This is a genomic window from Pedobacter humicola, from assembly GCF_056490705.1.
Genome location: NZ_JBWJIG010000024.1, coordinates 1 through 57671, shown reverse-complemented (window position 1 = coordinate 57671; position 57671 = coordinate 1). Strand labels below are relative to the sequence as shown.

Sequence of the window (57671 nt, the reverse complement as noted above, 5' to 3'; positions counted from 1 at the left end):
GTTCGCGATATTACAGTTCACATTCAGCTCGCTTTTGCCCAATTGGAAATGCCCGTTCTGTATCGATAAATCATTCTGGTTAAAATTGATATTCAGTGCACTTTTTACCAAATGAAGTTTTCTTGGGATGTACAGGATGTCGGCATCTGCAATCTGTATCTTGCCCGAAACAACCGGTTTGGTAAACCTGAAGTTATCAATATCGGCCTTACAGTATAACCTCAGGTTGGCTGTTCCATTTTTAAACTCAAAATCATTTGTGCCTAATGAATTGTTCAGGTTCGACAGGGGGAATTGTGAAGTAACGAGACCGGTAGCAATGGGGCGTGAAAGATTATTCACGGTAAAAGTGTCAATTCTGAGGGGGGCGTTAAAATACTTAGCGGTAAGTCTGTGGAACTTGATGGAAGAATTTTCATCACCGATAATGCCACCAGCAGTATCGCGGTTGGTAAAGGATCCATCAAAATTACAGGCTGTTAATTTACCTGCCGGAATAGAAACGATATTATCCCGCACAGTGATGCCTACCTTGATCAAAGGATCGCCATATTTCCCTGAGCCATCGTCAATAATATTACCACGAATATTAATTGGTTTTTCGATCCCGAACTTTAAGAGTTTGGATGAAATATTTGGCGATAGGAGCAAGGCCACATCCCTGAATAAAATGTCATCTACTGCGATACTGATGGCAAAAGCAGATTTACCCAGGTCTATTTTTGCACCGATCTTAAATGGGTGGCCGCCGATGTTCAGAATTTCTGGACTTAATATCACGGCGTCGAGATCACGGCTATAATGGGCATTTAAAGTTCCATCCAAGGTTTTATCCTTTAGAAAGCTCCCTTTTCTGGTATTAAAGGCAAAACTGTTTACCTTGGTTGCCAGTTTAATTTTACCTGTCCAGCCACTATCAGGATATTCCATTCTGCCCTGGATCTGATCAATATTGAAATTAAAAAGTTTGAAGCGTTTTTTGTTATCCAATACCAAATTTACTTTATTGAAATCTATTTTTTTGATCTCCAGTGCAGATGATTTTGGCGAAGACTTTTTCTCCGTTTTAGGTTTGCTTTTAAAAATACTGGTATTGCTATAGCCTGTAGTATCGGTGTAGATATATATATCGGCATTATTAATGGCAATCTGTTTAATGCTAATATTGCCCACAATAAGCGAAAGCACATTTAGCGATACATCAATATCCTGCGCTTTTAACAGGTCGTGTTTATGCTGCGCCCAAAGGCTATCCCGCAATAAAACGCCATTTAGAGATACTGAAACGCCAGGGAAGCTTTTTAAAAGCGTGGGTTCCATGCTGGTCGCAGTAATTTTCCCGTTCAGGTTTTTGTTCAATTGAGATAGGATAGTGGCAAGCACTTCCTTTTTATTTCTGCTGATGTAAAATGCGCCTGCCAGCCAGGTCAATATAATCAGGACCACAAGAACCGATACGATTTTTAAAGAGATTTTGAGCCAGCGCTTCATACACATTATTTGATTTAACCAATATAATGTTTTTTGCGCGCTAATTGTTTGGTACTTAGCGAAAAATAATCTGCATTAGCACTACAGGTTTTAGAAAAGCTTAGCCTAAAAGTGCTTCAAGATCCGGATGAAATTGTGAAGTTAAAAATTGTGTGATGTTGAAATCGGCCAGGCGGTGTTTATAAAAAGGATCTTCCATCAGGATTTTCTTTAGCGATTCTTCATCTTTAGCAAGGGCTAAAATAATCCCGCCGGTTCGTGGCACTTTACGGCCAGAAGCCACAAAGATATTTTTATTATAGTATTTCCTTAAATATTTAATGTGCGCCTCCATATGTTCGTCCAGTTCTTCCAGCGGAACAATATATTTAAGGTCTACAATGAACATCGTCTTTTAAAGTAAATGCGCAAAAACGGTAGAATGCCAGCTATTTTGAAAAGGAACTTCCCATTTAGTGTCCAGTTCGGCCAGGGTTTGCACCATATTGTTAAATACAATGGTTTGGGGAGTTACCCGTTTAATATTTACCAGCGTTTCAAAATCTTCCTTACTGTTTACCACAACCTCACCGTTTACCTTATAGGCCATATTGAAGCGGTTAAAAAGATCAACATGGTATTCTTGTTCAATTTCTTTGATCAGTCTTACAGAGCTATCGATAGAGCAGCCGGTAACACCCGCCTGGCTTTCGTCAACCGTAAGGATAATAAAAAAGCCATAACGGATTTCTGCTTTTGCAAGCAGTTCGTTTCCGTGCGCTTTCCATTGGTTAGTGAAAGACGATAACTTGTTCAGGATCTCATTTTCTTCAGTAGAAGTAAACTTGCGATCGCTTTGGTAAACCCAAACCCGTGATTGTGGAGAAAAACTCATATGCAAATTTATGATTTTAATTAAATTGCTGTGTTTAAAACGCTAACCCGATGAAAAAGTTTACACTCTGCTTGAAAATATCCCTTATTTCGGCTTTTTGTATGTTTTTATGCGCTTTTTCCGATCCAGCATCCATAGAACAATACACCAGCTTTTTGCAAAAATCATTTACGGATCATTACGATGCCGGTCAGGAAAGCAACCAGGTTAAACGTTATGAACTAAATGTTACCAACAGTGGTTTTTGCCGCTACAAGCGTTACTTTAATAACGGTAAAACAGAGTATTTCGCATTTAAATTGTCGAAATTTAAAGATATGGATTATTATGGAACTACAAATTCGGGTAAATTGTATATCCATACCAAAGGCGATGATGTCATTGTGCAGACCTATAAAGACCGGGGCGGTGATGTAGACTCAATGGCTACGCAAATTATTATACCCATGAAAAATATGGAAGCAGAGGAATTAAACCTGATCCGAGATAACCTCGATAAAATTGTTAAGCTGCCTCCTGCAGAGGCGCCCAGAGCAGAAATAAAGTCGGAAGATTAGGATATACCGCTTATTTTGAGAAAAGCAGATACAGTGGTACTTAGGTTCTAGCAGCCCTGTTATCCGCTTTACTCCGTTGCACTTCGTGTTCGCTACTACCAGGTTTATTTTACTCAGGTTAGAAGCGAATCTATCGTAATTAAGCCCTTAATAAGAATTAAACCTTAATGGCCATAATTAGTTAATGGTTGTTAGTAACACAGTTTAAAGTCCATTTGCCCTTGCCGTAATTTCGGCGATATCCAATACCTTCACTTCCTGTTCTTTATCTTTTAATTTAATGCCATCACTCAACATGGTCATACAGAATGGACAGCCAGCTGCAATTACCTGTGGATTGGTTTCTAGAGCTTCATCAATGCGTTCTACGTTGATGTCCTTTTTCCCTTTTTCTGGTTCTTTAAACATCTGTGCACCCCCGGCACCGCAGCATAAACCATTGCTTTTGCAACGTTTCATTTCTACCAATTGGGCATCTAAAACTTCTAAAGCTTTTCTTGGCGCTTCGTATATGCCATTTCCACGTCCTAAATAACAAGGATCGTGATAGGTGATTTTTTTGCCTTTGAAGCTCTCGCCACCTTCTGCTTTTAATTTGCCCTCATTAATTAAATCCTGTATCAATTGGGTATGGTGGATTACCTCATAAGTGCCACCTAAGCCAGGATATTCGTTTTTGATGGTATTGAAACAGTGTGGACAGCCCGTTACAATTTTTTTGATATTGTAGGCATTCAACACTTCTATATTGGTCATGGCCTGCATCTGGAACAGAAACTCGTTCCCCGCTCTTTTAGCCGGATCACCCGTACAACTTTCTTCGGTTCCCAGAACGGCGTATTTTATGCCTACATGATGCAGGATCTTACAGATATCGCGGGTAATTTTTTGCGCCCGTTCATCATAACTTCCTGCACAACCCACCCAAAATAATATTTCCGGTTCTTCACCTGCAGCCATTAATTCGGCCATTGTAGGGACTTTAAATTCCATTTTTATAGTCATTAGTTAGTATCCGGTACCAAGACCAGATGTATACTATTGTTTTGTTTTTAATAATTTAATCAACTCAGTTAAGCCTGTAAATGTGCCCGCATAATAATCATCTTTTTTAAAGTTAGGGATGATATGCCGGTCTATTACTTCTTTTGCTTCCTTATCGGATATCAGTTTTTCAATGCCATATCCGTTGCAAATTCTGATTAACCTGTGCTTACGCGAAAAGGCGATCAAAATTCCGTTATCTTTTCCTTTTTCTCCGGGTTTCCAGTTATTGGCAATCCTCAAAGCAAGATCATTAAACTTTCTCTTGCTTATCATCATCGTATCAATAGTTACTATGGCAATCTGTATACCGGATTCCGCTTTAAATTTTGTAATCAGGTTTTCTAACGACGCGATCTGCTTTTTATCGAAGTCCCGCTCATAATCATTCACCCAGCCTGTTGGTTTTGGAATGTTGTCCCAAAACGTTTTTCTATAATCTTCCAGCTTTCCTTTTGAGGTTCCTGTCTGTGCTTGCGCTTCAACCCTGAACGGGTTGATGAGCATGATCAAAACAGATAGAATACAAAAGGCCCTGGTCTTCATGTCTTGGATTATTTTTCTTCAGCCCATTTAAAACGATCGGCTGGCGAGTATTTCCAGGGGGCCTGGTTATTTTCAATATTTCCGAGCATGGCATTGATACTTCCCGGCGCCTGTGATTCTTCCATTACGGCAAAACGGCGCAGTTCCATAATAATCTGTAGTGGGTCAATGTTTACCGGACAGGCTTCAACACAGGCATTACAACTTGTGCAGGCCCAGATTTCTTCCCTGCTGATATAATCGTCCAATAAGGATTTTCCATCCTGATGCTCAGCGCCATGTTTATCAATGTTCTGGCCCACTTCGGTAATGCGGTCGCGGGTATCCATCATGATTTTCCGTGGCGATAAAAGTTTTCCCGTGATATTGGCGGGGCAAACCGATGTACATCTTCCACATTCGGTGCAGGTATAGGCATTCATCAGGTTTACCCAACTCAAATCGGTTACATCTTTTGCGCCGAATTTACCAGGTTCGGTTTCTGCCGGAACAAAAGAAGGATCGAGCATGGCTTTCACCTCATTGGTAACCGAAGCCATATTGGTAAATTCGCCTTTAGGCTCCAGATTAGAAAAATAGGTATTTGGAAAGGCAAAAAGGATGTGGAAATGTTTAGAGTAAGGCAGGTAATTTAAGAAGGCTAAAATACCGATGATGTGGAACCACCAGCAGCTGCGTTCTACAATGACCAATGCACTTTCTGTTGAAGGCAGTATATTCATTAAATATTGACTTACCGGAAAGGCACCTGCATTAACATAATGGCTAACGCCCAAAAGTTGCAGTTTTGCATCGGCGGCATTCATGAGCAAAAAAGCGCTCATTAATAAAATCTCGGTAATTAAGATATAATTCGCATCAGACTTTGGCCAGCTTTTCATTTCTACACCACTAAAGCGCCTAAGTTTGATAATATTTCTGCGTACCAGAAAAATGGCGCAGGAAACCCAAACGGTAAAGGCCAGGATTTCGAAAGATCCAATCAGGAAGTTATATAAACCGCCCAAACCATGAAAGATCCGGTGGGTGCCGAAAAGTCCATCGATCATAATTTCGAGTACTTCGAGGTTGATGATTACAAAGCCGATGTAAACAAAAAAATGGAGAAACGCCGGGATAGGGCGGACAACCATTTTAGATTGGCCAAAAGCCACACGAAGCATGGTTATCAACCTTTTTTGTGGCTGATCTTTGCGATCGACCGCTTTTCCTAACCGGATATTGCGGATTATTTTACGCAGGTTAACTGTAAACAGCGCAATTGCTGCAAGTGTAAGTACTAGAAAGAGGATCTGTGCCACCATGCAATATTAGATTGTTTACGCTAAATTAGGATATTAATCTAAATAAAATGCTATGCATGCATAAAAAAATATATAAAATTGTTTGTTTGTATTCATTCTAAGCATTGATTAAGGCCTTTTTTCCAGATTGTGAAAAATTAATTAATTGATAATCAGAGGGACGCTGAAATAATTGAAAAAAAGTTTTGCTTTTGGGAAAAGAACACTACATTTGCAATCCCAAACGGATGGTGCCATAGCTCAGTCGGTAGAGCAAAGGACTGAAAATCCTTGTGTCCCTGGTTCGAATCCAGGTGGCACCACTTCCAAAAGCCTTACAGAAATGTAAGGCTTTTTTGGTTTTGTATCATTTCTCAGAGAGAAACCTTTTTTCAAAATCAAAATATTTTTTCAATGCATCTTCTTGCTTATCAAAAAGATGTGACTTAACGGTGTTGTTTTGAAGAAAAAATCTGGAATCCTTTTTTGGATTTGAGAAAAAGAATACTACATTTGCATTCCCAAAAGGGGGTGCCATAGCTCAGTCGGTAGAGCAAAGGACTGAAAATCCTTGTGTCCCTGGTTCGAATCCAGGTGGCACCACTTCCAAAAGCCTTACAGAAATGTGAGGCTTTTTTGGTTTATAACTGTTTTTTACAAAAAGAGCCTCTGTTTGATAAGAGGCTCATTATTTATGTTTCGATATGGTCATCAGGTTTTTCGGCTATTTCTTTCACCTTATCCAGGGCTTTTGGCCAGGTTTTTTCGAAATAATCAAGCCACTCTTCGGTAATTCCCATGTCGATGAGCAGTTCCGTTTTACCATCTTTTTCAGTTAAGGTATAATTCTCGAGCGATTCGCCCCAGTTATGTAGCGTTTCCTTACCGTCCTTTATTTCGCCAATGTGTTTGATAGACATATATCGGTTGGGAATATTTTCTTCTACAACTGCTACCATGCCATCTCCTTTACCATCATGAAACAGTGCTTTGCTTCCTTTTTTCCAATCGGTTTTTACCTGCGATCCTTCCATAAAAACAGCGGTCCATTTGGGATAGGTTTTTACGCCAAAGAGAACATCCCAAACTTTTTCTGCTGAGGCGTTAATTGTGGTTTTAAATTCAATCTTTTCCATGGTTTTTGATTTTATAAGTGTTATTGATTTTCCATCAGGTTTATCCAGGCATTTACGGCTTTTTTCAAAGCAGGTCCATGTTGTTCTACATCGGCCATCGTATAAAATTTAGCGTAAGCTTTTCCTTTAGTCTGTTCTTCAAGAAATCCGAAATCATCATTTAGTAAAGATGCTTTATGAAAAACGAGCACTACATAGTTTTTGATCCTGGGGTTTAGCGTAGCCATATCTTCCCTGAACTTAAAACTTGGTCCGCCCCATTTAATGTCGCTTTCGATCTTAGTATTAGCGGTAATGATATCGATCACGCTTTCCATTTCCTTTTTTAAAGGATGATCCAACTGATCCATAAAAGTATTGACTTTTGTAATGCTCATAATAGATGATTGTGTATAACAAATTTGCACAGGATTTGATTGATTTATGCGGTGTAAAAGCGACAATCTACAGGGGCATAAGGACTGTGTTTTATTTGTGATTTTTAACATCATTATCTCAAAATCAGTAATTTAATCGGTAGATTTACGTGATTTGACGATACATATGTGTGTTAACACAATATTTTGAATTAAATTTAGTTTGTTGGTAGAACAAAAGTTTCTCAGCGAACAACTTAACAACTGCCTAATGCGTATATATAAATAATGCTACTACAAAAACATGAGAAATAACAAACTTACCATCTTGGTAATGCTGGCGCTTTTGAGTCTGGCTGTGGTTGGAGGCTGTAAAAAGAGCAGTATTGAATCCGAACCCACAACTCCGGTTATCACGACGCCCACGCCATCAGGAACCCGTGAAGAACTGACCAAGGATTCGATCTTTTTATACGGCAAAGAACTTTATTATTGGAATACTTCCTTACCAACCTATGAAGTGTTTAACCCGCGCGGATTCAGTTCGAACGAAACGGAGTTATTTGCTTTGACACAATACTCTATGGACCCATCAACAGGGAAACCATATGAATATGTAAGTAGTTCTTCTACAGAACCCAAATATTCTTTTTTTGATTATACTGCAGCAACTACAGGGAAAACAGGGGTACTAAAGGCAGATGTAAACGGTTCTGCCAACGATTATGGCTTTTCTGTTCAGTATAATAATGAAACAGATTTAAGGGTTAAATATGTTTATCCAAATTCTCCGGCAGCGCAGCAGGGCTTAACGCGTGGCTGTAGGTTAACGAGTGTCAACAACAGAACAAACCTTACTTATCCTGGTGCAGTTAGTTTTTTGAATAGCGCTATTTTTGGTACCAATCCGAGTATAACACTGGCTTTTAATGATATTAATGGCAATCCTAAAACGGCTGTTGTAACGAGTAGCCTTTACACGGTCAATCCCATATTATATACCCATGTTTATACGGTTAATGCAAAAAAGGTGGGCTATATTGTTTTCAATAGTTTTACCAATAATGTTTCTGCAGCATTGAATACTGCCTTTGCCGATTTCAATACACAGGGTGTTAGCGAACTGATTGTTGATTTACGATATAATGGTGGTGGTTATGTTTCCACTGCTACCCAGATTATTAATCTGGCCGCACCTGCAGGAGAAACGGGCAATACCATGTTTACTTCTTATTACAATAGCTACCTACAGTCGATTACCAGTGCCCAGCGGAAAGCCTCCGTTTTGGCACACCAGCCTTTATTAGACGATGCCGGTAAATTACAGACTTTTACTTCCGGTGTGAACGGAAAGTATGCCACTTATGCAGATTTAGATTATTCCCCAACAGCTGCAGATAACATTGAGAAATTTGCAAAATCAGGATCTTTAGCCTTAAACAGAATTTATTTTCTCGTAACAGGATCTACGGCATCCGCAAGTGAGCTCACCATCAACAGTTTGAAACCGGTAATGGACGTAAAATTAATTGGCAGCACTACTTATGGAAAACCGGTAGGTTTCTTTCCGGTCAGAATAGATAAGTTGGATATGTATATCCCCGAATTTGAAACCAAAAATAAAGTTGGCGTTGGTGGCTACTACTCTGGCCTAACGGTTGATAAAGTTTCGGCGGAGGATTTAACAAAGGCCTGGGGTGATGAAACAGAAACCCTGTTGGCTTACGCTTTATTATACGCGAAAAACGGGAATTTTGTAACTACGGGAGCTAAAACAGCAAGCTTAAGTGCTACGTCAACTGTAATGCCATCAAAATTATCGGTAGCTGAACTTAAAGCCGTAGATGAAAAATTAGACCCAAAAGGGTTTAAGGGCATGGTGATGACGCCTGATAAAAAATTTTAATAAGGTTTTTTAAACGAAAATGCCCTGCTGATATGATTTAACAGGGCATTTTTTTTGCATTAATCCTTAAAGCAATATTTTACTGCTAATATCTTTATTAATGGTAATGTAGCCAGGGTATTTAACCGGCGTATTGCCCAGCATAAAAGTTGGTTTTATTTTAATGGTTAACAAGCCCAGTTTTTCATCTTTAGCAGACGCTCCCTTTTGGGCAGCCTTGATGATGTCGTTAAATACATTTCCGTTAGATACCAAGCCATAGATATTACTTACCAATTGAACCGGCACAGTAACGGTTTGACCTTGTGCAATGCTTACATTCTGGTTCACCGTACCTTCTGCCAAATCTGTATTGTTTACCAGGATTTTATATTCGAACTGGTTTATTGCGGCCAGATTAGCGGATGGATTGGTAATTTCTAAGTTTAAGTTGGCCCTTAATGGGATGTCTTTCCTTAATAGACCCAAAGCTACGCCCGGTAAACTGGTTAGACTGAAGCTCTGCTGATCCATTAATTTTTTTACATCCGTTCCTGCAATGCTCACCTGTTGTACACCGGTGATTTTATACGTGCAATCTTCAAGGGCTTTTATCTGCTGAGCCTGCCTGTTAATGCCACAGCCAAAAATGCTGATGGCGACCAGTAAAAGCAATATTTTTTCTTTCATGTTATTCATAACGCCAAAATAGTAAAACTATTTCAGATAGCCAGGTTAATTGTGGAGAGTGCTTAATTGCTTAACTGTTGAAAATGGTTAACTGAGGGAATGATTAACCGGTTAATTGTTCTTACCGTCTAATGCCACAATTAACCAGTTACCGATTTAACAATTATCCCATCAATTTAGCCTAAACTCTTACCTTTGAAAAAAATAAAGCGGATATGGGTGTTACCATTAGAAAGATAACAGCAAAAGATAATGCGGCTACAGCAGAGATGATCAGAACAATCTTAAGAGAATTTAAGATCGACAGGTCTGGGACGGTTTATACCGACCGGACAACGGATCATTTATCTACAGTTTTTGAGCATCCTGAATCCGCATATTGGCTAGCGGAAGAGGATGGGCTTATTATCGGCGGCTGCGGCATTTACCCTACCGAAGGGTTACCTGCTGGCTGTGTGGAACTCGTTAAACTGTATACTTCGGCAGGCTCACGTGGAAAAGGTATCGGCAAAATGCTAATGGAGAAAAGTATCGGGTCGGCCCAGCACTTTGGTTATAATGAAATTTATCTCGAATCGTTTCCTGAATTGACCACGGCGATTACGATGTATGAAAAAACAGGATTTAAAAAGTTATCTGCTCCATTGGGCAATTCAGGTCATTTTGCCTGTAATGTTTGGATGTTGCTGGTGCTTTAGTTTGCTTTTTTAATCAGCGAAGACCTTTTTTATCATCGCAATGTTTTAGTGTTGGTTCAACGTCATATATGCCCGAAATCATCGGGAGTTGGTTTAATTAAGGATATTTTAGCAGTCTGGATTTTATCTTTTTGATTTATGGCTGATCACTTATTAAAGAATATACCTTACTCCGTACTCGATCTTGCAACCGTTTTAGACGGTTATACTGCAGCAGATACTTTTAAAACCAGTCTCGATCTGGCCCGGCAATCTGAAAGTTTAGGTTACACCCGTTATTGGTTTGCCGAACACCATAACATGGCAGGTGTAGCCAGTTCGGCAACAGCGGTGCTTATCGGATATATTGCCGGAGGTACAAAAAGCATCCGTGTGGGTTCGGGAGGGATTATGCTACCCAATCATGCACCTTTAATTGTGGCCGAACAGTTCGGTACATTGGCTTCACTTTACCCTCACCGGATCGATTTAGGTTTGGGTAGGGCGCCCGGCACCGATCAGGTGACGGCAATGGCCATCCGTGGCGAGAATTTTAATGCTGCCCATCATTTCCCAAAAGATGTAGACCGCTTACAGCAATTGTTTTCTGCCAGCAATAACCGCGCAAGTGTAAGGGCTATTCCGGGAGAGGGATTGGATATACCGATCTGGATTTTAGGCTCAAGTACCGACAGTGCACGTTTAGCAGCTGAAAAAGGACTGCCTTATGCTTTTGCAAGTCATTTTGCACCAGCCTATTTCGAACAGGCGATTTCCATTTATAGAAATAACTTCAAGCCATCGGCATTTCTACAGGAACCTTATGTAATGGCTTGTGTAAACGTAGTTGCTGCCGATACGGATGATGAAGCAGAACGCCTATCAAGTTCGGTGAAACGCATGTTCTTAGGCGTAATTACGGGTAAAAGGGAATTGTTAAAGCCGGCAATTGATGATATCAATCAGTATTGGGACCGTATGGAAAAAGAAGCAGTCGAACAGATGTTATATTATTCTTTTATCGGCAGTGCCAAAACCATCAAGGAAAATTTAGAAGCTTTTGTAACAAAGTATGGCGTAAATGAGATCATGAGCACTTCGCATATTTACGATCATCAGTCCAAATTACATTCCAATAAACTTTTTGCGGGGTTATTCGGATAACGGGGACGCTTTTGCTTCCTTCTCCACCAATTAACCAATGGTTCTGCAGAAAAAGATCATTGAGGAACTCAAAGCCCGCACAATAGACTTTTGCGGCAATCTATTTAAATCTGTGGGAAACCAAGCTCCTATTGTTTCCCGCGGATATCCCAGATAGGGGCAGATTTCTGTCCATCTTGGATTTTCCATCAGCAACATCTAGTCTTTAAGATTTATTAATACTAAGGGAATATTGGGCCATTAGCTTTGTCCATTATAAAACAGTATCCCTTGGACAATTCATTATTTTCTTCTTTACAACAGGGAAACCATGAGGCTATGGCAGAAATCTACCATGCTTATTGGGCGGATGTTTTTGATGCTGTATTGAAAAAAACGGATGATGAAGCACTTGCACAGGATATTACGCAAGAAATTTTCATCTCCCTTTGGGAGAACCGGGCAGCCATTAACTTAACAGGAAGTTTAGGCGCTTACCTGCATGGTGCTGTAAAATACAAAGTGATTAATTATTTCAGGTCGGGTAGCATTAAAGCGCAACACCAAACTGCACTTAGCGCACTTATGGATGAACAGCATACTGTTGCCGCGGATGATAAATTGATTTTAAAAGAACTTCATTTAGAAGTTGATGCCGCCATAGCGCGCTTACCAGAAAAAATGCAATTGGTATTTTCGATGAGCCGTAAACAGGAAAAATCAATCAAAGAAATCGCTGCAGAACTTGATGTTTCCGTACAAACAGTAAAAAATCAGATCTCTGCAGCTCTGAAACTGCTCAAAAAAAGTCTTTCCTACATCCTTTTCATCGCTGCGCTGATCGGCTTAACGTAAAGTTAATGTATCGATAACATTTTTGGTTAGTACCGATCTGCTTTTCAACTGACATGTATTTAAATGACAGAAGAACAGGCAAAGGAGCTGCTGCAGAAATATCTCGATCAGCAGGCAAGTCCGGAAGAACAAAATAAAGTTGAATCGTGGTATGCCGCGCTCCATCAGGAGAATGTTGAACTGGCTGCAGACCGTAAAGCAGCAATAGGAGAACAGATGTTTGTTCACCTTAAGGGGGCAATGCATCAAAAACCGAAGCATTACAAGGTATTTAAGCTCCCGTCTCTTGTCAGGACTGCAGCAGCAATACTCATCATCATTACAGCGGGTTTTGGTATTTGGAAACTCAGTGCGCCAGTAAATCCGAGTGAGAATCAGCTTACGGTAATTACAGGCAGTGCAGAGCGAAAACGCATTACCTTATCAGATGGTTCGGTGGTTTTGTTAGGCCCCTCCGCTAAACTTAGCTACCCTAAAGTATTTGCTTCGGACAACCGACAGATCGAATTAAAAGAGGGTGAAGCTTTTTTTGATATTGCCCACCAGGAGAAACGGCCATTTACGGTACATACCACATCTGGAGTCGATATCAAAGTACTGGGTACCTCTTTCAGGGTTAAATCTTATCAAGCCAGTAAACATATCGAAGTTGCCGTACTTACCGGAAAAGTTGCAGTGAGCAATAAGGGGGGCAATCTTGGTACACTGATCAAAGATGAGTTTTTAACCTACGATAAAAATGAAGGCCGCGCAGCCATCCGTAAAGCCAGGGCTTTGGCCTTTGTTGAGCTTGCTTTTGATGGTGCAACGCTAGAGCAGGTAATTGACAAGCTCCAATATGTATACAGCATCAAAATTTCGCTCAGCGATAGTACTTTGAGCAAACTTAAAAGTACAGCCACTTTTAGCAGCAGGCAATCGCCTGAAGAGATTCTGGATATCATCTGCAGCCTGCACCACCTTAAGTTTAACGGATCAAAAAATCATAAAACATTTAACATATACAAATGAGATAAGGATATGATATAGAAATCGTCTGCGGTACTGATCAGATTAGTTGCCGTAATCTTTCTTTCTGGCCATGGATGCCGGCATAATTAAAGCTTTACAAATAAACACAATCAAACAAATTAAACAATGAAAACAACCTCCCATAAGAGGACACCAGCTCTTTATAAGATCATGAAATACGCATGTTTAACATTTACGATCCTCTGCATTTTTTGTAGCTCAATCCTCGCTTCGGCAGGGATGGCGCAAAAGTTAGAGAAAACAACGGTGAGCATTACGATCAGCAAAGGCCGTAAAATGACCGAAATAATCAAAGAAATTGAGTCGCGTACGGGGCTTAGCTTTGTATACAATCCCGACCAGCTACAACAGAAAAACATGTTTGTGAGTGGCGATTTTACCACCGAGCCTGTAAGATCAATGCTCGATAGGCTAGGTTTACAGGTTTTGGAAAAAGGTGGTTATGTGATATTAAACAATGCGGTTTTGAATAAACCCGACCGTATTGTTACCGGGGTAGTACGCGATTCGTCCGGAGTTTCTTTGCCCGGCGTTTCGGTAAAAGTTTTGGGAACACAAAGCGGTACCATTACCGATGGAAACGGTGCTTATCGCATTGAAGTGGGTGCCGATGCTGTACTTTCATTTTCGATGATCGGATACCGTACCAAAGAAGTCAACGTGGGTGAGAGCCAGGTCATCAATATGGTGTTGAGCGAAGAACGTTCCATGCTTGCCGATGTAGTGGTAGTAGGTTATGGTACACAGAAAAAGGAAACTTTAACAGGAGCAATCACCATTGTTGGACTGGATAAACTTTCTTCGCGTTCATTGAACAGTGTAGGAGAGGTACTTGCCGGTAAGTCACCCGGGGTAATCGTAACCAATGAGGGTGGCGATCCAACTTCAACACCGCGTATTAATATCCGCGGTGCAGGCGGGATCAACGGAGAAAGCGTACTCTATGTAATCGATGGATCTATATTTTCGGGTACACCACAGCTTAATCCTAACGATATCGAATCTATATCGGTATTAAAAGACGGATCGGCAGCCATTTATGGTGCAAGGGCTTCAGGCGGTGTGGTATTGATTACCACCAAGAAAGGTAAAAACGGCAAAATGCAGATCAGTTTCGATGCAAAAATTGGACAACAAAGTGTATGGAAGGAATTAGAACCTTTAAATGCCCAGCAACGTGCCCAGGTGGCCGCAACTGCAGCCAAAAATGGCGGTACCACCATATTGCCTGCCTTTGATGCTTCGAAATACCCTGACGGACAGGTAACACGCACCAACTGGATGGACGAAGTTTTTAGAGATGGAATGGTACAGGATTATAATGCCGCTATAAACGGTGGTAGTGAAAAATCTAATTATTACTTAAGTTTTAATTACCGTAATGCGGAAGGCATTGTTTTAAATACCCAAACCAAACGTTATAACTTCAGGATCAATACCGAACATGAGTTGACCAATTGGTTAAAAGTAGGTGAAAACCTATCGTATAGCAGTACCAATGGAAATGGCGCCAATACCAGCAGCGATTATACAGGAGCCTTACTTTCGGCCATTTATTATCCAACCAACGGAACGCCTTACAATGCTGATGGTAGCTTTGCCGGTTTACCAGGCGGGCAATATGCGGGCGACTATGGCGATATCGTTAACCCAGTTGCCGATTTACAGCGTATCGATATCAATAATCCTGTAAACGTTTTGGTGGTTAATCCTTATGTCAATGTTAAATTGATGAAGGGTTTAACGTTTAGGTCTAATTTAAGTATCACTAAATCAGATGCCGCGTTTAAAAGCTTTACGCCAAAAAGGCCGGAGGTGGGAAAACCGGTATTGAGCAACAGCTTACAAGAAAGCAGTAGCCGTTCTAATGATTTTCTTGCAGAGCAGGTATTGAGTTATAAGGCGGCTTTTGGTCGTCATCAGTTAGATCTTACCGGTGGTTATTCTTTTCAGAAAACCAAAAGCAACAGCTTATCGGCCTCTGGAGCTGGTTTTGATGATGAATCTCCTCAATACAGATATCTGGTGAATGCAACAGTGATACAGCCTTCGGTGAGTAGTATGTATGCTCAGGCACTTTCATCACTGTTTTTTAGGGCCAATTATAACTATAGCGAAAAATATCTGGTATCGTTAATCGGCCGTCGCGATGGTTCATCTCTGCTCAGTAAAAATAACAGAACCAGGAATTATGGCTCAGCTTCGCTAGGATGGGTAGTCAATAAAGAAGATTTTCTTAAAGACGCTTCCTGGTTAAATGAACTGAAATTGAGAGCGAGTTATGGTATACTGGGTAATTTAGGCTCGCTAAACGCTTCTGCGGTGAACCCATTGTTAAGTGCAACCCAAAGTTATTTTGGACAAACGCCAACCTTGCAAAATGGTTATGTGCAAACGGTTCTGGCCAATAAAGATTTAACATGGGCAGAATCAAAACAGACCAATTTAGGGATTGATGTAGCCGTTTTAGGCAGATTAAGCCTGAATGCCGACTATTTTATTAAAGAAATCAATAAAATGATTTTGACCCGGTCGTTACCTGGAACAGCAGGTTTAAACACCCAAACCGTTAATGCCGGTATTGTAAAAGATAAAGGTGTAGAACTGGGTTTAACCTACAATAGCGATAAAAATGCGGCTTTTACCTATTCTGTAAACGCTACCTTAACCAAAATCAACAACAAGGTGGAGGAACTGGCACCAGGATTGGAAAACATTGCCGTGGGTACAAATTTCCGTAACGAACTTGCGCCACTTACCATTAGAGTAGGGCAACCTTTATACAGTTATTATGTGTTAAAAACAGATGGTATTTTCCAAAGCCAGGCAGAAGCCGATAATTATAAAAATGCTAAGGGAGCTAAAATTCAGCCAAATGCAAAAGCGGGAGATTTCAAATTCGTAGATATCAATGGCGATGGATCGATTGATGGGAACGACCGTTATTTCGCCGGTAGCGCTTATCCTGATTTTTCATATGGCTTAAGCTTTAATGCCAGCTATAAAAACTTCGACATCAATATTTTCGCACAGGGTGTACAAGGCAATAAACTGTTTAATGCGGTAAAACGTACCACCTACAGTGCCAGTGGCCCATCTTACAACAAACTGGTAGGTATTCTTGATGCCTGGTCGCCAGAGAACCCGGGTGGTAAAGTGCCGATTATTTCGACCAGTGATGCCAATGGAAACTTTAATGCTTCCGATTTTTATGTAGAAGACGGTTCATATCTGCGGATCAGGAATGTAACATTAGGTTACAGTTTGCCAAAATCGCTTGCCAGTAAATTGAAAACCGGAGGGGTAAGGATTTATGCCACTGCAAACAACCTCTTTACCATTACAAATTATTCGGGCTTCGATCCGGAAATCGGAATGGATAATAACGGACTGGATGTTGGCCGTTATCCGCAGGCAAGAAGCTTTATCCTTGGTTTAAGTGTAAATCTATAATCATCAATCAAAACAATGAAAACGAATTTTAAATATATGGCATTTGCCGCTCTTGCTTTTTTCTCTTCATGTACAAAAGAGCTTGATATCGTACCCGAAGGCTCTCCATCGGCACAGAATTTCTGGAAAACCAAAGAAGATGCATTGAAAGCTGAAGGTGGCATGTATGAAAATTACAATGCTGAAGACTTTTACGGTCGTGGGATGTTCTGGTTTATCAATGCCAGCGATGACATGGTTACCGGGCGTAACAAACCAGAGGCCGATAACATCAAAAACTTTAACCGTACCTATGTTGGCGGAGGGTATACCGAAACGCAATGGAGCATGCGTTATGCCATTATCAAACGTGCGAACGATATTATTATCAATGTGCCAGGTATCGCTATGGATGAAGCATTAAAGAAACAGATCATCGGCGATGCCTATTTTAATGCCGGTTTGGTTTATTTTCAGTTGGCTGCAAACTATGGAAACGGCAAAGCTGGCGTTCCGATCGTTACACCAGAAAGCGATCCGTCACAACCTATTGCCCGTGCAAAAAACGTAAATGAAAATTACGATTATATCATTTCCCTTTTGTTAAAAGCAGCGGATAACCTTCCCTTATTTTCGGCAATGAAACCTGCCGATTATGGCAAAGCGCATAAAACTGCTGCCTGGGCCTACCTATCTAAAGTGTATCTGTACAAAAAAGATTATGCCAATGCTGCAAAATATGCCGATATGGTGATCACTTCTGGTCAGCATGATTTAGTGAATACTGGTTTTGCTGATGTATTTATAGCAGCAAACAACTGGTCTAAAGAGTACATATGGTCGGTAGTGTGCACGCCAAGTGGTGGTGGTACAGGCTGGGGCAGTAAACTTCCAGGGGTAATGTTAACCAACAAAGCCTGGGGTATTTATAACGGCTGGGGTTATTACCTGCCTACCAAAGAACTTTACGATTCTTACGAAGCTGGCGATCAACGCCGCGAAGCCACCATTTTGAAACCAGGTGATAAATTTATGTTCTTTGGAGCCGAGCGTAGCTTCACCAAAGATGCAGGGGCGACTTCAAACTATCAGTTTAAAAAATATATGGAGCCGTTTTCTTATGCCAACCCAATTCCAACGCACGTTAATCCGAACGGCGACAATGGAACAACCGATTTAAACGTACCCTTAATGCGTTATGCTGAAGTGTTGTTAATTAAGGCAGAAGCTGCCATTAACCTGAGCGGTGCAGGAGCAGGCGATACCGAACTGAATAAAATCAGGGCGCGTGCAGGCTTGGGTGCAAAAACCGGAATGACAATCGACGATCTTAAACGCGAACGCCGCAACGAACTGGCGGGAGAGTGGGCCGACCGTCACAGAGATTTGGTGAGATGGGGCGATGCCCAGACAGCTTATGCCAAACCTTTACATGATTTTGATGGCAGCGTAATCTGGCCGGCCAGGACCTTCAATCCACAGGTACATGATGTATGGGCGGTGCCGCAGAGAGAAATTGATAACAGTGCGGGGGTAATCAAACAGAACGCAGGATGGTAAATAAATTATGGATAAACTTTGCAGTCTTGGTGATATTACTGGGACTGCAGAGCGCATCCGCGCAGATTAAACTGACCGCAAACCGCGGGCATAGCCATAATGATTATAAACAGGAAATCCCCCTTTTAACAGCATATTTTGCAGGAATGGGCTCGATAGAGGCTGATGTGTTTTTAAAAGATGGGGAACTGTATGTAGCGCACGAGGTTTCAGAAATAAAGCCTGGTTTCACCCTGAAAAAAATTTATCTCGATCCGCTTGCACAACATTTTAAAGCAAATGGAAATCATCCTTATGCAAATGCAACATTGAAATTGCAGCTGGTGGTTGATGTAAAGGAAAATTACCAACATGTTTTGCCTGTATTGCTGAAAGAACTGGAGGCTTATGGAGAAGTATTTGATGCGAAAAAGAATGCCAGCGCCATCAAAGTGGTCATCAGCGGAGATATGCCTGTTCCTGCCGATTTTAAGGATTATGATGAGAAGATAGCATTCGATGGCAGACCGGCTACCATTTATACCGATGCACAATTGGCCAGGGTGGCGATGATTAGCGATGACCTTAAAAACCATACCGTATGGAATGGAAAAGGCAACCCGACCAAAACCGATGAAGCAAAGATGAAGGCTTTGATTGAGCAGGCACACCATAAAGGAAAACCTTTCAGGTTTTGGGCCACTCAGGATAGTCCGAACACCTGGATTGTATTAGAGCGGCTGGGTGCAGACTGGATCAATACCGATAACCCAAACAAATTGAAAGACTTTTATCTTCATCAGGATAAACTAAGTTATATCAATCCAACTCCGTATAAGCCTTATGCACCTACTTATAAAAGCGATGGGGCAGATAAACCCGCCAAAAATGTTATTTTATTAATTGGAGATGGCATGGGGCTTGCGGCAATCCACGCAGGGCTGATTGCCAATCATGGTGATCTAAATATGGCAAAATTCCACGCTATCGGTTTTTCGGAAACTGCTGCGGCTGATGCTGGAAATACGGATTCGGCTGGAGGCGGCACTGCCATGGCAACAGGTTTTAAAACCAATAACCGGTATATCGGGATGGGGCCAGATGAACAGAAGATTACCAATCTGGTAGATACTTTGGCCGGTTTGGGCCTAAAAAGCGGAATCATCAGTTCGGGCGACCTGACCGATGCCACGCCAGCAGCTTTTTATGCCCATCAGCTCGATCGCGCTTTTAATGGTGCAATCGCAAACGACCTGTTAACCAGCAAAGCTGAAATTTTGGTCGGTTCTAACCGTAAAGCTTTCGAACAGAATAAAAACACGAATCTTTTGCCGGAGCTTAAAGCCAAAGGTTTTCAATTAAGTAATACCTTAAGTGATTTTACAAAGCAAAACCAGGGCAAACAGTTGGTGCTGCTTGATGATTCTGCTACGCGGCCGGTAATAAAAGGCCGTGGCGATATGCTGAAACAATCGCTTTTGCACACCATCGATATATTAAAGAAAAACAAACAGGGCTTCTTCATCATGGCCGAAGGGGCGCAGATCGATTACGGAGGTCATGTAAATGATCTGCCTTACCTGATTACCGAACTGCACGATTTCGACCGTACCATTGCCGAAGCACTCTGTTTTGCCGATCAGGATGGCGAAACACTGGTCATCGTTACTGCCGATCATGAAACCGGTGGATTAACACTCTTAGATGGTGCAGCAGAAAAGGGAATGGTGAGGGGCGAATTTAGCACCAACGACCATACGGGGATTATGGTTCCGGTTTTTGCCTACGGGCCGGGATCGCAAAATTTCAATGGTGTTTATCCCAACAATCAGATTTTCCATAAAATTATCAAGGCTTATCGCTTAGCGAAATAATAATCGATAAAAGGATAAGTTTTGATAAACGAAGCGGTGCGCGTGTATGAATCACTTGCGCCGCTTTTTTGCTTAATGTTAAGGAAACATTGCAATGCTAATTTTGAAACCAATAAAAAGAATATCATGCAAAGAAGATCTGCAGTCAAAAATATAGGTGGTTTGTTTTTACTGCCAACGCTACCCGCACTGTCGTTGGTAGCGGATAAAAATCCCGTGCTTAGGATAGCCCATATTACGGATGTGCACCTGAAGAATCAATTTAATGCGCCTGCAAGGTTTGTTAAATGCTTGCACCATTTGCAGGGGCAATCGCCAAAAGTAGATCTGGTTTTAAATGGAGGAGATATCGTTTTTGATATGAACAAAGAAAATATCGGTACCATTAACGAGCAATGGAAGCTGGTAGCTGAAACGATGAAGAATGAATGCAGTCTGCCTGTTCACTATTGTTTGGGCAACCACGATATCTGGTGGAATGAAAACAGCAAAGGCGATGTTTTTTATGGGAAGAAATATGCGATGGATAAGTTACAGCTGGTTAAACCCTATTATAGTTTCATACAAAAGGGCTGGAAAATTATCGTACTGGATAGCACCCATCTGGATATTGATGACACCTGGTACATCGGTAAATTGGGCGAAGAACAATTGGCATGGTTAAAAAACGAACTCGAAACAACAAGTGCTAAAATGCCCGTGATGGTGATGTCGCACATTCCCATCCTTACCGCACTTTTAATGATTGAAGACGATATCATAAACAAATGGACCATGCTGGGCGGCGACATGCATACGGATACCGCTAAAATCATCAATCTTTTTTATCAGCATCCCAATGTAAAGCTGTGTTTGAGCGGCCATTTGCACATGCGCGATAAGGTGGTGTACAACAATGTAACCTACCTCTGCAATGGTGCCGTATCCGGCGCATGGTGGGAGGGCAACAGAAGAGAAACCGCGCCAGGTTATGGGCTGATCGATTTATATGAAGATGGTAGTTTTGAGGAACGGTATGTGAATTATTAAGCGGTAGGTGATAGAAAATGTAAGAGAGATGATGGAGCAGGCTAGATGTCGGTCTGGTTGTTTTACGTTTCAAGACCTTTATTCTTATACCTGAAAACAACGGAAATCCTTTTTGTTTTTATAGGAATCTTGAATATGCTGTCATGCTGAGGCATTACCCGCCTTACTTAAAAATGAAAAACTGATTGTTCACCACAAGCCTTTAGAACTATTCTTGTTATTCCCTTAACACAGGCTTCATATCTACATGCTTGCTTTGTTCAAAAAATATTCCATTTAAATGAAAAGAGATTTACTCACCCTATTAACTGCCGTATCTATCGGTATGGTATCCTGTAAAAAAAATCATGAAGAAACCCCTGCAGAATTTACGTATCCTGCCCTTGCAGAAGTTTCCGATCCTCCGGTACTGTTCACTACCGCTACCGGCGTAAAAGTGTATAATGGCGGTTTTGGTTCGGCCGTAGCTGCCGATCCCAATTCACCTGATGTTTTTTATATGTTAACCGATAGAGGTTCGAATGTTGCCGGACAGCTGGCCAACTCGATCATCATCGGAAAGCCCGATTTTGATCCACAGATCGGAAAGTTTAGGCTGAAAGACGGTAAATTAATACTCGAAGAAACCATATACCTGAAAAATGCAGCCGGCGCCAGATTAAACGGCCTTCCAAATCCTGAGGGAATGGGTGCTTCGGGAGAAACTGCCTACGACTTAAGCGGACAGGCAATCGCACCGAGCGCCGATGGAATCGACTCCGAAGGTTTGGTGAGGGCAGCTGACGGATCATTCTGGATCAGCGATGAGTATGGGCCTCATATTGCACATTTTGATGCCTCGGGCAAAACCATAGAACGTATTAATCCTTTTGGAACAGGAACCGGCGGACGTAAAATCCCTGCTGTATTTGCCAACAGAAGGGCAAACCGCGGTATGGAAGGCCTCGCCATTACCCCCGATGGGAAAACATTGGTGGGCATGATGCAGTCGCCAATGTACAATCCTTCTAAAGCAGCTATTGCCAATTCGGTTGTGTTGAGAATTTTAACTTTCGACATTGCTACAGGTGCAACCAAACAATACGCTTATCTGATGGATAATACCACCTTAACGGGGGTGAGCGATATAGTTGCCGTAAACAGTACTACTTTTTTAACCATCGAACGTGATGGATTGTATGGTGGCGCGGCAAGCAGTCCGGCAACATTTAAAAAAGTTTTTAAGATCGACCTCAGCGGAGCTACCGATATTTCTGACGCTGGCAATGGTGCTACAGGTAAATTGTATGGTGGCAAAACAGTCGAGGAATTAAATAATGCTGCAGGTTTAAGTGGCGCAGGCATCACTCCGGTAAGCAAAACCGTTGTTTTAGACCTTTTAAAAGATTTACCTTCAGTTTATCCGCACGATAAGGCAGAAGGTTTGGCCTTGTTACCGGGCAACATCCTTGTCATTTCTAACGATGATGATTTTGGTGTGGTAGACAATGGCGCAAGCGGCTTTGCACAGAAGATTCTACCATTTACCAATTCTGTTGACCGGAACCGTTTGTATTTTGTAAAAGTTAAGCTTTAATTCAGAGATAACCTCCTCAAGTAGTCGTCATTTCGAGCGAAGTGCAACGGAGTCGGGAAATCTAACAAATAGATCTCTTTCCCGAATATTCGGGACCGCGCTTCATCCGGTAGCTATCGGATCGAAATGACGATTTTTCACCTTAATTCTTCCCAACCCTGTTCTCTTCATCAGCTGTTCCGGTGCTTCTGCTACGGGCAGTTTTGATCTTCATGTTGCCGAATTTATAGGTGAAACTTAAGCTGACCTTACGGCTTTCCCATTCGTTCTGCCAATAGGTTTTAATGTTGTTATACTCGAGGTTAGCCCTGAATTTACTGGTATTAAAGATGTCGTTCACTTTTAAAGCAAGCGTAGCGTTTTTGCTCCAGAATGTTTTTTTAGCACCAATGTTCAGTTGGTAACTCCCCAAGCTGCGGAATAATCCTGATACTGAAGGAGAATCGTAGTAACCATACATCGACAAGCTGTAGTTTTTTGGCAAAGTGATGGTATTGTCTGACATTAGAGACCAGTTCCATGAAAAGGCATTGTAACCATTGCCCTGTACAGCAGATTCGGTACGGTTGTAACCAACAGAAACCTCTGTACTGTTGTTCCACCATTTGGTTACATCAAAAGGACTTCCGGTGGCCATGTAAAAATTTGTGGTGCGGCTCAGGTTCTCCGGTCTCGAAATACTTTCTTTCGTCGCGTCATTTTGATAAACCACTTCCCACATCGATCCGTTACTAACCGAATAACTCAACGTTAACACCCTGAAGTTCTTGATGGAATAGTTGAATTCGAAACTATTGGCATAAGATGGCTGTAATAATGGGTTTCCCTGTAAAGCCGTATACGGATCGGAATAAAAGGTAAAGGGATTTAAACTGCTATAGGATGGCCTGTTGATACTTTTGCGGTAGGCAGCAGTTACCAGGTTGTTTGAATCGATTTTGAAGGAAACAAACAATGTTGGAAAAAGCTTCCAGTATTTTCTGTCGATCAGCGTATTGGTGCCCGATGAGCTGCCATTGCCCAAAGTCTGTTCTGCGCGTAAACCAGCCTTGATCTGCAGATTTTTAAAGCTTTGATCAAGCGAAAGGTAGCCCGCATTAATGTTTTCGTTGTAAAAAAATCGGTTGGTGCGGCGGGGATCGTTAATCCAGCCAGCGGTTTTTAACGAATCGAAACGTACGTCGCTCTGCGATTTTACCCAGCTGCTTTTCCAACCTGTTTCCATTTTTAATGTTTTGTTAAAGTTCAGGCTATAATCTGCCTTAACCGAATAGATGGATACTTTGCCCATGCCATTGTTGCGGAGATCGATCGGATTGCCGATCAGCTGATCGTTGGCATCGAGATAGTTGTTGGTAAAGGTTTCGTTTTTGGTATTATCATACTGAACATAATCCGCATCGAATCCCAGTTCGCCGCCCAGAGTGTCGGTTTTAAAACGGTAGTTTAAATTTATTGCATGGTTTTTTTCGGTGTTGCTCTGCGGGTTAAACATACTTGTTCCGCCCATTTTTATGCCAGCGGCATTATAGTTTACCGAATTGCTGTTCACTTTGGTTTCTTCTGGCGCGGTGAAACCTTTTATCATTACACCTACTGTATGTTTATCATTGATGAAATAATCAGCCCCGGTAGAGTAATTCAAGCTATTCGTTATCGGATGCCAGAAATTAAGCTGGTTATATTGTTCCTCGCCAATGGTCCTGTTTAAGGTTAACCTGTTGTAAGAGTTATAGTGCCCTGCATTTAAACGCACATAAGTACTTACCTTGCCAATATTATAATTAAGATTGGTACCTGCATAAACCTTTTCGTAACGGCCATAGCCCCCGCCAAGGTTCATGTTTCCGTTAAAACCCTGCATTTTGTTTCTTTTCAGTTTAATATTGATAATACCTGCCGTTCCAGCTGCATCGAATGATGAGGGCGGATTGGAGATCAGTTCAATCTGGCTTAATACCGATCCCGGCAGCGATTTTAGGTAAGTGGTTAGTTCCATACCTGTCATATAACTCATTTTGCCGTCAATCATCACATTGATCCCTTTTTTGCCTTTAAGTACAATATTGTCGTCCTTATCCAGTTTTACACCCGGCGATCTGCTGATTACTTCCAGGGCATTATCTCCGGCGGTATTCATCCGTTCTACATTAACAATTACGCGGTCGGCTTTTTGATCGATCACCGGCATTTTTGATACCACGTTTACTTCTTTCAGGTTTTGCGAACGGTCGGTTAGTGTAATGGGGGCCATTTTGATCGACGCATCCATTACTTCAAAAGCTGCTGACCGGCTTTTGTCATAACCCATCATCAGTGCTTTAATCAGGTAGCGGCCCGGTTTAACATTGTTGAATTCGTAAATTCCCTTTTGATTGGTTGCCTGTAATCCGACTGATGCCGAATCAGGTAAGTGGATTAAAGCTACTGAAGCATAATCCAAAGGTTTATTGCTTTTATCGGTAACGGTTCCGATTACTTTAATGTTTTGAGCAAAGCTGGTTTTAAAGCCAAGAAGAAGTAGTGCAAAAAGAGCAGATTTAAATAAAAAGTTCGTCATTGTGTTTGTTTTATGTTGATGCTTCAAAGATGAACAGCCTGCATCAGCCTAAAAATTATATAATCCCAACCCCTTAAAATATTATCCGAATGCTTTTTTGATGGATAAAAGGTGTTGATCCTTAAAATGTACAGGTTGGGATAATTTTTTACAGGTTTGGAATAAGAAAATAGGCGGTTAAAAAAGCTTTGTATAGTTTTAGGCCATGAAAACAATAAAGATTATTTCCATCCACATACTTTGCTGGGTACTTGTTTTAGGTTATTTCTATGGCGGAGCTATTATAGAAGGCGTTACTTTAAGGCAATCGGCTTTTAACATATCCATGAATTTTATCCAGATTGTCGAATTTTATATCTGTTACCTTTGGGTATATCCAAGCTTTTTGAAGAAAAGTAAAACGCCTCAATTAATCGGTGGTATTTTGTTTACTATAGGCATATTTATCGCCCTGAGGTATTTAATAGAAGAAGTATTGTATTTAAAATGGTTTGGTTTTCATAATTATGCGGATGGTACAACCGCGTGGCACTACATTTCTGATAATATATACTGGAGTTTGGCATTTATTGTGGTGCCTGCTGCGGTTTATGGTATCCAGCAGAGTTTTAAATCAGAGCAGGTTAACCGGAAACTTAAAGAAGAAGTGGTGAAAGCCGAACTGTCGTTCCTCAAATCGCAGATCAATCCGCACTTTTTGTACAACACCTTAAACTATGTGTATTCTCTGGCGATTCCGGTTTCGGATCAACTGGCCAATGCTGTTTTGCGTTTGTCTGATCTGATGCGTTATACCTTGAACGATAGTCCGGATGGTAAGGTAAGCTTAGATAAAGAAGTTGAATATTTGGAAAGTTATGTCGCGCTTTTTAAAATGCGTTTCGAACCCAAATTTTACGTCGAGTTTACCACCGAAGGTATTACCGATCAAAAAATTGCTTCCCTGATATTGATTCCTTTTGTAGAAAATGCGTTCAAACATGGTGTGGTAAATGATGAGGCCCAACCGGTCCGCATTAAACTTAAGGTACAGAACAAACGTTTAAGTTTCGAGGTAAGCAATAAGATCAGCCATGCACAGAAAGACCATTCGAGTGGTGTCGGGATGGTAAACATCCACCGCAGATTAGATCTGATTTACCCTGATAAACACGAGTTATTGATTTCGAACAACGGCAATACCTATAAAAGCACTTTGATTTTAAATCTGTAACGGATAATTTGTATTATTGAAGTATTTTAATTTACGCTAACCGCCAAACCCTAACCGCTAACCCTTTCACTATGATCCGTTGCCTTGCTGTTGATGATGAATCTTACGCCTCAGATATAATTGCTGCCTTTATCAATAAAACTCCCTTTTTAGAACTGGTAGGCACAACAACTAATGCTTTCGAAGCCCTTAATCTGGTACAGGAGGGAAAAGTGGACCTTGTTTTTTTAGACATCCAGATGCCTGAATTAACCGGGATACAGTTTCTGAAAATCTGCGGCGGAAAATGCAAGGTGATTTTAACTACCGCCTATCCTGAATACGCTTTAGAAGGTTTTGATCTTGATGTGGTAGATTACCTGCTTAAGCCAATCTCTTACGAACGTTTTTATAAAGCCGCCACCAAAGCACAGCAGGTCCTGGCACCCGTGGCCCCGGTACAGCAGGAAATGATTGTTCAGCAGGCTGCTCAGGGGAACGACTTCATTTTTATCAAAGGCGATACCAAGAATAAATTTATCAAGGTAAATTACGAGGATATCCTGTACATTGAAGGTTTGAAAAATTATGTTTCGGTGTACACGGCAACTCAAAGGATCATCACCTACCAGGCCCTTCGCGAGCTGGAAACCGAACTGCCCCAACCGCCCTTTTACCGCATCCATAAATCGTACATCATCTCGCTCGAGAAAATCAAAATGATTGACGGCAATACTGTTTACATTAACGATCAGGCCATTCCAATTGGCGAAACCTATAAGGAAGAGTTTTTTAAGGTGGTGAGGGAAGGGAAGAAAGGTGGGTAGCTGTACAATCGGTCAATGGATAGTGTGCATAAATTCTCCCCATTATTTCTTCTGTTTTTTTTAAGTTTGCTGCATAAAGATTAAATCATACATCACCATGCAAGAAACGAATTCGCTAAACCAGGTTGCAGAATTTCACACTACCTTTAAACACCCTATTCTGGAAAATCCGGTTATTCCTTCAAAGCAGAGAGCCAATCTCCGCATTTCACTTTTGGCAGAAGAATTGAAAGAATTACAGGAAGCAGTAGAAAATGATGATCTGGTAGAAGTGGCCGATGCCCTTTGCGACCTGCAATATGTGCTTGCCGGTGCCATCCACGAATTTGGACTGGGCGGAAAATTTAAGACTTTATTTGATGAAGTTCACCGTTCGAACATGAGCAAAGCCTGCAAAACCGTAGAAGAAGCTGAAAAAACCATCCAGTTCTATTTAGATAAAGATCAAACTGAATCTTATTATAAAGAGATCGACGGGTTGTTTCTGGTATTCAGAAAATCGGACGACAAAACCTTAAAATCGATCAACTATTCTCCTGCAGATTTAAAATCTCATTTGGTTTAACCCATAAATAAGCTCGAATTGAAAAGGCTAAAACAGATTGCAAACGAGCTTAAATCAACACAGGCAGATCCTGATGCGGCTTTAATGCGTGAGTTTATTTTTTACTCACCCAAAATGCCTTTACGCTTGCATCAGGAACAGCTTATTGCCGCATCTAAGCAGTTTAACCTTAACGTTTTTGATACCTATTTTACCAATGCGGATGTTAGTATTAACTGCTTCAGCTGGGGCAATGGCAAACGTAAAGTACTGCTCACACATGGTTGGGCCTCAAAAGCATTGGATTTTTATGAGCTGATTGTTGCGCTTCAGCAGATTGAAGATCTGGAGATTATCGCCTTTGATGCACCTGGAAACGGAAGCTCGGTTTCTGAATTTTCCAATCTGATGCTTTATGCCGATTCGGTAAAATCTATTGCTTTAAACTATGCACGGCCAGATGTACTGATCGGGCACTCGCTAGGCGGTATGGCCAATGTAATTGCCTTACAGGAACTGGGTTTATCGCCCGATCTGCTCATTAGCATTGCACCTTTGATCAGACTGAAGGAAAATTTCGAGCAGAGTTTAGCTTCCGTGAATATTGATGCTGAACACCAGGATATCTTTTTTAATAATTTTGCCAAAGAGTTTCCCGTACCTGCCAGCCATTTTAACCTCACCAGTCTTTATCAGCTAAGTCCGGATCTTAATCATTTCCTGGCATTCGATCCTGCCGACCATATTTCTCCCTATGCTTATCTTAAAGAATTCCTGGATAAACAGCCTGCCATCAAGGCAAAGTCGTTTGAAGAGGTTGGTCACTATAAAATCCTCAAATCTGTAGAGGTAATCGGGGATATTGTACAGCGGATTCAATCGCTGCGCTAAACCATTCTGTATATTCTGTTATTTTGCATGTACTTTTTGCTATTATTTAGCATAAAGGGCTAAATTGTAAACCTGTTTAATTAATTTAGGTTGTTGTTTTAAGGCGCTAACCAAATTATGGACACATTTCGCAAGTATATTCATGCAGATCAACCAGAGCTTAAAGCTCAGCCAGATTGGGGTGTTAACGTGCTCGATGTAGGTCATTATATTCATCCCATTGATACCGTTTATCCTGATTCGAAACATCCCGAAGGTTATTTTTTTGAATGGGGAAAGGGCAGGGTGCTTTCCGAATATCAGTTGGTTTATATCGCTTCAGGTACAGGGGTATTCGAAGCCGAAAAATTAGGCAAAGTTGATATTCAGCCTGGAACACTCTTTTTTCTCTATCCGGGAGTTTGGCACCGCTTTAAGCCCAATGCAGATACTGGCTGGGCAGAGTATTGGGTGGGTTTTGAGGGCAGCTATGCCAACCACCTGATGAAACAGGAGTGTTTTAATCCGGAGCGACCATTAATCCAGATGGGATTTAACGCAGAATTTATTAGCATCTTTATTCAATTAATCGACACTATAAAATTTGGCGGGCCTGGCAGTAACCAGCTTGCTGCCTGCTTAACCATCCAGTTATTGGGTTTGGTATACGCTTCAGCCTTGCTTAAAGCACAATCCAACAGCCGAAAAACACAGCTGATCAACAATATTAAATATAGCATTCACGAAAACCTGAATACCAATACTTCGCCCGAAGAGCTGGCCGCAAAGCACAATGTAAGTTATGCCTGGTTCAGGAAAGCATTTAAAGAAATCACAGGCCAATCGCCGGGACAATATCAGTTAAATCTTAAAATTCAGAAGGCTGGCAAAATGTTAAAGGAAACCGATCTGAGTATTGCCGAAGTGGCTTTCCAGAATGGATTTGAATCGGAGTATTATTTCTCCCGGTTGTTTAAAAGTAAAATGTTGTTGTCACCATCTAAATACAGAAACCCTTCGTAATCATATCATCATGACTCATCACCCCTTTAAAATTGGCCTGTTCGGAATAGGCTTAGATACCTACTGGCCACAGTTTGAGGGCTTGGAACAACGCCTGAACGGCTATCTGGCTCAGGTAGAAGATAAACTTCAAACTTATGGTGCCGAAGTGCTAAACCTGGGACTTGTGGACAATGCCGCAAAAGCTTTTGATGCCGGTCATGATTTTAAAAAAGGGGATGTAGATGTAATTTTCTTATATGTAACCACTTATGCTTTATCTTCAACGGTTTTGCCGGTGGTAAGAAGGGCAAAGGTTCCGGTAATCATCTTGAATCTTGCTCCTACCGAAGCCATTGATTATAACAGTTTTAACCAGTTAAGCGACCGGACCAAAATGACCGGAGAATGGCTGGCTTACTGCTCTGCTTGTCCGGTTCCGGAGATTGCCAATGTATTTAAGCGCTCGGGAATCCAGTTTCAACAGGTTACAGGCGTATTGAATGATACCGCAACCTGGAATGAAATTGGCGAATGGGTAGAAGCCGCAAAGGTAGCACACATCATGGGCCACAATACACTCGGCCTAATGGGAAACCATTACAGTGGCATGCTGGATATTTATTCAGACATTACCCTGCAATGTTCCGTTTTTGGTAACCATGTTGAAATCATCGAACCCGATGAACTTACGGCTCTGAAGGAACAAGTTTCTCAAGAGGAAACCGACATCAAGCTTGCGGAATTTCAATCGGTCTTCGAAATCGACCCATCCTGCGAAATCTACGAACTAAACCGCGCTGCAAAAACCGCAGTAGCTTTAGATAAACTGGTGGCGCGTTATCATTTAGGCTCGATGGCTTATTACCACAAGGGTACAGGTAATGCCAATGGAGATACCATCAGTTCGATTATATTGGGCAACTCGTTGCTTACCGCGAAAGGCATTCCGGTAGCGGGTGAGTATGAAGTTAAAAATGCCCAGGCGATGAAGATCATGGATAGCTTTGGCAGTGGAGGTTCGTTTACAGAATATTATGCCATAGATTTTAAAGATGATATAGTATTGATGGGGCATGATGGCCCCGGGCATTTAGCCATTGCAGAAGGAAAAATCAAGGTGAAACCCTTGCAGGTATACCATGGTAAAGTGGGGAGTGGTTTATCGGTAGAAATGTCGGTAAAACATGGCGCGGTAACTTTGCTCTCTGTAGTTGAAAATAATGGAAAAATCTTTTTTCTGATTGCCGAAGGTGAATCTGTTGCGGGACCTATTCTCGAAATCGGTAATACCAACAGCCGGTACAGGTTTCCGGTAGGGGCAAGAAAATTTGCAGAGGATTGGAACAACCAAGGGCCTGCACACCATTGTGCCGTGGGTATCGGGCATATCAGTCATAAACTGATCAAGCTGGCCAGGTTGTTGGGCATTGAAGCCGTTAAGGTGTGTTAACGTAGAAAGTATCGTCATAGCGAACCGAAGCATAGGGATAGCGGAAAGGTGAAGCAATCTTTAAATAAAGAATTAGAGGTAAGTCAGATACCTAAATCTGGACATTATAATAAAAGTAACTTTGATATATATCGCTGCCCATGGCAGGAAGGTTTCAAAGTAACTTTGATATGTCGCTGCCCACGGCGGGAAGGTTTCAAAGTAACTTTTATATGTGGCTGCCCATGGCGGGAAGGTTTCAAAGTAACTTTGATTTGTTGCTGCCCATGGTGGGAAGGTTTCAAAGTAGTTTTGCGCTAAATAACTTCCTACCTGGTCTTCCAATTATCCGATTCCATCCTCATTTTACATCTTCCGTCTTATCTCCATCCATAACAGTGCATAACAGTTTAAATTACCGTAAATTCTATTTTAGACCAACCAAATATATTAATATAGCATGCAAGCAATACTAGGTGTAATTTTTCATTTCTTCGGTGGTTTTGCCTCCGGAAGTTTCTATATCCCGTACAAAAAAGTTAAAGGCTGGGCCTGGGAAAGTTATTGGATCGTTGGCGGAATATTCTCCTGGTTAATCGTTCCACCATTGGCCGCTTATTTAACCGTTCCAAATTTCAGTGCCATTATCAGTGCTACACATGGCAATATTTTATGGTTAACTTATTTCTTTGGTATCCTTTGGGGCATTGGGGGTTTAACCTATGGCTTGGGTGTTCGTTACCTCGGTGTATCACTGGGAAGCAGTATTATTTTGGGACTCTGTATGGTCCTGGGTTCCATCCTGCCATCCATTTATTTCGATTTCTTCCCGCAAGCGGGTAAAGATACCTTCAGCATGTTTTTGCATACCGATTGGGGCCGCATGGTCTTGCTGGGTTTATTGGTTTGTGTTTTCGGTATTATCATCTGCGGAAAAGCAGGGATGATGAAAGAAAAAGAGATGAAAACCGGCATTACAGATCCTCACGGGATGGAGGTGAAAACAGAATACAAATTTGGTCTGGGTTTATTTGTAGGGATTGTTTCGGGTGTTTTAAGTGCCTGTTTCAATTTCGGCATCGAAGCCGGGAAACCGATGGCCGATGCAGCAAACGCCATCTGGAAAGCAGCAAATCCTGCCGAAACCGGTAATTTCCTGTTCTCAAATAATGTAACCTATATCATTGTGCTTTGGGGCGGCTTAAGCACCAACTTTATCTGGTGTATGGTACTGAATGCACGCAACAAAACATTTGGTGATTATACCAATGCAAAAACGCCGTTGTTAAAAAACTATATTTTTTCTGCTCTGGCAGGTACCACCTGGTTTTTACAGTTCTTTTTCTACGGCATGGGCGAAAGCAAAATGGGTAATGGCGCCAGTTCGTGGATCCTGCATATGGCCTTTATTATTTTAATTGCCAATATATGGGGGCTTGTATTAAAAGAATGGAAAGGTGTATCCAGAAAAACCCTGATAACCGTTTTGGCGGGTATTTTGACCATCATCATTTCGGTACTCATTGTGGGTTATGGTAATTCAATTAAAGGATAATAAATAAAAATTTAAATATAAGATTAGAATGTCAATCGATACGAAAAGTTATAAGCACGTAAGCTATCTGTGGGATGAAGAGGAAGCCGCAAAACTGGCTGGTGATGAAGTTGCCCTCTTAATTTATCGCTCTAATTTATTGGGGGCGGATTTGCGCTTAACCAATTATGGAGGTGGAAATACCTCATGCAAATTATTGGAAAAAGACCCGCTTACCGGTTTGGAAACCGAAGTTATGTGGGTAAAAGGATCAGGTGGCGATTTAGGTACTTTAAAGAAAAGTGGCCTCGCAGCTTTATATGTTGACCGTTTGCGCAGCCTTAAAAACATTTACCGTGGGGTAGAACACGAAGATGAAATGGTTGAACTGTTTAACCACTGCATTTTCGATCTGAGCTCTAAAGCACCATCAATCGATACGCCTTTACATGGTTTCCTGCCATTTGCGCATATCGATCACCTGCATCCGGATGCGGCCATCGCCATCGCTGCGGCCAAAGACGGTAAAAAAATTACTGAAGAACTCTTCGGAGGAACAATTGGTTGGGTAGAATGGAAAAAACCAGGTTTTGAACTGGGTCTGCAATTGAAACAGTGTTTGGATGAAAACCCAGGCATCCGTGGTATCATGTTGGGCTCACACGGTTTATTTACCTGGGGCGATACGGCTTACAAAAGTTATCTGAATACTTTAGAGGTAATCGAAATCTGTTCTGAATATCTTAGCCAGAACTACGGTAAAAAAGGTCCGGTTTTTGGCGGACAGAAAATCGAAAGTGCAGCGGCAGATGCGCGTAAAAAACAAGCAGCAGCTTTAGCACCTGTTTTACGTGGTTTATGTTCTTCTAAACAGCATATGATCGGTCATTTTACCGATGATAGCCGTGTATTGGAGTTCATCAATTCTAACGATCTTGACCGCCTTGCGCCAATGGGTACGAGCTGTCCCGATCACTTTTTACGCACCAAGATCAGTCCGCTGGTTTTAACCTTGGCAAGCGATGCTGATTTATCGGATGTAAAGGCTTTAAAAGAAACATTGGAGCCCGCTTTCGAGGCCTACAGAGCAATGTATACCGCTTATTACGAAGCATGTAAACATCCAAACAGTCCAGCTATCCGCGATACCAATCCAGTGGTTATTTTGTACCCGGGGATCGGGATGTTCACCTTCTCTAAAGATAAACAGACCGCAAGGGTGGCCGCAGAATTTTATATCAATGCCATCAATGTAATGAAAGGCGCTGAGGCCGTATCTGAATATACTTCATTGCCGCACCAGGAAGCTTTTAATATCGAATACTGGTTGTTGGAAGAGGCTAAATTACAGCGTATGCCGAAGCCAAAACCTCTAACAGGTAAAATCGCCCTGATTACCGGTAGTGCCGGTGGTATTGGTAAAGCAATCGCTAAGAAGTTTGTTGCCGAAGGTGGCGTGGTGATCTTGAATGATATGAATGCCGAGCGTTTGGAAGAAGCAGGCAAAGAATTTGCAAGCCTTTACGGCAAAGATTCTTACAGCACTGCGATTTTGAATGTAACCAGCGAAGCAGATATCAAAGCGGCTTTCGATTCGGCTGCCCTGGCTTTTGGTGGGGTAGATATTATTGTAAACAATGCAGGATTATCGATTTCGAAAACCATTGCCGACCATACCGAAAAGGATTGGGATTTGTTGTATGATGTTTTGGTAAAAGGACAGTTTTTTATCACCCAGGCTGCAACAAATACGATGCAAAAACAGAATATTGGCGGTGATATCATTAATATTGTAAGTAAGAACGCCCTGGTAAGCGGGCCAAATAATGCGGGTTATGGCAGTGCAAAAGCAGCCCAATTACATTTAAGCAGGTTAAACGCTGCCGAACTGGGTGCAGATAATATCCGTGTAAACGTGGTTAATCCGGATGCGGTAATCAGTGATAGCAATATCTGGGCAGGTGGTTGGGCCGAAGGCCGCGCAAAAGCGTATGGTATTACCGTGGCAGAGTTGCCAGCTTATTATGCCAAACGTACCTTATTGAACCAGATTATATTACCGGATGATATTGCCAATGCCTGTTTCGCTTTTGTAGGCGGCTTGTTGCAAAAATCAACCGGAAATGTGTTAAATGTGGATGGCGGAGTTGCCATGGCATTTGTAAGATAAAAAATGTAACCACAGATGCACACAGATCTGTATACATCTGTGGTTAAAAAAGAAGTAAATGGTCTGTACGGACACAGACCATGGCAAAATAGTTTTAGTAAGTTGTTTAACCGGTCTGTGCTTGGCGCAGACCGAAAATGACTTTATTTTTTTATAATCATCCTCGTTAGTCACGGGGATGAGCAAGAAGGGCGATTGTATCGCCCAAATAATTAACCTAATAAAACCAAATATTCTCATGAATATCGAGCAGAACCAGATAGAAAAACATAACGACTCCCTTTTAACTCCGCATCAGCGTAAGCTTTCTTTTTTAAAGGAAGATTGGTCACACGTTGATCTGGAAAGTGTCATCCAGAAACTGGTCGATTTTCAGATTGCGATCCCAAGCTGGGCATTAGGTACCGGTGGAACACGCTTTGGCCGCTTTGCCATTACCGGTGGCGAACCCCGTACCATTGAAGAAAAGATTGAAGATGTTGGTTTGCTTCATGCCCTTAACGGTGCAAGTGGTGCAATTTCGCTTCACATTCCCTGGGATATCCCACAAAATGCTGAAGCGTTAAAAACGTTGGCCGCTGGCTATGGCTTAAAATTCGATGCCATGAACTCGAATACCTTTCAGGATCAGAAAGGTGCTGCACATAGTTATAAATTCGGTTCGTTACAGAATGTGAATAAAGATATCCGCAAACAGGCGATTGAACACAATATAGAAGTTATTAAACATGGTATTGCACTGGGATCCGACGCCTTAACCGTTTGGCTTGCCGATGGTTCTTGTTTCCCGGGTCAGCTTAATTTCCGTAAAGCTTTTGAAAATACTTTAGAAAGTTTGCAGGAGATTTATTCGGCTTTGCCAGAAAACTGGAAAATATTTGTGGAGTATAAAGCATTTGAACCTAATTTCTATTCCACAACGGTTGGCGATTGGGGACAATCATTGTTGTACGCAAGCAAACTGGGCAAAAAAGCCTATACTTTGGTCGATTTAGGTCACCATTTACCAAATGCAAATATCGAGCAGATTGTGGCTTTGTTGTTAATGGAAGGGAAATTGGGTGGCTTCCACTTCAATGATTCTAAATATGGCGACGATGATTTAACTGCCGGAAGTATTAAACCTTACCAGTTGTTCCTGATTTTTAACGAACTGGTAGAAGGTATGGATGCAAAAGGCATGAACCATGCAAAAGACCTGGGCTGGATGATCGATGCTTCCCATAATGTGAAAGATCCGTTAGAAGATTTATTACAATCGGTAGAAGCCATCATGATTGCTTATGCGCAAGCTTTATTGGTGGATAGAAAAGCGTTAAACGAAGCGCAGGACAATAATGATGTGGCTAAGGCACAGGAAATTTTACAGCATACCTTCCGTAGCGATTTAAGGGCATTGGTAGCCGAAGCCAGATTAAGAGCTGGTGCGGCCTTATCACCAATTAATCTGTACCGCGGTTTAGAAGTTAGAAATCAATTAGTTAGTCACCGCGGAAATACTGTTGCTACAGGTTTGTAAATAGAGAAATAGAACATGCCTAAGCCAGTTATAGCCATATTTGATGTTGGGAAGACGAATAAAAAACTGTTTCTGATCGACGAAAACTACAGTATTGTTTACGAGCGGTCTGCACGTTTTGTAGAAACGGTTGATGAAGATGGCGAGCCATGCGAAAACCTCGAAAGCCTGCGCTCTTCCGTGTACGATTCCCTGCATCAGGTTTTGCAGTTAAAAGAATTTGATGTTAGGGCCATCAATTTCTCTACTTACGGTGCCAGTTTTGTTTACCTGGATGAAAATGGAGAAGCCTTAACACCGCTTTATAACTATTTAAAAGAATATCCTGAAGAGCTAAAAAAAGCTTTTTATGCAAAATATGGTGGTGAGGAGAAGATTTCGCTAGAAACGGCCTCACCAATTCTGGGCAGCTTAAATTCGGGCATGCAACTGTACCGCCTGAAGCACGAAAAACCCGAAGTCTTTAAAAAAGTAAAATGGGCTTTACACCTGCCTCAATATTTAAGCTATCTGATTACAGGCAAAGCGGTTGCCGATATTACCAGTATCGGTTGCCATACGCAGCTTTGGGATTTTAATAAAAATGAATACCACAACTGGGTTACGACAGAAAAAATAGATGAGAAATTTGGTGCATTTACCCCTGCAGATTCCAGTCTGAAAACGGATTTTGAAGGCAATAGTATCAAAGTGGGGGTGGGTTTACACGATAGTTCTGCCGCACTGATCCCTTATCTGGCAAATTTTAACACACCATTTGTGCTCATCTCTACCGGGACCTGGTGCATCAGCTTAAATCCTTTTAACCAGGAGCCTTTAACCGCTGAGGAACTAAAACAGGACTGTTTGTGTTATATGCACTTTAAGGGTAAAGCAGTTAAGGCTTCGCGTATTTTTGCGGGTTATGAACATGAGGTACAGCTTAAACGTATCGCCGAACATTTCGACCGTGCGGCCTATCTGTTTAAACACCTGAAGTTTAATCCGGGAATGATTTTAAAACTGGCGAATAAAATTCCGGAAAATCAACAAGCGCAACAAGGCTTTTCGGCCAGTTCTGCCTTTCCTGAACGCGATTTAAACCTCTTTCAGACCGCAGAAGAAGCTTATCATCAACTGATCTTTGACCTGATCAAACAGCAGATTTATTCATTAAAGCTGATTTTAAATTCAGGGGTGAAAAGAATTTTTGTCGATGGCGGCTTCGGTAAAAATGCGATTTATATGCACCTCCTGGCTACATCTATTCCCGATATCGAAGTTTATGCTTCTTCGGTTTCGCAGGCTACGGCAATAGGAACGGCGCTGGCAATTAACAGTGCCTGGAACGAAAACCCTGCCCCAACGGATATGATCCAGCTAAAATACTATTCTGCCATACAACGTACCTTAGATTTTTAGGAATTTCCTTATATTCGAAATCCTTAGATTAAGAACCCATTTTGAAACCAGAAGATTTAATTCCCTACATTAACGTCGATGAGTATTCGTCGACGCCAAAATACAAGCAGTTAACCAATGCGATTTTGGCAGCGATTGAGAGTGGTAAACTTCTGAAAAATAGTTTATTGCCGTCTATCAATGAGCTGAGTTTCAGTTTGGAGATGTCGAGAGATACGGCCGAAAAAGGTTATCGTAATCTAAAGAAACTGGGTGTAGTAGATTCGGTACCAGGAAAGGGCTATTTCATTATCAACACCGATTTTTCTCGAAAGCTGAAGGTTTGTCTGCTTTTTAATAAACTCAGTACACACAAAAAAATCATTTACGATTCCTTTACCAAAACCTTGGGCGAACGTGCGGCGATCGACTTTTATATCTACAACAACGATTTCGCGCTGTTCAAAAAAATGATCGTAGCCAAGCGTGATGATTATTCGCACTTTGTAATTATTCCCCATTTTTTAGAGGGTGGTGAGAATGCGCACGAAATTATCAATACCATCCCTAAAGAAAAACTGGTTATCCTTGATAAATTGCTGCCAGGGGTAACGGGCGATTATGCTGCGGCTTACGAAAACTTTGCACAGGATATTTATGCCGCTTTAGAACAAGCATTGGATCGACTTTCACATTACCGTACCCTAAAAATCATATTTCCAAAAAATAGTTATTTCCCGCATGAAATCCTGACCGGTTTTTACAGGTTCTGCCAGCAATATGCTTTTGATCATAAGGTGATCCACAACATTAAAGACGAAGAAATTAATCCGGGTGAGGTATATATCAACCTCATGGAAGATGATCTGGTAATGCTGATTGAACGTCTGATCGCACAAAAACTTAAGATCGGAAAAGATGTTGGGGTAATTTCCTACAACGAAACCCCATTAAAAAGGGTCATTTTAGATGGCATCACCACAATCTCGACTGATTTCAGCCAATTGGGGGTACAGGCAGCTGAGTTTATTCTGTCGGGGAAAACCGAAAAGATTGAGGTGCCTTTTTATTTGAATTTAAGGAAGTCGCTGTAAACTAGGAAAACCGTCTTCGAGCGCAGCCGAGAAATCTATCCATATGGCACATAAATCTTTCCCCGACTATAAGAGTAGGCATTTTACTATGCTCCAGTTCAGATGACTGTCCTTCTGCTGAATCTGTCAATGGATAGTATCGTTAAAGACTTCTAACGGTTGGTAAATGATAAGGAATTGTCGTTCAGCTTCTTTACATATTTTAGCAGGCTTTATAAATCATATTTGTTTGGAATTTGTTATCTAATTAGCTAACTTTGTTTAGCTTAAAATTGGTTAATGAACGAAGGATTTATCAGAGACATTTTCTATTTTGAAGAGTAGTATTTGGATTTTTACGAACAGCTTAAGCCTAACGTAAAGAAAAAATTCAATTGGACACTACAATTAATCGCTACACTTGAAAAAATTCCTGAGAAATATTTTAAGCACATTACTGGTTCGACGGGGATTTTTGAAATTAGGGTTGAAGTTGGTTCGGATATTTTTCGGGTATTTAGTTTTTTCGACAAGGGAAAACTAATCATTCTTGTAAATGGATTCCAAAAGAAGACCCAAAAAACACCTAAAAACGAAATAGAGCTTGCCGAAAAACTTAAAAAGAAATATTTCGATGGAAAAGACAAAAAATAAATTAACATCATTTGCTGATCACCTGGACAGTGAATATGGTAAACGTGGAACTGAAAGTAGAGAAGTTTACGAACAAGAATTTGAGAGTTTTAAACTAGGAGCCATGCTTCAAGAACTTCGCAAAGAAAAAGGTATGACGCAAGAACAGCTTGCAGAAAAATGTGGTACAACTAAAACCTATATTTCTCGAATCGAAAATAATGCAAGCGACATTAGATTATCGACATTAATGAGAATAATTAAGGTTGGGCTTGGTGGGCACTTAAATCTAAATGTAAGTTTATAAAATACAGAATTCCTATTTTAGTTTAAATGAGTGAACAGGTAACCGCACATCTCGTATCAGAACAAAATCCTTACGATTATATTTTAAAGGATTTTAACCTGAAAAATCTGAGCCAGATTGTGATCCTCAAACATTTAAGCGGATTGATCCATACAGACGTTAAAGGCTTTTACCAGCTTATTCCCGAGCAGATTGAAATCGATTTTGCTGCATTCAGCGATGAAGCTTCTGAATTGCCTTTTCCGATTGTCCAGGTGCAGCAGAATAAAAACTCCGTAAAACTTTCCTGTAGATGTGACAGTCAAAAGCATAAACTCTGTGAACATCAGGCCAGGGTTTTATACAATATCCTTCAACGCCAGGATTTACTCATTTTCTTTGATGCCAATCTTCGCAGGCAAAAGCTTGGAAAAATTGCTATCGATTATGGACTGGAAAAGGAAGAAAATCTTGATCTTCTGTTTAATCTGAAATACGAAAATGGTCAGGTTGAGATTAAACCAAAAATGGAGGCCCTGCAGCCATTTAATAAAGAGGCCCAGCAAAATTTACAGGAACTTTTATTGCCAGCGATCAAGCCTGCCGCAAGAATGCGCTCCAAAAACGATCAGGGCAAAATGATTCTGGTTTTCGGGCAGCACCGTTATTACAACAACTTAACCGTAGAATTATTTGAAGCCGAAACCACCAAAAGCGGCAAGGTTAAAAACCCGATAAAGGGAATTAATCCTGCAAGTCTGCTGTTTAAAACCGATGATCATGATCTGGTGAAGTTTTATAGCGGCATTACCACCTTTCAGCAGAATTACAATAACGATCAAAGTGAGGCCGAAATAGAGGCTTTAAAAGCGATCGTAAAAAATCCCGGTCAAATTCCATTTTATTTGCAAGACAGCAAGCAGTCTGTAGCGATACAAGCATCGACTATTGCAGCTGTTGATGTCCATTTACTGGATGTCGATTTACGCCTTTCGGTAAACCAACGGGGTGATTATTACGAAATTACGGGCCGGCTGATTATTGAAGGAAAATCTTACGAACTGGATAATCTGGTGTTGGTGCACCAATATTTTGTTAAACTTAACCATCAGCTTTATTTGATTGGCAGACTGGATTTTTTACGTGTAATCGGGTTCTTTAAGAAACAGAGCAACAGATTAATCCTGCACAAAACCAAATATCAAGAATTTCAAAAAGCCATTCTAGTACCGTTGGAAGGCAGTATTCACGTCGATTATTCTTATTTAAAACCAGCTACCAAAAGTCAGATTGAGGAAAAGGGTTTCGATCTCGAAAATGAACAGTTGATTTATCTGTCAGAATCTGAAGATTTTATCCTCCTTACGCCGGTAATGCGTTATGGGAATCTGGAAATTCCTGTTCTGTCTAAAAAACAGATCCAGGCGAAAGATAAATTGGGAAATGTTTTTAAACTTGATCGTGATGAAAAAGCAGAACTGCAGTTTATTTCGAATGTAATCAGGTCGCACCCATACTTTTATGAACAGATGGAAAATGATTTCTTATTTGAGCAAAACAGCTACGATTCTTTTTACCTGCACCGAAAACGTTTTTTGGAGGAAGCCTGGTTTCTCGAAGCTTTTGAAGGATGGCGCAACAAAGACATTCATATTTTAGGATTCAATCAGCTTAAGAACAATAAACTGAGCGAATTTAAGGCGAAAATCAATATTGAGGTATTGAGTGGAACCGATTGGTTTGAGACCAAATTAAAGGTGAAGTTTGGCAAGCAGGAGGTTGCGCTGAAACTTCTCCATAAATCCATCAGGAACAAAAGTAAGTTTGTAACCCTTGACGATGGAACGCAGGGCATTTTGCCACATGAGTGGATCGAAAAATTTGCGGCCTACTTTAGTGCAGGAGAGATAACCGAAGAGGCCATTCTTACCCCAAAAATTAAATTTGCCTCCATAAACGAACTTTATGAAGATGCTTTATTGGATGGGGATATAAAGAATGAGCTGAAATTATATAAACGGAAGTTTGAAGGGACTGATTCGATTCAAGAGGTGGAAGTACCGAAAGGTTTAACGGCAACCTTACGCCATTACCAGAAGGATGGCTTAAACTGGCTCAACTTTTTGGATGACTTTAATTTCGGATCATGTTTGGCCGATGATATGGGCTTGGGGAAAACCATTCAGGTTTTGGCCTTCATTTTATCGCAGCGTGAAAAGGTACAACACAATACCAACCTGGTGGTGGTTCCGGCCTCATTAATCTTTAACTGGAAGGCTGAAGTGGAGAAATTTGCGCCTTCTATAAAAGTAAAAACCATTTACGCAGGCGAACGTACCAAAACGACTGATACCTTCGATGATTACGAAATCGTTTTAACCTCTTATGGAACACTGGTATCCGATATCCGTTTCTTAAAGGATTACCGATTTAATTACATCTTTTTAGATGAATCGCAACTGATCAAGAATCCGGACTCGCAACGTTATAAAGCCGTTCGGATGCTGCAATCGCGGAATAAGGTGGCCATAACGGGTACACCGATAGAGAACAACACCTTTGATTTATATGGACAGCTTTCATTTGCCTGTCCGGGCCTGTTTGGCAGTAAACAGCAGTTCGCCGATTTATATTCCACCCCAATTGATCAGTTTAAGGATAGCAGAAGAGCAGAGGAACTGCAAAGAAAAATCAGGCCTTTTATTCTGCGCAGAACCAAAGAACAGGTGGCGAAGGAACTTCCTGATAAAACAGAAATTGTACTGTATTGCGAAATGGGGGAAGAGCAACGCGAAGTGTACGAAGCCAATAAAAAGGAAATCCAGGATTTTATTCTAGGTAAACAGGATGATGAACTGCCAAAAAGTTCGATGCATGTATTGAAAAGCATTACCACCTTGCGGCAGATCTGTAATTCTGCTGCATTACTGGCTGATGGCAAATCGTATTTACAGGCCTCTTCCAAGATTGATGTGCTGATGGAACAGATTGAAAGCAAAGCTGGAAACCACAAAATACTGGTTTTCTCTCAGTTTGTAACCATGCTCGATCTGATTAAAAAACAATTGGAGAATCGCGGAATCAGATACGAATACCTTACCGGACAAACGCGTAAAAGGCATGAAGTGGTTAGCTCTTTTCAGCAGAATGCCGATATTCCGGTGTTCCTGATCAGTTTAAAGGCTGGCGGAACCGGGCTGAACTTAACCGAAGCCGATTATGTTTATCTGGTTGATCCCTGGTGGAACCCTGCAGTAGAAAACCAGGCCATAGACCGGGCGTACCGGATCGGTCAGCATAAGAATGTAATGGCCGTGCGTTTGATCTGCCCGGATACCATTGAAGAAAAAATCATGAAACTTCAGGCCACTAAAAAAGATCTGGTAAAAGACCTGATCCAAACAGATGGGAGTTTATTCAAGAATTTAACCAAAAAAGAATTGTTGGGATTGCTGAGTTAAGTTACTACAATTCGTCATTGCGAGAAGGCTTTTTCAGCCGACGAAGCAATCTTAAGACTATAGCTTATCAGAATAGATATGATATGCATTAAGATCGCTTCCCCGAAAAGTAGGGGCAAGCTATCGTTCCTCTTCGGAATGACGTAAGAAGGTATATCTAAATCCCCACCTTAAATTTGTATCCCAAAAACTCAGGTACATTCAGGCTCTCTACAATTTTCCAATCTTTCTTTTCTGTAATAAAATCAGGCTCAATAAGCCCTGTTGTTTTAGCGGCGTTGGTATAAAAATCCATTTTTGCCGGATGGTTTGGCGAGCAGGCATTATACGTTTTACCAAACGCTTGTTTTTCTAACAACTTGACCGCAATTCCGACTGCGTCTGTTTGATGGATTAAATTTACTGGCGCCAAACCATTGGGTACATTGCTTTTTCCTGCAAAGAACCTGCCTGGGTTACGATCTGGGCCTATTAAGCCTGCGAAACGGATCACGGTGCAGTTTTCGGGGAATAATTCCTTAAATAGTATTTCTGCTGCCAAAACAACCCTGCCGGAATCGGTATCAGGATGCGCTTCACTGTTTTCATTAATTACTTTATTCTCATCAGCATAAACACTTGTCGAACTGATCAATACTATATGTTTCGATTGATCTCTTGCTGCGGCTAAAATGGAATTGATCTTTTGGGGATAATCCTGAAGTTCAGCCGAATTCCGCTTTGGGGGAATGCATATAAACAAGGTATCTGCTTCAAAAAAAGCCGGATCGGCAACGATTTCATCTGCTGTAAAATTGACCAGAAATGGTTGAATGTTTTCAGCCTGGAGCAAAGCCAGCTTCTCCGAACTTGTAGTAGAACCTTTTACTTGGTAATTTAATGAGATTAGTTTTTTTGCCAGTGCCAGACCAAACCAGCCACAACCTAATATAGAAATGGTATTGTTTTTTATATTCACCATACAAATATCAGTTAAATTTTACTTCATACAATTTTTAAAAATAGAGAGGGTTTTGTTTCTCAGTGCATCAGCAGCGCTTTTGCCACCTAGCCCCGGGTGCAGCAGGTACCCTGCAGGGTTGAGGAACGAAACCCGAAGCGTACTGCGAAACACGGGAACATACCTTAATTTTAGCACAGCTATTGCGCTTTAAAAACGAATATTGATAACAGTGAAACAATGACCGATAACCAATTTTCGGTTTCCCATTTGCAGTTTTCGATCGACAGTTACCGATGAATTAATACAAATGAACCAACTATCAGTTTTCAGTTGGCAATTTTCAATTGGGCGTTACCGATGAATTAATGCAAATGAACCGATTAACCAGTTTATGCAATTAACCTCTACCCCTTGTCCAAATTATAACAGGCCCTGCAGCGTGGCTCGTAGCTTTCCTTTTCACCCAATAAAACAGTCGCTTCATCGGCCGCTGTGCGGTAGCTATACAGTGCAGGATTGCCACAGCAAACACAAACCGCATTTACTTTGGTTACATGTTCGGCAATGGCCATTAACGCAGGCATCGGCCCGAAAGGTTTGCCTGTAAAATCCATATCCAGACCAGCAACAATTACTCGGATACCTTTAAGGGCGAGTTTATTACAAACATCGGGCAGTTCATCATCAAAAAACTGCGCTTCATCTATGCCCACTACCTGGGTATTGGTGCCTAGCAATAAAATAGCCGATGCGCTATCGACAGGAGTAGAGTTTATCGAGTTTAGATCGTGCGATACCACTGCGGTTTCGTGGTAACGGGTGTCGGTACGGGGTTTGAAAATTTCGACATTCAATTTAGCAATCTGGGCTCTTTTTAACCTTCGGATCAGTTCTTCGGTTTTGCCAGAAAACATCGAACCACATACCACTTCTATACTTCCCGAAAATTCGCCTCTCCTTCTAAAATTTTGTTCGCTAAATAACATGCCCGCTTTTTTATCCCTATGTCCGTTCTATAATTTTTAAACCGAACAAATATGAGAATTATGTGTTATTTTTGAACACATAGTTACCAACATAAATCGACCAAAAATTCGTTTTAATTTTATGATGAACCAACAGGATATTTTCAAAAAGATCGGCAATATTTTAACAGAATTGAATGAGCAATATCAGTTTTTAGCTCAAAATCCTCAACAGTTAAACGATTTGGAGCTGGAGCTTTTTCTGGCCAATGCCCATTTTCTTTCCGATCACGTCAATATCGTCAAAAAATTAAATACGATCGTAGAAGATAAGCCAGTTGAAGCCGGAAATCACCCCCTTCTGGCAGAACAAAATACCATCATCCTGCCTGAAGTAGAAAAAAGTTATGTTGAAGATGAGGAGTGTTTCGATCCGCAGGAGTTGGAAGAAGTAGCAACGGCTGAAGAAGAGGAAGAACGTGTAGATGTGAAACCAGAACAGGAAATTTTGGATGATGAAGCCATTGAAGAAGAAAAAGCCGAATCGCTTTTAAATCAAGACTTTTTCAAACCCGATCATGAAGATCATACCTTTGAATTTGTGCTGGGTACACATGATGAAAATGATCAGTTTGATTACGAAGCAAAATCTGTAGAAGAAATTTTTGACCGTCCATTGAGTAAGGAGGAAGCAGAAATTTTAGCGCAGAAAAAGAAAATACATGAAAAAGAAGAGGCTTTAGCGGAGCAACCAGAAGTGATACCAACTGAAGAAGATGAAATAGGTCCTGAGCCTTTTTTAATTCCACAGGAAGAGGAGGAAGAACCTTTAGTCGTTGCGGAAGAAGAGCCAGTAGCAGTGATTGAAGAAGAAAAACCGATCCCTGCGCCAAGCCAGCCTATCGAGGCGCTTAAAGATGTGAAATTGGATGATCCTATTATTTCTCCACGAGTAGAGCAGGAACGCCCGCTGTTTACACCTGAAGCCGTTCCGGTAAAGCCAGCCCCGCAACCTACCGTCTCAAATCCAACACCAAGCTTAAACGATTTGTTAGCCAAAACGAATGGAAAAGGGGAAGAGCCAGTTAAAGCACCGATTGCAGATTTAAAACAGGCGATTAATTTAAATGAAAAACTGCTTTTTATTAAAGATCTTTTTAATGGCTATAATCTGGCCTATTCGGAGGTAATCGATATTATCAATAAGATGAGCAGTTTCGAAGCGGCAGATAGCTATCTTCAGAACAATTATGCGGCAAAAAATAACTGGGCCAATAAACAGGCTACGGTTGATCAGTTTTACGAATTGCTGAACAGAAGGTTTAGTAAGTAGGGGCGGAAGGCGTAAAGCGGATAGCGTTGAGGTTTAGCGTAAAGCGACTGGTGTTACTCCATGAATCGTCATACTGAACTTGTCTCAGTATCCACGCTAAGAAGATCCTTATATCATCCTCGTTTTTAACAAGGATGCATGAAGTTGGTATTGTAATGCCATATATCTATTAGATTTTGAAATAAATCCGATCGTGATGAGAAGGATGAACATTATCTTCTGACTGTTGACTTTGGAAAAAAGACTTCCGGCTCTGGACTAATTAAATAAATCCCATCCGGTTAGAGTCCAGCTTCAGGAATATAAATAACAGGATCGTAAAACTCCAAAGCGAAGAGCCACCGTAACTGATCAATGGTAGCGGAATCCCAATCACGGGAATAATCCCAATCGTCATCCCAATATTGATAAAAACGTGGAAAAAGAGGATACAGGCTACGCTATAGCCATACACTCTGGAGAATGTAGACCGCTGTCTTTCAGCCAGGTTAATCAATCGGAGGAGCAGGAATATATATAGTCCAATTACTACCGAACAGCCCGCAAAGCCCCATTCTTCCCCTATGGTAGAGAAGATGAAATCGGTACTCTGTTCAGGTACATAACCATATTTTGTTTGCGTGCCCTGTAAAAAACCACGGCCGGTTGCCTGTCCTGAACCAATGGCAATCTGCGACTGGATTACGTTGTAACCTGCACCCTTATTGTCGGTTTTCAGACCCAACATCAATTCAATACGGCTACGCTGATGGGGTGCCAAAACTTTTTCGTAAGCTACTTTAATTAAAAACAGATAACCAATGGCAAACAGGGTAACAAGTACGGTAGAGAAAATGATTTTCTGTTTCCTTCTGTTGTTATAAATAAATAGTGAAGCGATTGCGAGGATAATGATGATCAGGATATAAGTGGGCACAAGAAAGTCAGCCACAAATAGTACAATCATTCCCAAGAAAATTAACAGGAAATAACCAGATAATCCCTCGCGGTATAGTGGAAACATAAACGCGAGGAAAACCAGAGCAGAGCCGGTATCGGGCTGAAGCATAATCAATAATAAAGGGGCTGCAACAATTAATCCGGCAATCATAATCGATTTGAAATCACGGAACTTGGGATTAAATGCGCCTACATACCTCGCCAGGAGCAGTGCCGTACCAAACTTTGCAAATTCTGCGGGTTGCAGTTTAAAGGATCCGATGGCAATCCATGCCTGGTTACCCGCAACCTTATTTCCGATCACCAATACGGCCAGCAAAAGCAGTAATGTACCACCATAAATAAAGGGTGAGAAAACATTAAAAAGCCGCCCGTCAAATAATAAGATGGATAGCCCTAAAATCAAACCCGTGAAAACATAGATGAGCTGTTTTCCGTAAAGCGTGTTAAAACTGAATACCGCCGAATGTTCTGGTGGCACTGAAGCATAAATATTGATGAAACCAATAGCGCATAATGCGATATAGATTAAAACGGTAATCCAATCTACATTAAAAAAGAAACGGTTTCCCTGTTGTTGCATCATTACTTATTGTTTACAGGATTATTAGTTACAAACTTTTTTCCTACTTTAGGTTTAATTGCAGCCGATTGTTTTAGTAATGCGGGTTTCATTTTTAAGCTATCTTTGACTCTTTTAACCGAATCTGCCTTTTTAATATTTAAACTGTCCAGTTTACTTAATTTAACCTTTTTGGTCTTATCAATAAGCGCAGGTAAAAGATTCGTTTCAGAGAAGGCCTTTACGGTATAACCATTTGATCTGGGTTTAATCGAATCTGTTAAATATTTCTCTACCATAAAACTCGAAATCGGAGCTGCATATGAGCCACCGAAACCACCATTTTCTACAATTACCGCAATGGCTATCTTCGGCTTGTCCATCGGTGCAAAACCAATAAATACTGAGTGGTTTTTGCCATGAGGATTTTGTACCGTTCCGGTTTTACCGCACATGACAATATTAGGGATCTGAGATTCTTTTGCTGTTCCCCACGGGCTGTTTACCGCGTCTCTCATGCCATCAATTACAATGGGAAAGTATTTGGCATCAACGCCAACATAATTTTTAACTACGTATTCTTTTTTAACCACGTTTTTGTCGCCAATACCTTTAATGAGGTGCGGTTTTAAATAATAACCACGGTTGGCAATTGCGGCCATTACGTTAGCCATTTGCAATGGGGTTGAGGTAATTTCTCCCTGACCAATGGCCTGTGAGATTACTGTGGTATAACCCCAGCGTTTGCCATAAATTTTATCATAATGATCTCCCTGATAAAATATTCCCTTTTTTTCGAAAGGCATATCAATGCCCAGTTTCTGGCCAAAACCCCATTTAGCAATCTGCTCATGCCAATTGGCATATGTTTGACGCTGGTTTTTCATGCCGTTTTTGGTGATGATGCTCTGAAAAACATGACAGAAATAAGTATTACAAGAGCGTGCGATACCGCGTTGCATGTTAATGGTACCATCTACGTGTTCGCATTTTACCTTATGGTTTCCAGCCATATAATAACCCGGACAGAAAAAAGTGGTATTTGGATCAATTGCTCCATCCTGTAATGCCACCAAAGCATCAACAGGTTTAAATGAAGATCCCGGAGAATATTGCCCGGCTATGGGGCGGACAATCTGTGGACGGTAAGGATTCGCAATCAGGCTCATGTAGTTTTTACCCCAGTCTTTTCCAACCAATTGGTTAGGGTCGTAACCCGGACTACTTACAAAAGCCAATATCTCACCCGTTGATGGCTCGATGGCTACAATCGCACCAACTTTATTTTTCATCAGCTCTTCACCAAGCCGTTGAATCCTAATATCCAATGACGAAATTAACCGGTCGCCAGATACGGCGTTAACATCATATTTTCCATTAGCGTAACTGCCTTGAGCAATATTTTTGGCATCATACAATATCCTTGTTTCGCCCTTTTCTCCGCGTAAAAAATCTTCGTAAGAGCGTTCAAGGCCGCTTTTACCGATAAAATCACCTGGTTTATAATAACCTTCAGATTTTTCAATATCATCAGGGCTTACTTCTTTTACATAACCGAAAAGCTGACCAGCAATGCTATCCGGGTAATGTCTGATGGTTCTGTCCTGTGTTCTAAAGCCGGGAAAACGGTACATAATCTCCTGTAAACGCGCATAACTCTGGACAGAAATCTGTCTTTCGAAAAATGTAGATTGATAGGTAGATTGTGCTCTCGCTTTTTTAAGCTTTTTTCGAACATCATCGACCGTAATTTCCAATGCATTGGCCATTGCCAGAGTATCAAAAGGTTTAACCTCGTTTGGGATCACCATTAAATCGTAGACAGGTTCGTTCTGTACGATCACTTTCATGTTCCGGTCCAGGATTGCGCCACGGGCGGGATATTTATAAATTTTACGCAGTACGTTACTTTCGGCAGAACTAAAGGCCTTGTCGCTAATGATCTGGATATAGAATAACTTTCCCAATAAAATCAGGGCGATTACTATAAATAATCCTTGAACGATATATTTTCGGTTAAATAATTGATCCATTAACGTGATGTTCTTCTATAGAATATAAACTCTACCAATAAAATAATAAGCAGTGTAAAGATACAACTTAAGCCGCATCTCATTAAGGTATAACCAATTTCGGTTAGCCTAAATGTTTCTAAAAAGAACAGCACCAGGTGGTGTGCAATAACACAAAGAAAAGCATAAAGTGAAAACCATTGGAAACCCATATAACTTAACGAAGGTTCTGGGTCGTCAATTGCGTCGCGGTTTAAACTTATCGATATAAAGGAAATCCTGACAAAGGCCAGTACTACGCAGGCTGTAGCATGTACGCCCATGGTATCGTAAAAAGTATCTAGCGTGAGTCCTGTTGCAAAAGCCAATAGGTACAATACAATATTGGGTATGCCAAATGGAAGCAAGAGCAAAAAAAGCACGTAAATAAATGGCGTAGAAAGATCATAAAAGCCCATATTTTTGAGCAGGAAGATCTGCACAAAAAGCAGTAAAAACCACCTGATCACGTTTACAATTATGATTCTACTATTCATTGGGTTTAACTAGGCTTTCCAAAGCTTGTTGCTCTTCAGCTTTTTTATTTTTAATCACATATACATATTGCAATGTGCTAAAATCTGTAAATAAATTTAGTTCTGCTGATAAGAAATTATCATTCGTAGCCACATTTGCCTTGCTGATCCTTCCCACTAAAATTCCGGCAGGAAAAGAGGCATAACCCGATGTAACAATGGTATCGCCCACATACATTTTAATGTGGTTCGGAATCTCTTTAACAAAGGCTTTTTTGATATCAAAATTTCCATCTCCCCAAACCAACGAACCCAGAGCATGATTCTTTTTAAGGGTTACACTAATTTTTGTGTCTTTGTGCAATAAGGATTGGATAGTAGCTAAATGTGCCGAAACATCTCGTATAAAGCCAACAACACCTCTCTGAGGAGCAATAACGGCCATTCCGCTGGCAATGCCATCAACCGTACCTTTATTGATCGTCATCACGTTATTACGCAGGGTAATCGAGTTTTTAACCACTTTGGCTGCGAGATAGGTATAATCCTGATTGGTAACCGTATCAACAACCTTTACGTCTTTTGCCGTATCAATGGTGGTTAATCCAAGCAATTGACTTTTAAGTTTGGCGTTTTCTGCAGCAAGGCTGTCATTTACCATCCCGAGGTTTAAATATCTTTTAAAAATATTTAGCCTTTCGTATGCGGTGCCTACGACTTCATTTGTAGAGTTGAGGGTTACGCTACGCTGATAGGAATTGTTTTTCACCGTGAGGTAAACCCCAATGGTAAAAAAAATGATAAATAAGAAAAATGCGTTGTATCTGCTAATGAAAATCCAAAGGTTACGCATTTGAGTTTGGAATTAAAAGTTTGGAGTTTAAAGTTACAAGTTTGGCGTATGAGTGGAAACTCCAGACTCACAACCCCAAACTCCAAACTAAATGTTATTGCATTAAGAATTTATATCCGCCAATGTTTTTAAGGGCGATGCCGGTTCCGCGAACTACCGCACGAAGAGGATCTTCTGCAACGTGAACAGGCAATTTCGTTTTTGCCGCCACACGTTTATCTAAACCTCTCAATAACGCACCACCACCGGTTAAATAAATACCTGTTTGGTAAATATCGGCCGAAAGTTCTGGAGGGGTAATTTCTAAAGCTTTTAAAATCGCTTCTTCAATTTTAGAGATCGATTTATCCAAACAGTGTGCAATTTCGGTATAAGATACCGTAATCTGTTTTGGTACACCAGTCATTAAATCACGGCCTTGAACCGCAAAATCGGCAGGAGCATCCTGAAGTTCAGGTAAAGCGGCACCAACTTCGATTTTAATCTTTTCTGCTGTACGGTCACCGATCATAATGTTATGCTGACGGCGGATGTAGTTTACAATATCAGAGTCGAAGTTATCTCCGGCAACGCGGATCGATTGATCACATACAATACCAGATAAAGCAATAACCGCAATTTCAGTTGTACCGCCACCGATATCGATAATCATGTTACCCATAGGCTCTTCCACATCAATCCCGATACCTACAGCAGCAGCCATTGGTTCGTGGATCAAGTATACTTCTTTGGCACCGGCAATTTCTGCCGAATCGCGCACTGCACGTTTTTCTACCTCGGTGATACCCGATGGGATACAGATTACCATACGTAAAGATGGGAACATCCAGCCTTTACCACCATTCAGCATACGGATCATCCCTTTAATCATCGCTTCAGCAGCATTGAAATCGGCAATCACACCATCCTTCAATGGACGAACAGTTTTAATATTATCGTGGGTTTTACCCTCCATTTGCATTGCCTGACGGCCAATTGCAATAACTTTGTTTGTAGTACGGTCAAAAGCAACGATAGATGGCTCATCTACAACTACTTTGTCGTTATGTATAATCAGGGTATTCGCAGTGCCTAAATCGATGGCAACTTCTTGCGTAAACCAGTTAAATAATCCCATGTATAAGGTATGTTTTCTTTATTTTGTCAAATCTATACTATTCCTAATGTAAAAATAGCTTTTTTATTGTTTTAAGTTTTATTTTCTTCCGTTATTAAATTGTTTTTGAGGTAATTAAAATTTGAAAGAAAACTAAAAGGAGAAAGCTGAAAGACTAAAGCCGCTACAATGAGCTTTAAGCTTTGGTCTTCCAGCTTTCAGCTCAAAAACTAGTGTTTAAAGTGTCTTACCCCAGTGGTTACCATGGCGATGCCTTTTTCATTTGCTTTAGCAACAGAATCAGCATCTTTAATCGATCCACCTGGTTGCAGCACAGCTGTAATTCCTGCTTCAGCAGCAATCTCAACACAATCAGGGAACGGGAAAAAGGCATCCGATGCCATTGCAGCACCTTTAACACTGAACCCAAAAGCTGCTGCTTTTTCAATCGCCTGTCTTAATGCATCAACACGGGACGTCTGACCAACACCACTTGCAATCAAAACATCATCCTTAACCAATACAATGGTGTTGGATTTAGTATGTTTTACAATTTTGTTTGCGAAGAATAAATCTTTTAACTCTTGTGCGGTTGGTGCTTTATCGGTAACGGTTGTCATTTGCTCCGGACCTTCGATAATTAAATCTTTATCCTGTTCAATTACGCCGTTTAATAAGGTTTTAAATTGTTTTTTGCTCAATTCAACCTCGTTACGCTGTAAAATAACACGGTTTTTCTTTTTGCTGAACAATTCTACTGCTTCTGCCTGGTAAGAAGGAGCAATTAATACTTCAAAGAAAAGATTGTTAATTTCTTGAGCAGTTTCTAAATCTACGGCTACATTGGTGATTAATACACCACCAAAGGCAGAAACCGGATCACAAGCTAAAGCATCAAGCCAGGCCTGTTTAACTGTAGGCCGCGAAGCGATACCACAGGCATTTGTATGTTTTAGGATTGCAAAAGTTGGATCTTCAAATTCGTCGATTAAAGCAACGGCTGCATCAACATCAACCAGGTTGTTGTATGATAACTCCTTCCCGTTAAGTTTAGTGAACATGGCATCTAAATCGCCATAAAATACACCACCTTGATGTGGATTTTCACCATAACGTAGAGTTTTGGCTTCAGTTACACTCTGTTTAAAAACATCAAGCGGCTCTTCTGTATTAAAATAATTGAAAATTGCAGTATCGTAATGAGAAGAAGTATGGAAAGCTGTTTTGGCGAACGATTTACGTTGTGCCAGGGTGGTTTCTCCGTTTTGCGCTTCTAATTGAGCTTGTAAAGTAGGGTAGTCGTTTTTCGATGCGATAATCACCACATCGTTAAAGTTTTTCGCAGCAGCACGGATTAACGAAATACCACCAATGTCGATTTTTTCGATAATTTCTTCTGGTGTTCCACCTGCCTTTACGGTTTCTTCAAAAGGATATAAATCAACAATTACCAGGTCAATTTCAGGAATCTCATATTCAGCAATCTGTTCCTGGTCGCCCGCTAATGCCCTGCGGTTCAAAATTCCACCAAATACTTTAGGGTGCAGGGTTTTAACACGACCACCTAAAATAGATGGATAACCTGTTAAATCTTCAACCGCCGTTACCGGAAGGTTTAAATCTTTGATGAATTGCTCTGTTCCACCGGTAGAAAATAACTGTACCCCTTGCGCGGCCAACAATTTTACCAATGGCTCCAAACCATCTTTATAATATACTGAGATTAAAGCGTTTTTGATTTTAATGGATTGACTCATTCTACTGAAAATTTTGAGCCGCAAAGGTAGTAAAACAGAGGCATTTATTTAGATGCTCTACCTAATAAAAATGAAATTATTTATATATTTTTCTTAGCCGGGTATTTTTTCTTTTTTAACTGCATTGTTAAGCTTTATTCATGTTTGTAAAATGCTGTCACATTATTGTATATCCGGTTATATTATAGGTGATTACGATGTTTGGTTGGTTGCCTGGATTTGTTCCACCAGTCTTCTAAAACATCTATTACCGGGAGGAGGGTTTTTCCTACATCGGTTAATTTATATTCTACCCTTGGCGGAGACTCTGCAAATGCTTCACGGAGAATAAGACCATCGCGCTCCATTTCTTTAAGTTGCGTGGTGAGCGTGCCCTGACTTAAAAAAATCATCTCGTGCTTAAGTTCCCCGAATCTTTTAGGGCATTTTGCTGCAATAGCTTTGATGAGCATAATTTTCCATTTACCGCCAATGACCTTAAACACCCCTGTCAGTGGTGGGTCATTTAAAAATAAATCCTGATTTTGTCCATTTATAACTGCCTCATGCTCATTATTGGTACTGTTTTGCATACTTGGTATGGTTTATAAGACTACTTGATTGCCGTTAAAGCGTTTTCTTACTTTAAATTTTAAATATAAGAAAAGCATGGTGATGAAAAAAAAACAAAAATGGCTCTTGTTGTTAATAGTGAGTTCAGCGATATTTTTATCCGTATTAGATCTGTTTATTGTAAATGTAGCTTTGCCATCTGTTAAATCTGGAATTAAAGGTAACGATGCCGATATACAGTTTGTAATTGTGATGTATATTATAGGCTATGCCTCTTTTCTGATTACAGGCGGGCGGGCAGGTGCATATTTCGGGAAAAAGAAAGTCTTTTTATTGGGAATGATGGTATTTACAGTCACTTCCTTTCTTTGTGGTTTTTCCCAATCGGCCACGCAATTAAATACTGCAAGATTTATCCAGGGAATCAGCGCTGCATTTATGGTACCGCAGGGAATGGCTTTTATACCTGATCTATTTCCGGATATTACTGAAAGAGTAAAAGCACTTGGGGTATATGGAAGTATTGCCGGTGTCGCCTCTGTTGCCGGTCAGTTTTTAGGCGGGTTAATCCCTGATCTATCGATCATTGAACAAAGCTGGCGGTTGATTTTTTTTATCAATGTCCCGATTGGAATAGTTGCCGTTATTTTGGGCATGAAGTATCTTAAAGAGGGGGTATTAGGGAAGACTGAAAAGTTTGATTTCATTGGGGGTATATTGCTGATGTTGACCTTAATCGCATTTATTTATCCCCTTATCCAGGGAAGAGAATTGGGCTGGCCAATGTGGAGCATTGCATTGTTGCTGCTATCGATAGTTTTGTTACTGGCTTTTATTTATTACCAGCGCTTAAGTGTAAAACAAGGGAGAAACCCTTTGATCAGTACCAAAGTTTTTAAAGACTTTGATTTTAGGATGGGGCTTTTAATCTCTTTGTTTTATTACCTCGTTCAGGATTCTTACTTTCTGATCAATACCATTAACCTGCAAAATGGAATGGGGCTGAGTTCAGTCCGTACGGGGATATACTTTGTTTGCCAGGGAGTGGGGTATGTTTTGGCCTCTGTGTTTTTTACACCATTGGTAGCAAAATACGGCAAATTTATACCACTCACAGGATCGGTCACTATGATTGTGGCTCTCGTTTTTCACTTACTTTTATTCAGTTCAAATGATGCAAATCAGATATATATCGTTGTCTTATTGTTTGTTTATGGTGTTGGTTGTGGTACGATTTTGCCTTCGCTAATGACCATATCCCTGAAAAATATCACAAAGGATATGCTGGGTGCCTCATCTGGAATTTATCTAACCCTGCAACAGGTTTCGGTGGCTTTAGGGGTTGCGATAGTAGGAGGCGTCTTCTTTGCGCAGCTTCACGGTCCGTCAAAAGTAACGTTATTCCCTATTGCCTATAAATGGGCTACATTGTTGGATATCGGATTTCTGATCATCGTAAGTGTACTGTTATTTATGATGCCCAAAACAAACAGACGATATGATTGAACTAAATAAGACTACTTTTTGATCTTTTTTACAATGGTTTCCACCACACGGGGATAATGCTGGTGCTCAAGCTGCTGACCTTTAAATTTGATCATTTCCAGGTTATCGCTTTTGTCGATTCTGTATCTTGCCTGATAAATGTATTCGCCTTCATCATAGTTTTCATTAACATAATGAATGGTGATGCCGCCTTCGGCTTCGCCTGCAGCCATTACGGCATTGTGCACATGATCGCCATACATACCCTTGCCGCCAAATTTAGGGAGGATTGCCGGGTGGATATTTACAATCCTGCCTGGGTAGGCATGGATGAGGCTTTTGGGAATTAACCAGAGAAAACCAGCGAGAACGATGAAGTCGATCTCCAGGTTTTTGAGCAAATCGATTACTTCATCAGTTTTATAGAATTCGTTTTTATCAAAAATATGGGTAGGGATTTCAAAATTATCAGCTCTCTGTAGCACATAGGCCTCAGCATTATTGGTTAATACCAGAGAAATTTCTATTTCATTACTCCGCTTAAAATGCTCCATTAGTTTTTGGGCATTGGAGCCAGAACCTGATGCAAAGATGGCTATTCGTTTTTTCACGCAAAATGGGTTTGCCCAAAAATAGTATTTTTAAGCCTGTTTTCTTGAATTGAAAAGAATTTTTATTCAATTAAGTTAAAGTATTATTAATGAATATTATTAATGTATTTTTGCTGCTCGGAAACGGGGTTAAATTTTAACGAAAAAAAAGTTAAAAGTGTTTTGTAATTTAAAAACATTAATCCTATATTTGCAACCCGAATTATAGGAAACGAATAAGAAAAATAAAAGGCTAAATAGAAATGGCAAATCATAAATCTTCATTAAAAAGAATTAGAGCAAACGCAACAAAACGTTTACGTAACAGATATCAGGCAAAAACTACACGTACCTTTATTAAAAGATTACGTGCTGCAGAAGATAAAAAATCTGCATCTGATTTATTGCCAAAAGTAATCTCTATGTTAGACCGTTTAGCTAAAAAGAACATTATCCACAAAAACAAAGCGGCTAATAACAAATCAAAATTAACGAAATTCGTTAACGGTTTAAAATAAGCTAATCTTTTACGATATTAGGAACGGTATTGAAGCAATTCAATACCGT

General features: G+C 40.8%; 48 protein-coding genes and 2 tRNA genes (1 of these 50 running past the window's edge). 30 read left to right on the top strand and 20 right to left on the bottom strand.

The window, feature by feature from the left end:
* The 3 genes from AC04Q1_RS24805 to AC04Q1_RS24795 form a co-directional block, all read right to left on the bottom strand.
* Positions 1 to 1491, bottom strand: the 5' portion of a protein-coding gene (locus AC04Q1_RS24805) for an AsmA family protein (protein WP_478367236.1). The gene continues 924 nt to the left of window position 1, outside the view; 1491 of the gene's 2415 nt are visible here — the first part of the coding sequence; the start codon lies at positions 1489 to 1491; its stop codon lies off the left edge, out of view.
* A gap of 100 nt (positions 1492 to 1591) precedes the next feature.
* Positions 1592 to 1879, bottom strand: coding sequence for a YciI family protein (locus tag AC04Q1_RS24800; RefSeq protein ID WP_478367235.1), 288 nt, complete (start codon positions 1877 to 1879; stop codon positions 1592 to 1594).
* A 6-nt stretch (positions 1880 to 1885) separates the two neighbouring features.
* A complete protein-coding gene (locus tag AC04Q1_RS24795; RefSeq protein ID WP_478367234.1) occupies positions 1886 to 2365 on the bottom strand; it encodes an ABC transporter ATPase in 480 nt (159 codons plus the stop codon).
* Between the two features lie 50 nt (positions 2366 to 2415).
* On the opposite strand from AC04Q1_RS24795, the gene AC04Q1_RS24790 reads away from it, so the two are divergent.
* Positions 2416 to 2922 carry a hypothetical protein gene (locus AC04Q1_RS24790; RefSeq protein ID WP_478367233.1) on the top strand — a complete coding sequence of 169 codons (507 nt, stop codon included), beginning with the start codon at positions 2416 to 2418 and terminating at the stop codon, positions 2920 to 2922.
* Between the two features lie 204 nt (positions 2923 to 3126).
* On the opposite strand, the gene AC04Q1_RS24785 is transcribed toward AC04Q1_RS24790, so the two are convergent.
* Genes AC04Q1_RS24785 through AC04Q1_RS24775 form a run of 3 tightly spaced genes read right to left on the bottom strand, consistent with a single transcriptional unit; the run spans position 3127 to position 5816 of the window.
* On the bottom strand, positions 3127 to 3915 hold the full coding sequence (locus AC04Q1_RS24785) for a (Fe-S)-binding protein (protein ID WP_316844264.1): 789 nt from the start codon (positions 3913 to 3915) through the stop codon (positions 3127 to 3129).
* A gap of 45 nt (positions 3916 to 3960) precedes the next feature.
* Positions 3961 to 4512: a TPM domain-containing protein gene (locus AC04Q1_RS24780; protein ID WP_478367232.1), complete on the bottom strand. Its 552-nt coding sequence runs from the start codon at positions 4510 to 4512 to the stop codon at positions 3961 to 3963.
* Between the two features lie 8 nt (positions 4513 to 4520).
* Positions 4521 to 5816: a 4Fe-4S dicluster domain-containing protein gene (locus AC04Q1_RS24775; RefSeq protein ID WP_478367231.1), complete on the bottom strand. Its 1296-nt coding sequence runs from the start codon at positions 5814 to 5816 to the stop codon at positions 4521 to 4523.
* 229 nt (positions 5817 to 6045) lie between these two features.
* On the opposite strand from AC04Q1_RS24775, the gene AC04Q1_RS24770 reads away from it, so the two are divergent.
* Both AC04Q1_RS24770 and AC04Q1_RS24765 read left to right on the top strand, forming a co-directional pair.
* Positions 6046 to 6118 (top strand) — tRNA-Phe (locus AC04Q1_RS24770).
* A gap of 207 nt (positions 6119 to 6325) precedes the next feature.
* Positions 6326 to 6398: transfer RNA gene (locus AC04Q1_RS24765), tRNA-Phe, on the top strand.
* A gap of 89 nt (positions 6399 to 6487) precedes the next feature.
* Here AC04Q1_RS24765 and AC04Q1_RS24760 read toward each other — a convergent pair.
* Positions 6488 to 6931: an SRPBCC family protein gene (locus tag AC04Q1_RS24760; protein WP_478367230.1), complete on the bottom strand. Its 444-nt coding sequence runs from the start codon at positions 6929 to 6931 to the stop codon at positions 6488 to 6490.
* 20 nt (positions 6932 to 6951) lie between these two features.
* Positions 6952 to 7308 carry a DUF1801 domain-containing protein gene (locus AC04Q1_RS24755; RefSeq protein WP_478367229.1) on the bottom strand — a complete coding sequence of 119 codons (357 nt, stop codon included), beginning with the start codon at positions 7306 to 7308 and terminating at the stop codon, positions 6952 to 6954.
* Positions 7309 to 7591: 283 nt separating this feature from the next.
* Here AC04Q1_RS24755 and AC04Q1_RS24750 point away from each other — a divergent pair, with 283 nt between their 5' ends.
* Positions 7592 to 9193 carry a S41 family peptidase gene (locus tag AC04Q1_RS24750; protein ID WP_478367228.1) on the top strand — a complete coding sequence of 534 codons (1602 nt, stop codon included), beginning with the start codon at positions 7592 to 7594 and terminating at the stop codon, positions 9191 to 9193.
* A gap of 66 nt (positions 9194 to 9259) precedes the next feature.
* Here AC04Q1_RS24750 and AC04Q1_RS24745 read toward each other — a convergent pair whose 3' ends face one another.
* Positions 9260 to 9862: a hypothetical protein gene (locus tag AC04Q1_RS24745; RefSeq protein WP_478367227.1), complete on the bottom strand. Its 603-nt coding sequence runs from the start codon at positions 9860 to 9862 to the stop codon at positions 9260 to 9262.
* Positions 9863 to 10077: 215 nt separating this feature from the next.
* Here AC04Q1_RS24745 and AC04Q1_RS24740 point away from each other — a divergent pair, with 215 nt between their 5' ends.
* From AC04Q1_RS24740 to AC04Q1_RS24700, 9 genes are all read left to right on the top strand, one after another.
* Positions 10078 to 10560, top strand: coding sequence for a GNAT family N-acetyltransferase (locus tag AC04Q1_RS24740; RefSeq protein WP_478367226.1), 483 nt, complete (start codon positions 10078 to 10080; stop codon positions 10558 to 10560).
* Between the two features lie 138 nt (positions 10561 to 10698).
* The gene (locus AC04Q1_RS24735) at positions 10699 to 11703 is read left to right on the top strand and encodes an LLM class flavin-dependent oxidoreductase (RefSeq protein WP_478367225.1); all 1005 of its coding nucleotides are present in this window, start codon (positions 10699 to 10701) and stop codon (positions 11701 to 11703) included.
* Between the two features lie 270 nt (positions 11704 to 11973).
* Complete coding sequence (locus tag AC04Q1_RS24730; protein ID WP_478367224.1) at positions 11974 to 12537, top strand: RNA polymerase sigma-70 factor; 564 nt, start codon at positions 11974 to 11976, stop codon at positions 12535 to 12537.
* A 63-nt stretch (positions 12538 to 12600) separates the two neighbouring features.
* Positions 12601 to 13548 (top strand): FecR family protein, encoded by a 948-nt coding sequence (locus AC04Q1_RS24725; protein ID WP_478367223.1) that lies wholly within the window; start codon positions 12601 to 12603, stop codon positions 13546 to 13548.
* Between the two features lie 171 nt (positions 13549 to 13719).
* Positions 13720 to 17022 (top strand): SusC/RagA family TonB-linked outer membrane protein, encoded by a 3303-nt coding sequence (locus AC04Q1_RS24720; protein ID WP_478367222.1) that lies wholly within the window; start codon positions 13720 to 13722, stop codon positions 17020 to 17022.
* Positions 17023 to 17037: 15 nt separating this feature from the next.
* Positions 17038 to 18561, top strand: a complete 1524-nt coding sequence (locus tag AC04Q1_RS24715) for a RagB/SusD family nutrient uptake outer membrane protein (RefSeq protein WP_478367221.1) — start codon at positions 17038 to 17040, stop codon at positions 18559 to 18561.
* Positions 18555 to 20414 carry an alkaline phosphatase gene (locus tag AC04Q1_RS24710; protein WP_478367220.1) on the top strand — a complete coding sequence of 620 codons (1860 nt, stop codon included), beginning with the start codon at positions 18555 to 18557 and terminating at the stop codon, positions 20412 to 20414. The genes AC04Q1_RS24715 and AC04Q1_RS24710 overlap by 7 nt, the downstream gene beginning before the upstream one ends.
* Positions 20415 to 20540: 126 nt before the next feature.
* The gene (locus AC04Q1_RS24705; RefSeq protein ID WP_478367219.1) at positions 20541 to 21443 is read left to right on the top strand and encodes a metallophosphoesterase family protein; all 903 of its coding nucleotides are present in this window, start codon (positions 20541 to 20543) and stop codon (positions 21441 to 21443) included.
* Positions 21444 to 21723: 280 nt separating this feature from the next.
* Positions 21724 to 23019 (top strand): esterase-like activity of phytase family protein, encoded by a 1296-nt coding sequence (locus AC04Q1_RS24700; RefSeq protein WP_478367218.1) that lies wholly within the window; start codon positions 21724 to 21726, stop codon positions 23017 to 23019.
* 142 nt (positions 23020 to 23161) lie between these two features.
* Here the strand turns inward: AC04Q1_RS24700 and AC04Q1_RS24695 are convergent, their stop codons facing one another.
* Complete coding sequence (locus tag AC04Q1_RS24695) at positions 23162 to 25579, bottom strand: outer membrane beta-barrel family protein (protein ID WP_478367217.1); 2418 nt, start codon at positions 25577 to 25579, stop codon at positions 23162 to 23164.
* A gap of 205 nt (positions 25580 to 25784) precedes the next feature.
* Here AC04Q1_RS24695 and AC04Q1_RS24690 point away from each other — a divergent pair, with 205 nt between their 5' ends.
* The 14 genes from AC04Q1_RS24690 (at position 25785) to AC04Q1_RS24625 (ending at position 43502) form a co-directional block, all read left to right on the top strand.
* The gene (locus tag AC04Q1_RS24690; protein WP_478367216.1) at positions 25785 to 26792 is read left to right on the top strand and encodes a sensor histidine kinase; all 1008 of its coding nucleotides are present in this window, start codon (positions 25785 to 25787) and stop codon (positions 26790 to 26792) included.
* Positions 26793 to 26863: 71 nt separating this feature from the next.
* Entirely contained in the window at positions 26864 to 27598 is a 735-nt protein-coding gene (locus tag AC04Q1_RS24685) for a LytR/AlgR family response regulator transcription factor (RefSeq protein ID WP_478367215.1), read from the top strand.
* A gap of 97 nt (positions 27599 to 27695) precedes the next feature.
* Positions 27696 to 28163: a pyrophosphohydrolase domain-containing protein gene (locus AC04Q1_RS24680; RefSeq protein ID WP_478367214.1), complete on the top strand. Its 468-nt coding sequence runs from the start codon at positions 27696 to 27698 to the stop codon at positions 28161 to 28163.
* 18 nt (positions 28164 to 28181) lie between these two features.
* Positions 28182 to 29033: an alpha/beta fold hydrolase gene (locus AC04Q1_RS24675; RefSeq protein ID WP_478367213.1), complete on the top strand. Its 852-nt coding sequence runs from the start codon at positions 28182 to 28184 to the stop codon at positions 29031 to 29033.
* 117 nt (positions 29034 to 29150) lie between these two features.
* Positions 29151 to 30035, top strand: a complete 885-nt coding sequence (locus AC04Q1_RS24670) for an AraC family transcriptional regulator (RefSeq protein ID WP_478367212.1) — start codon at positions 29151 to 29153, stop codon at positions 30033 to 30035.
* A gap of 10 nt (positions 30036 to 30045) precedes the next feature.
* Complete coding sequence (locus AC04Q1_RS24665; protein WP_478367211.1) at positions 30046 to 31467, top strand: arabinose isomerase; 1422 nt, start codon at positions 30046 to 30048, stop codon at positions 31465 to 31467.
* Positions 31468 to 31906: 439 nt separating this feature from the next.
* Positions 31907 to 33001, top strand: a complete 1095-nt coding sequence (rhaT, locus tag AC04Q1_RS24660) for an L-rhamnose/proton symporter RhaT (protein ID WP_478367210.1) — start codon at positions 31907 to 31909, stop codon at positions 32999 to 33001.
* Positions 33002 to 33029: 28 nt separating this feature from the next.
* On the top strand, positions 33030 to 35150 hold the full coding sequence (locus AC04Q1_RS24655) for a bifunctional aldolase/short-chain dehydrogenase (protein WP_478367209.1): 2121 nt from the start codon (positions 33030 to 33032) through the stop codon (positions 35148 to 35150).
* Between the two features lie 238 nt (positions 35151 to 35388).
* Positions 35389 to 36669, top strand: coding sequence for a sugar isomerase (locus AC04Q1_RS24650; RefSeq protein ID WP_478367208.1), 1281 nt, complete (start codon positions 35389 to 35391; stop codon positions 36667 to 36669).
* A gap of 15 nt (positions 36670 to 36684) precedes the next feature.
* Positions 36685 to 38070, top strand: coding sequence for an FGGY-family carbohydrate kinase (locus AC04Q1_RS24645; protein ID WP_478367207.1), 1386 nt, complete (start codon positions 36685 to 36687; stop codon positions 38068 to 38070).
* Positions 38071 to 38111: 41 nt separating this feature from the next.
* Complete coding sequence (locus tag AC04Q1_RS24640; RefSeq protein WP_478367206.1) at positions 38112 to 39143, top strand: GntR family transcriptional regulator; 1032 nt, start codon at positions 38112 to 38114, stop codon at positions 39141 to 39143.
* 327 nt (positions 39144 to 39470) lie between these two features.
* A complete protein-coding gene (locus AC04Q1_RS24635; RefSeq protein ID WP_478367205.1) occupies positions 39471 to 39776 on the top strand; it encodes a type II toxin-antitoxin system RelE/ParE family toxin in 306 nt (101 codons plus the stop codon).
* Positions 39757 to 40062 (top strand): helix-turn-helix domain-containing protein, encoded by a 306-nt coding sequence (locus tag AC04Q1_RS24630; protein WP_478367204.1) that lies wholly within the window; start codon positions 39757 to 39759, stop codon positions 40060 to 40062. Before AC04Q1_RS24635 ends, AC04Q1_RS24630 begins: the two co-directional genes overlap by 20 nt.
* A gap of 26 nt (positions 40063 to 40088) precedes the next feature.
* Complete coding sequence (locus AC04Q1_RS24625) at positions 40089 to 43502, top strand: DEAD/DEAH box helicase (RefSeq protein ID WP_478367203.1); 3414 nt, start codon at positions 40089 to 40091, stop codon at positions 43500 to 43502.
* A 157-nt stretch (positions 43503 to 43659) separates the two neighbouring features.
* Here AC04Q1_RS24625 and AC04Q1_RS24620 read toward each other — a convergent pair whose 3' ends face one another.
* On the bottom strand, positions 43660 to 44463 hold the full coding sequence (locus tag AC04Q1_RS24620; protein ID WP_478367202.1) for an SDR family oxidoreductase: 804 nt from the start codon (positions 44461 to 44463) through the stop codon (positions 43660 to 43662).
* A 386-nt stretch (positions 44464 to 44849) separates the two neighbouring features.
* Positions 44850 to 45431, bottom strand: a complete 582-nt coding sequence (locus tag AC04Q1_RS24615) for a thymidine kinase (protein ID WP_316844232.1) — start codon at positions 45429 to 45431, stop codon at positions 44850 to 44852.
* Positions 45432 to 45552: 121 nt separating this feature from the next.
* Here AC04Q1_RS24615 and AC04Q1_RS24610 point away from each other — a divergent pair, with 121 nt between their 5' ends.
* Complete coding sequence (locus AC04Q1_RS24610; RefSeq protein WP_478367201.1) at positions 45553 to 46743, top strand: hypothetical protein; 1191 nt, start codon at positions 45553 to 45555, stop codon at positions 46741 to 46743.
* Between the two features lie 262 nt (positions 46744 to 47005).
* On the opposite strand, the gene rodA is transcribed toward AC04Q1_RS24610, so the two are convergent.
* The 7 genes from rodA to AC04Q1_RS24575 all read right to left on the bottom strand — a co-directional run bounded on the left by rodA (position 47006) and on the right by AC04Q1_RS24575 (position 55049).
* Positions 47006 to 48268 (bottom strand): rod shape-determining protein RodA, encoded by a 1263-nt coding sequence (gene rodA / locus AC04Q1_RS24605; RefSeq protein WP_478367200.1) that lies wholly within the window; start codon positions 48266 to 48268, stop codon positions 47006 to 47008.
* Complete coding sequence (gene mrdA / locus AC04Q1_RS24600) at positions 48268 to 50277, bottom strand: penicillin-binding protein 2 (protein ID WP_478367199.1); 2010 nt, start codon at positions 50275 to 50277, stop codon at positions 48268 to 48270. Before mrdA ends, rodA begins: the two co-directional genes overlap by 1 nt.
* On the bottom strand, positions 50277 to 50792 hold the full coding sequence (locus AC04Q1_RS24595; RefSeq protein WP_478367198.1) for a rod shape-determining protein MreD: 516 nt from the start codon (positions 50790 to 50792) through the stop codon (positions 50277 to 50279). Before AC04Q1_RS24595 ends, mrdA begins: the two co-directional genes overlap by 1 nt.
* On the bottom strand, positions 50785 to 51624 hold the full coding sequence (gene mreC, locus AC04Q1_RS24590; protein WP_478367197.1) for a rod shape-determining protein MreC: 840 nt from the start codon (positions 51622 to 51624) through the stop codon (positions 50785 to 50787). The genes AC04Q1_RS24595 and mreC overlap by 8 nt, the downstream gene beginning before the upstream one ends.
* Positions 51625 to 51718: 94 nt before the next feature.
* Positions 51719 to 52741, bottom strand: coding sequence for a rod shape-determining protein (locus tag AC04Q1_RS24585; RefSeq protein ID WP_010601761.1), 1023 nt, complete (start codon positions 52739 to 52741; stop codon positions 51719 to 51721).
* A 209-nt stretch (positions 52742 to 52950) separates the two neighbouring features.
* Complete coding sequence (purH, locus tag AC04Q1_RS24580; protein ID WP_478367196.1) at positions 52951 to 54477, bottom strand: bifunctional phosphoribosylaminoimidazolecarboxamide formyltransferase/IMP cyclohydrolase; 1527 nt, start codon at positions 54475 to 54477, stop codon at positions 52951 to 52953.
* A 182-nt stretch (positions 54478 to 54659) separates the two neighbouring features.
* Positions 54660 to 55049: a winged helix-turn-helix transcriptional regulator gene (locus tag AC04Q1_RS24575; RefSeq protein ID WP_478367195.1), complete on the bottom strand. Its 390-nt coding sequence runs from the start codon at positions 55047 to 55049 to the stop codon at positions 54660 to 54662.
* A gap of 82 nt (positions 55050 to 55131) precedes the next feature.
* On the opposite strand from AC04Q1_RS24575, the gene AC04Q1_RS24570 reads away from it, so the two are divergent.
* Positions 55132 to 56535: an MFS transporter gene (locus AC04Q1_RS24570; RefSeq protein WP_478367194.1), complete on the top strand. Its 1404-nt coding sequence runs from the start codon at positions 55132 to 55134 to the stop codon at positions 56533 to 56535.
* A gap of 11 nt (positions 56536 to 56546) precedes the next feature.
* On the opposite strand, the gene purN is transcribed toward AC04Q1_RS24570, so the two are convergent.
* Positions 56547 to 57125 carry a phosphoribosylglycinamide formyltransferase gene (gene purN, locus AC04Q1_RS24565; RefSeq protein WP_478367193.1) on the bottom strand — a complete coding sequence of 193 codons (579 nt, stop codon included), beginning with the start codon at positions 57123 to 57125 and terminating at the stop codon, positions 56547 to 56549.
* Positions 57126 to 57367: 242 nt separating this feature from the next.
* On the opposite strand from purN, the gene rpsT reads away from it, so the two are divergent.
* Entirely contained in the window at positions 57368 to 57622 is a 255-nt protein-coding gene (gene rpsT / locus AC04Q1_RS24560) for a 30S ribosomal protein S20 (RefSeq protein WP_029277289.1), read from the top strand.
* Positions 57623 to 57671: the final 49 nt, after the last annotated feature.

Bases quoted from the DNA above. Each gene is read 5' to 3' on its own strand.
- AC04Q1_RS24785 (WP_316844264.1), bottom strand. From the start codon at position 3,915: ATGGAATTTAAAGTCCCTACAATGGCCGAATTAATGGCTGCAGGTGAA.
- AC04Q1_RS24755 (WP_478367229.1), bottom strand. From the start codon at position 7,308: ATGAGCATTACAAAAGTCAATACTTTTATGGATCAGTTGGATCATCCT.
- AC04Q1_RS24800 (WP_478367235.1), bottom strand. From the start codon at position 1,879: ATGTTCATTGTAGACCTTAAATATATTGTTCCGCTGGAAGAACTGGAC.
- AC04Q1_RS24670 (WP_478367212.1), top strand. From the start codon at position 29,151: ATGGACACATTTCGCAAGTATATTCATGCAGATCAACCAGAGCTTAAA.
- AC04Q1_RS24690 (WP_478367216.1), top strand. From the start codon at position 25,785: ATGAAAACAATAAAGATTATTTCCATCCACATACTTTGCTGGGTACTT.
- AC04Q1_RS24710 (WP_478367220.1), top strand. From the start codon at position 18,555: ATGGTAAATAAATTATGGATAAACTTTGCAGTCTTGGTGATATTACTG.
- rpsT (WP_029277289.1), top strand. From the start codon at position 57,368: ATGGCAAATCATAAATCTTCATTAAAAAGAATTAGAGCAAACGCAACA.
- AC04Q1_RS24790 (WP_478367233.1), top strand. From the start codon at position 2,416: ATGAAAAAGTTTACACTCTGCTTGAAAATATCCCTTATTTCGGCTTTT.
- AC04Q1_RS24610 (WP_478367201.1), top strand. From the start codon at position 45,553: ATGATGAACCAACAGGATATTTTCAAAAAGATCGGCAATATTTTAACA.
- AC04Q1_RS24695 (WP_478367217.1), bottom strand. From the start codon at position 25,579: ATGACGAACTTTTTATTTAAATCTGCTCTTTTTGCACTACTTCTTCTT.
- AC04Q1_RS24780 (WP_478367232.1), bottom strand. From the start codon at position 4,512: ATGAAGACCAGGGCCTTTTGTATTCTATCTGTTTTGATCATGCTCATC.
- AC04Q1_RS24665 (WP_478367211.1), top strand. From the start codon at position 30,046: ATGACTCATCACCCCTTTAAAATTGGCCTGTTCGGAATAGGCTTAGAT.
- AC04Q1_RS24745 (WP_478367227.1), bottom strand. From the start codon at position 9,862: ATGAAAGAAAAAATATTGCTTTTACTGGTCGCCATCAGCATTTTTGGC.
- AC04Q1_RS24615 (WP_316844232.1), bottom strand. From the start codon at position 45,431: ATGTTATTTAGCGAACAAAATTTTAGAAGGAGAGGCGAATTTTCGGGA.
- purH (WP_478367196.1), bottom strand. From the start codon at position 54,477: ATGAGTCAATCCATTAAAATCAAAAACGCTTTAATCTCAGTATATTAT.
- AC04Q1_RS24725 (WP_478367223.1), top strand. From the start codon at position 12,601: ATGACAGAAGAACAGGCAAAGGAGCTGCTGCAGAAATATCTCGATCAG.
- AC04Q1_RS24575 (WP_478367195.1), bottom strand. From the start codon at position 55,049: ATGCAAAACAGTACCAATAATGAGCATGAGGCAGTTATAAATGGACAA.
- AC04Q1_RS24595 (WP_478367198.1), bottom strand. From the start codon at position 50,792: ATGAATAGTAGAATCATAATTGTAAACGTGATCAGGTGGTTTTTACTG.
- AC04Q1_RS24715 (WP_478367221.1), top strand. From the start codon at position 17,038: ATGAAAACGAATTTTAAATATATGGCATTTGCCGCTCTTGCTTTTTTC.
- AC04Q1_RS24620 (WP_478367202.1), bottom strand. From the start codon at position 44,463: ATGGTGAATATAAAAAACAATACCATTTCTATATTAGGTTGTGGCTGG.
- AC04Q1_RS24740 (WP_478367226.1), top strand. From the start codon at position 10,078: ATGGGTGTTACCATTAGAAAGATAACAGCAAAAGATAATGCGGCTACA.
- AC04Q1_RS24585 (WP_010601761.1), bottom strand. From the start codon at position 52,741: ATGGGATTATTTAACTGGTTTACGCAAGAAGTTGCCATCGATTTAGGC.
- AC04Q1_RS24720 (WP_478367222.1), top strand. From the start codon at position 13,720: ATGAAATACGCATGTTTAACATTTACGATCCTCTGCATTTTTTGTAGC.
- AC04Q1_RS24625 (WP_478367203.1), top strand. From the start codon at position 40,089: ATGAGTGAACAGGTAACCGCACATCTCGTATCAGAACAAAATCCTTAC.
- AC04Q1_RS24645 (WP_478367207.1), top strand. From the start codon at position 36,685: ATGCCTAAGCCAGTTATAGCCATATTTGATGTTGGGAAGACGAATAAA.
- AC04Q1_RS24630 (WP_478367204.1), top strand. From the start codon at position 39,757: ATGGAAAAGACAAAAAATAAATTAACATCATTTGCTGATCACCTGGAC.
- AC04Q1_RS24750 (WP_478367228.1), top strand. From the start codon at position 7,592: ATGAGAAATAACAAACTTACCATCTTGGTAATGCTGGCGCTTTTGAGT.
- AC04Q1_RS24705 (WP_478367219.1), top strand. From the start codon at position 20,541: ATGCAAAGAAGATCTGCAGTCAAAAATATAGGTGGTTTGTTTTTACTG.
- mrdA (WP_478367199.1), bottom strand. From the start codon at position 50,277: ATGGATCAATTATTTAACCGAAAATATATCGTTCAAGGATTATTTATA.
- rodA (WP_478367200.1), bottom strand. From the start codon at position 48,268: ATGATGCAACAACAGGGAAACCGTTTCTTTTTTAATGTAGATTGGATT.
- AC04Q1_RS24700 (WP_478367218.1), top strand. From the start codon at position 21,724: ATGAAAAGAGATTTACTCACCCTATTAACTGCCGTATCTATCGGTATG.
- AC04Q1_RS24650 (WP_478367208.1), top strand. From the start codon at position 35,389: ATGAATATCGAGCAGAACCAGATAGAAAAACATAACGACTCCCTTTTA.
- AC04Q1_RS24735 (WP_478367225.1), top strand. From the start codon at position 10,699: ATGGCTGATCACTTATTAAAGAATATACCTTACTCCGTACTCGATCTT.
- AC04Q1_RS24570 (WP_478367194.1), top strand. From the start codon at position 55,132: ATGAAAAAAAAACAAAAATGGCTCTTGTTGTTAATAGTGAGTTCAGCG.
- mreC (WP_478367197.1), bottom strand. From the start codon at position 51,624: ATGCGTAACCTTTGGATTTTCATTAGCAGATACAACGCATTTTTCTTA.
- AC04Q1_RS24680 (WP_478367214.1), top strand. From the start codon at position 27,696: ATGCAAGAAACGAATTCGCTAAACCAGGTTGCAGAATTTCACACTACC.
- AC04Q1_RS24795 (WP_478367234.1), bottom strand. From the start codon at position 2,365: ATGAGTTTTTCTCCACAATCACGGGTTTGGGTTTACCAAAGCGATCGC.
- AC04Q1_RS24685 (WP_478367215.1), top strand. From the start codon at position 26,864: ATGATCCGTTGCCTTGCTGTTGATGATGAATCTTACGCCTCAGATATA.
- AC04Q1_RS24775 (WP_478367231.1), bottom strand. From the start codon at position 5,816: ATGGTGGCACAGATCCTCTTTCTAGTACTTACACTTGCAGCAATTGCG.
- AC04Q1_RS24655 (WP_478367209.1), top strand. From the start codon at position 33,030: ATGTCAATCGATACGAAAAGTTATAAGCACGTAAGCTATCTGTGGGAT.
- AC04Q1_RS24760 (WP_478367230.1), bottom strand. From the start codon at position 6,931: ATGGAAAAGATTGAATTTAAAACCACAATTAACGCCTCAGCAGAAAAA.
- rhaT (WP_478367210.1), top strand. From the start codon at position 31,907: ATGCAAGCAATACTAGGTGTAATTTTTCATTTCTTCGGTGGTTTTGCC.